At 57.3% G+C, this 57040-nt stretch carries 50 protein-coding genes, 1 tRNA gene and 1 pseudogene (1 of these 52 cut by a window edge); 25 read left to right on the top strand and 27 right to left on the bottom strand.

Annotation, left to right across the window (positions count from 1 at the left end):
• Positions 1–157, bottom strand: partial view of a type II toxin-antitoxin system RelE/ParE family toxin gene (locus ABLU78_RS03645; protein WP_032454415.1) — the beginning only. 203 nt of this gene lie to the left of the window's left edge; only the first 157 of its 360 coding nucleotides appear in the window; it begins with the start codon at positions 155–157; its stop codon lies beyond the left edge, outside the window.
• Between the two features lie 211 nt (positions 158–368).
• Here ABLU78_RS03645 and nepI point away from each other — a divergent pair, with 211 nt between their 5' ends.
• The gene (gene nepI / locus ABLU78_RS03640) at positions 369–1553 is read left to right on the top strand and encodes a purine ribonucleoside efflux pump NepI (protein ID WP_015369069.1); all 1185 of its coding nucleotides are present in this window, start codon (positions 369–371) and stop codon (positions 1551–1553) included.
• Between the two features lie 5 nt (positions 1554–1558).
• On the opposite strand, the gene phnX is transcribed toward nepI, so the two are convergent.
• Together phnX and phnW are read right to left on the bottom strand one after the other, a co-directional pair.
• On the bottom strand, positions 1559–2368 hold the full coding sequence (phnX, locus tag ABLU78_RS03635; RefSeq protein WP_045389061.1) for a phosphonoacetaldehyde hydrolase: 810 nt from the start codon (positions 2366–2368) through the stop codon (positions 1559–1561).
• A 9-nt stretch (positions 2369–2377) separates the two neighbouring features.
• Positions 2378–3481, bottom strand: coding sequence for a 2-aminoethylphosphonate--pyruvate transaminase (gene phnW / locus ABLU78_RS03630; protein ID WP_048229844.1), 1104 nt, complete (start codon positions 3479–3481; stop codon positions 2378–2380).
• 141 nt (positions 3482–3622) lie between these two features.
• Here phnW and phnR point away from each other — a divergent pair, with 141 nt between their 5' ends.
• From phnR to phnV, 5 genes are all read left to right on the top strand, one after another.
• Positions 3623–4342: a phosphonate utilization transcriptional regulator PhnR gene (gene phnR, locus ABLU78_RS03625; RefSeq protein ID WP_015369072.1), complete on the top strand. Its 720-nt coding sequence runs from the start codon at positions 3623–3625 to the stop codon at positions 4340–4342.
• A gap of 179 nt (positions 4343–4521) precedes the next feature.
• Positions 4522–5535 (top strand): 2-aminoethylphosphonate ABC transporter substrate-binding protein, encoded by a 1014-nt coding sequence (gene phnS / locus ABLU78_RS03620; protein WP_032715341.1) that lies wholly within the window; start codon positions 4522–4524, stop codon positions 5533–5535.
• Between the two features lie 5 nt (positions 5536–5540).
• Entirely contained in the window at positions 5541–6653 is a 1113-nt protein-coding gene (phnT, locus tag ABLU78_RS03615) for a 2-aminoethylphosphonate ABC transport system ATP-binding subunit PhnT (protein WP_045412616.1), read from the top strand.
• Positions 6653–7513, top strand: coding sequence for a 2-aminoethylphosphonate ABC transporter permease subunit (phnU, locus tag ABLU78_RS03610; RefSeq protein WP_002923191.1), 861 nt, complete (start codon positions 6653–6655; stop codon positions 7511–7513). Before phnT ends, phnU begins: the two co-directional genes overlap by 1 nt.
• A 2-nt stretch (positions 7514–7515) precedes the next feature.
• Positions 7516–8313, top strand: a complete 798-nt coding sequence (gene phnV / locus ABLU78_RS03605; RefSeq protein WP_047064056.1) for a 2-aminoethylphosphonate ABC transport system, membrane component PhnV — start codon at positions 7516–7518, stop codon at positions 8311–8313.
• A gap of 370 nt (positions 8314–8683) precedes the next feature.
• Here the strand turns inward: phnV and ABLU78_RS03600 are convergent, their stop codons facing one another.
• The 3 genes from ABLU78_RS03600 to ABLU78_RS03590 all read right to left on the bottom strand — a co-directional run bounded on the left by ABLU78_RS03600 (position 8684) and on the right by ABLU78_RS03590 (position 11991).
• Entirely contained in the window at positions 8684–10063 is a 1380-nt protein-coding gene (locus ABLU78_RS03600; protein WP_048229847.1) for a carbohydrate porin, read from the bottom strand.
• A 276-nt stretch (positions 10064–10339) separates the two neighbouring features.
• Positions 10340–11665, bottom strand: a complete 1326-nt coding sequence (locus ABLU78_RS03595) for a PTS cellobiose transporter subunit IIC (RefSeq protein WP_015703869.1) — start codon at positions 11663–11665, stop codon at positions 10340–10342.
• Positions 11666–11676: 11 nt separating this feature from the next.
• Positions 11677–11991, bottom strand: coding sequence for a PTS sugar transporter subunit IIB (locus tag ABLU78_RS03590; RefSeq protein ID WP_015369080.1), 315 nt, complete (start codon positions 11989–11991; stop codon positions 11677–11679).
• 293 nt (positions 11992–12284) lie between these two features.
• Here ABLU78_RS03590 and ABLU78_RS03585 point away from each other — a divergent pair, with 293 nt between their 5' ends.
• A complete protein-coding gene (locus ABLU78_RS03585) occupies positions 12285–13235 on the top strand; it encodes a LacI family DNA-binding transcriptional regulator (RefSeq protein WP_020077647.1) in 951 nt (316 codons plus the stop codon).
• A 45-nt stretch (positions 13236–13280) separates the two neighbouring features.
• On the opposite strand, the gene ABLU78_RS03580 is transcribed toward ABLU78_RS03585, so the two are convergent.
• The 3 genes from ABLU78_RS03580 to ABLU78_RS03570 form a co-directional block, all read right to left on the bottom strand.
• Positions 13281–13571 carry a YicS family protein gene (locus ABLU78_RS03580; protein ID WP_015703867.1) on the bottom strand — a complete coding sequence of 97 codons (291 nt, stop codon included), beginning with the start codon at positions 13569–13571 and terminating at the stop codon, positions 13281–13283.
• 101 nt (positions 13572–13672) lie between these two features.
• Positions 13673–14575, bottom strand: a complete 903-nt coding sequence (locus ABLU78_RS03575; protein WP_045375196.1) for an EamA family transporter — start codon at positions 14573–14575, stop codon at positions 13673–13675.
• Between the two features lie 62 nt (positions 14576–14637).
• Entirely contained in the window at positions 14638–15543 is a 906-nt protein-coding gene (locus ABLU78_RS03570; protein WP_020077648.1) for an AraC family transcriptional regulator, read from the bottom strand.
• 116 nt (positions 15544–15659) lie between these two features.
• On the opposite strand from ABLU78_RS03570, the gene ABLU78_RS03565 reads away from it, so the two are divergent.
• The gene (locus ABLU78_RS03565; RefSeq protein ID WP_015369089.1) at positions 15660–16196 is read left to right on the top strand and encodes a peroxidase-related enzyme; all 537 of its coding nucleotides are present in this window, start codon (positions 15660–15662) and stop codon (positions 16194–16196) included.
• Between the two features lie 19 nt (positions 16197–16215).
• On the opposite strand, the gene ABLU78_RS03560 is transcribed toward ABLU78_RS03565, so the two are convergent.
• Positions 16216–16686, bottom strand: a complete 471-nt coding sequence (locus tag ABLU78_RS03560) for a nuclear transport factor 2 family protein (RefSeq protein ID WP_015369090.1) — start codon at positions 16684–16686, stop codon at positions 16216–16218.
• Positions 16686–17315, bottom strand: a complete 630-nt coding sequence (locus tag ABLU78_RS03555; RefSeq protein WP_015703862.1) for a pyridoxamine 5'-phosphate oxidase family protein — start codon at positions 17313–17315, stop codon at positions 16686–16688. The genes ABLU78_RS03560 and ABLU78_RS03555 overlap by 1 nt, the downstream gene beginning before the upstream one ends.
• A gap of 39 nt (positions 17316–17354) precedes the next feature.
• Here ABLU78_RS03555 and ABLU78_RS03550 point away from each other — a divergent pair, with 39 nt between their 5' ends.
• On the top strand, positions 17355–18326 hold the full coding sequence (locus ABLU78_RS03550) for a LysR substrate-binding domain-containing protein (RefSeq protein WP_162866950.1): 972 nt from the start codon (positions 17355–17357) through the stop codon (positions 18324–18326).
• Here the strand turns inward: ABLU78_RS03550 and ABLU78_RS03545 are convergent.
• Positions 18323–19816: an MDR family MFS transporter gene (locus ABLU78_RS03545; RefSeq protein WP_015369093.1), complete on the bottom strand. Its 1494-nt coding sequence runs from the start codon at positions 19814–19816 to the stop codon at positions 18323–18325. The two genes, ABLU78_RS03550 and ABLU78_RS03545, sit on opposite strands and share 4 nt — an antisense overlap.
• Positions 19817–19896: 80 nt before the next feature.
• Between ABLU78_RS03545 and ABLU78_RS03540 the strand changes: the two genes are divergently transcribed.
• The gene (locus ABLU78_RS03540) at positions 19897–20544 is read left to right on the top strand and encodes a TetR/AcrR family transcriptional regulator (RefSeq protein ID WP_348820129.1); all 648 of its coding nucleotides are present in this window, start codon (positions 19897–19899) and stop codon (positions 20542–20544) included.
• Positions 20545–20720: 176 nt separating this feature from the next.
• Here ABLU78_RS03540 and ABLU78_RS03535 read toward each other — a convergent pair whose 3' ends face one another.
• On the bottom strand, positions 20721–21137 hold the full coding sequence (locus tag ABLU78_RS03535) for a GNAT family N-acetyltransferase (protein ID WP_020077651.1): 417 nt from the start codon (positions 21135–21137) through the stop codon (positions 20721–20723).
• Between the two features lie 287 nt (positions 21138–21424).
• On the opposite strand from ABLU78_RS03535, the gene eefA reads away from it, so the two are divergent.
• From eefA to nlpA, 6 genes are all read left to right on the top strand, one after another.
• A complete protein-coding gene (gene eefA, locus ABLU78_RS03530) occupies positions 21425–22549 on the top strand; it encodes a multidrug efflux RND transporter periplasmic adaptor subunit EefA (protein WP_348820127.1) in 1125 nt (374 codons plus the stop codon).
• The gene (gene eefB / locus ABLU78_RS03525; protein WP_048229851.1) at positions 22549–25656 is read left to right on the top strand and encodes a multidrug efflux RND transporter permease subunit EefB; all 3108 of its coding nucleotides are present in this window, start codon (positions 22549–22551) and stop codon (positions 25654–25656) included. The genes eefA and eefB overlap by 1 nt, the downstream gene beginning before the upstream one ends.
• 3 nt (positions 25657–25659) lie before the next feature.
• Positions 25660–27024, top strand: coding sequence for a multidrug efflux RND transporter outer membrane subunit EefC (gene eefC, locus ABLU78_RS03520; protein WP_015703856.1), 1365 nt, complete (start codon positions 25660–25662; stop codon positions 27022–27024).
• Between the two features lie 216 nt (positions 27025–27240).
• Entirely contained in the window at positions 27241–28143 is a 903-nt protein-coding gene (murQ, locus tag ABLU78_RS03515; protein WP_048229852.1) for an N-acetylmuramic acid 6-phosphate etherase, read from the top strand.
• Positions 28144–28167: 24 nt separating this feature from the next.
• Entirely contained in the window at positions 28168–29601 is a 1434-nt protein-coding gene (gene murP / locus ABLU78_RS03510; protein WP_020077655.1) for a PTS N-acetylmuramic acid transporter subunit IIBC, read from the top strand.
• Positions 29602–29788: 187 nt separating this feature from the next.
• Positions 29789–30598, top strand: a complete 810-nt coding sequence (gene nlpA, locus ABLU78_RS03505) for a lipoprotein NlpA (RefSeq protein WP_015703853.1) — start codon at positions 29789–29791, stop codon at positions 30596–30598.
• Here nlpA and ABLU78_RS03500 read toward each other — a convergent pair whose 3' ends face one another.
• Complete coding sequence (locus ABLU78_RS03500; protein WP_048229854.1) at positions 30599–31141, bottom strand: NUDIX hydrolase; 543 nt, start codon at positions 31139–31141, stop codon at positions 30599–30601. It lies immediately after the preceding gene.
• Between the two features lie 167 nt (positions 31142–31308).
• Between ABLU78_RS03500 and ABLU78_RS03495 the strand changes: the two genes are divergently transcribed.
• Together ABLU78_RS03495 and ABLU78_RS03490 are read left to right on the top strand one after the other, a co-directional pair.
• On the top strand, positions 31309–32088 hold the full coding sequence (locus tag ABLU78_RS03495; protein ID WP_045386585.1) for an MBL fold metallo-hydrolase: 780 nt from the start codon (positions 31309–31311) through the stop codon (positions 32086–32088).
• A 21-nt stretch (positions 32089–32109) separates the two neighbouring features.
• Positions 32110–33063 carry a helix-turn-helix domain-containing protein gene (locus ABLU78_RS03490; RefSeq protein WP_042893677.1) on the top strand — a complete coding sequence of 318 codons (954 nt, stop codon included), beginning with the start codon at positions 32110–32112 and terminating at the stop codon, positions 33061–33063.
• On the opposite strand, the gene ABLU78_RS03485 is transcribed toward ABLU78_RS03490, so the two are convergent.
• The 3 genes from ABLU78_RS03485 to ABLU78_RS03475 form a co-directional block, all read right to left on the bottom strand.
• Complete coding sequence (locus tag ABLU78_RS03485; protein WP_032709443.1) at positions 33060–34109, bottom strand: NAD(P)-dependent alcohol dehydrogenase; 1050 nt, start codon at positions 34107–34109, stop codon at positions 33060–33062. The two genes, ABLU78_RS03490 and ABLU78_RS03485, sit on opposite strands and share 4 nt — an antisense overlap.
• Positions 34110–34266: 157 nt before the next feature.
• Positions 34267–34569, bottom strand: coding sequence for a putative quinol monooxygenase (locus ABLU78_RS03480; RefSeq protein ID WP_015369108.1), 303 nt, complete (start codon positions 34567–34569; stop codon positions 34267–34269).
• Positions 34570–35577, bottom strand: coding sequence for a zinc-binding alcohol dehydrogenase family protein (locus ABLU78_RS03475; protein WP_042893659.1), 1008 nt, complete (start codon positions 35575–35577; stop codon positions 34570–34572).
• Between the two features lie 498 nt (positions 35578–36075).
• Here ABLU78_RS03475 and ABLU78_RS03470 point away from each other — a divergent pair, with 498 nt between their 5' ends.
• Positions 36076–37272 (top strand): hypothetical protein, encoded by a 1197-nt coding sequence (locus ABLU78_RS03470; protein WP_048229855.1) that lies wholly within the window; start codon positions 36076–36078, stop codon positions 37270–37272.
• Between the two features lie 284 nt (positions 37273–37556).
• Here the strand turns inward: ABLU78_RS03470 and ABLU78_RS03465 are convergent, their stop codons facing one another.
• The 4 genes and pseudogenes from ABLU78_RS03465 to ABLU78_RS03450 all read right to left on the bottom strand — a co-directional run bounded on the left by ABLU78_RS03465 (position 37557) and on the right by ABLU78_RS03450 (position 39692).
• Positions 37557–38594 carry a virulence RhuM family protein gene (locus tag ABLU78_RS03465; RefSeq protein ID WP_048229857.1) on the bottom strand — a complete coding sequence of 346 codons (1038 nt, stop codon included), beginning with the start codon at positions 38592–38594 and terminating at the stop codon, positions 37557–37559.
• A 232-nt stretch (positions 38595–38826) separates the two neighbouring features.
• Positions 38827–39106: pseudogene (locus tag ABLU78_RS03460) on the bottom strand (SymE family type I addiction module toxin).
• Positions 39107–39177: 71 nt separating this feature from the next.
• Positions 39178–39438: a DUF6680 family protein gene (locus ABLU78_RS03455; RefSeq protein WP_313711091.1), complete on the bottom strand. Its 261-nt coding sequence runs from the start codon at positions 39436–39438 to the stop codon at positions 39178–39180.
• Positions 39439–39597: 159 nt separating this feature from the next.
• A tRNA-Sec gene (locus ABLU78_RS03450) sits at positions 39598–39692 on the bottom strand.
• A 303-nt stretch (positions 39693–39995) separates the two neighbouring features.
• Between ABLU78_RS03450 and ABLU78_RS03445 the strand changes: the two genes are divergently transcribed.
• The 3 genes from ABLU78_RS03445 (at position 39996) to ABLU78_RS03435 (ending at position 44579) form a co-directional block, all read left to right on the top strand.
• Complete coding sequence (locus tag ABLU78_RS03445) at positions 39996–41378, top strand: glycoside-pentoside-hexuronide family transporter (protein ID WP_260619748.1); 1383 nt, start codon at positions 39996–39998, stop codon at positions 41376–41378.
• Between the two features lie 12 nt (positions 41379–41390).
• Entirely contained in the window at positions 41391–43709 is a 2319-nt protein-coding gene (gene yicI, locus ABLU78_RS03440; protein ID WP_048229860.1) for an alpha-xylosidase, read from the top strand.
• A 147-nt stretch (positions 43710–43856) separates the two neighbouring features.
• Positions 43857–44579: an SIS domain-containing protein gene (locus ABLU78_RS03435; RefSeq protein WP_015369125.1), complete on the top strand. Its 723-nt coding sequence runs from the start codon at positions 43857–43859 to the stop codon at positions 44577–44579.
• A gap of 87 nt (positions 44580–44666) precedes the next feature.
• On the opposite strand, the gene ABLU78_RS03430 is transcribed toward ABLU78_RS03435, so the two are convergent.
• From ABLU78_RS03430 to ABLU78_RS03415, 4 genes are all read right to left on the bottom strand, one after another.
• Positions 44667–46046, bottom strand: a complete 1380-nt coding sequence (locus ABLU78_RS03430) for a glycoside hydrolase (protein WP_048229862.1) — start codon at positions 46044–46046, stop codon at positions 44667–44669.
• Positions 46047–46059: 13 nt separating this feature from the next.
• Positions 46060–47619, bottom strand: a complete 1560-nt coding sequence (locus tag ABLU78_RS03425) for a PTS transporter subunit EIIC (protein WP_048229864.1) — start codon at positions 47617–47619, stop codon at positions 46060–46062.
• Positions 47620–47811: 192 nt separating this feature from the next.
• Positions 47812–49521 carry an AsmA family protein gene (locus ABLU78_RS03420; RefSeq protein WP_048229866.1) on the bottom strand — a complete coding sequence of 570 codons (1710 nt, stop codon included), beginning with the start codon at positions 49519–49521 and terminating at the stop codon, positions 47812–47814.
• Positions 49522–49682: 161 nt separating this feature from the next.
• Positions 49683–51074: a uracil-xanthine permease family protein gene (locus ABLU78_RS03415; protein WP_015369129.1), complete on the bottom strand. Its 1392-nt coding sequence runs from the start codon at positions 51072–51074 to the stop codon at positions 49683–49685.
• 287 nt (positions 51075–51361) lie between these two features.
• On the opposite strand from ABLU78_RS03415, the gene gltS reads away from it, so the two are divergent.
• Positions 51362–52564 (top strand): sodium/glutamate symporter, encoded by a 1203-nt coding sequence (gene gltS / locus ABLU78_RS03410; RefSeq protein WP_015703819.1) that lies wholly within the window; start codon positions 51362–51364, stop codon positions 52562–52564.
• 114 nt (positions 52565–52678) lie between these two features.
• Here the strand turns inward: gltS and glpK are convergent, their stop codons facing one another.
• On the bottom strand, positions 52679–54190 hold the full coding sequence (glpK, locus tag ABLU78_RS03405; RefSeq protein ID WP_015369131.1) for a glycerol kinase GlpK: 1512 nt from the start codon (positions 54188–54190) through the stop codon (positions 52679–52681).
• Positions 54191–54211: 21 nt separating this feature from the next.
• The gene (locus ABLU78_RS03400) at positions 54212–55060 is read right to left on the bottom strand and encodes an MIP/aquaporin family protein (protein ID WP_015369132.1); all 849 of its coding nucleotides are present in this window, start codon (positions 55058–55060) and stop codon (positions 54212–54214) included.
• Between the two features lie 438 nt (positions 55061–55498).
• On the opposite strand from ABLU78_RS03400, the gene zapB reads away from it, so the two are divergent.
• The gene (gene zapB, locus ABLU78_RS03395) at positions 55499–55744 is read left to right on the top strand and encodes a septal ring assembly protein ZapB (RefSeq protein ID WP_020077673.1); all 246 of its coding nucleotides are present in this window, start codon (positions 55499–55501) and stop codon (positions 55742–55744) included.
• Positions 55745–55896: 152 nt separating this feature from the next.
• On the top strand, positions 55897–56886 hold the full coding sequence (locus ABLU78_RS03390) for a sulfate ABC transporter substrate-binding protein (RefSeq protein WP_015369134.1): 990 nt from the start codon (positions 55897–55899) through the stop codon (positions 56884–56886).
• Positions 56887–57040: the final 154 nt, after the last annotated feature.

Genomic DNA, 57040 nt, shown 5'->3' with positions numbered 1-57040 from the left:
GATCGCGATTCTTGTTGAGTCGCTTTTTATAAACCCCCCCTCCTAAATCAACCACTTTGCCCTGAAGCGCAGATTGAATTGCCTGATAGAGCTCGTCGTCGGAAATGCCATGAGAGCTAGCCTCTCTGGCGAACCATTTGGTTTTAAAGATACGCATTGCTGACATCCTGTCGTTAAAAGTATAGCACATAGTGCTATATTAAATTCTCCTGAGATTTGTTAAAGCGATAGCAAGCATCGTTTTTTTAAACATGCGAGCAGCTACGCATCCTCTTATGAAAAGCGAGAAGAGTTGCGAAAACGTTAAGTACGTCACATACAAAATGTTACACTGCGCAGCTTTCCGCCACTTTCTTCGCAGGTCACTCATGAGTCATTCAAATGAAACCAAACCCCATGCACGCGATCTCGCGCGGCCAAACTGGTCGGCGGTCTTCGCGGTTGCTTTCTGCGTCGCCTGCCTGATTACCGTCGAGTTTTTGCCGGTCAGCCTGTTAACGCCGATGGCGCTGGATTTAGGCATCTCCGAAGGGATGGCCGGGCAGTCGGTGACGACGACGGCATTCGTCGCGATGTTTTCCAGCCTGTTTATCACCACGGTGATAGGTAAAACCGATCGCCGCTACGTGGTTATCCTGTTTTCGCTGCTGCTGACCCTTTCTTGCCTGCTGGTATCGTTTGCCGATAGCTTCACCCTGCTACTGCTGGGGCGCGCCTGTCTGGGCCTGGCGCTCGGCGGTTTCTGGGCGATGTCGGCATCGCTGACCATGCGTCTGGTGCCGATGCGCGTGGTGCCGAAAGCGCTATCGATTATCTTCGGCGCGGTATCAATCGCGCTGGTGATCGCCGCCCCGTTGGGCAGTTTCCTTGGCGGGCTTATCGGCTGGCGCAACGTCTTTAACGGCGCGGCGGTGATGGGCGTGCTGTGTACGCTCTGGGTGCTGAAAGCGCTGCCGTCGCTGCCGGGTGAATCGGCGGCTCAGCAGCAAAATATGTTTGGTCTGCTGAAGCGTCCGGGGGTGATGGCTGGGATGTGCGCCATTTTCATGGCCTTTGCCGGACAGTTCGCCTTCTTTACCTATATTCGACCGGTATACATGACACTCGCCGGTTTTGACGTCGACGGCCTGACGCTGGTGCTGCTGAGCTTTGGTATCGCCAGCTTTATCGGCACCTCGCTCTCCTCGGTGGTGCTGAAGCGCTCGGTCAAAGCGGCGCTGGCGATTTCGCCGCTGGTGCTGACCGCCTGCGCGGCGGCGCTGGTACTGTGGGGAGAAAGCAAAATCGTCGCCTCGACGGTGGCGATTATCTGGGGCTTCGCGTTTGCGCTGATCCCGGTGGGGTGGTCAACGTGGATCACCCGTTCTCTCTCCGATCAGGCGGAAAAAGCCGGGTCGATTCAGGTGGCGGTGATCCAGCTTGCCAATACCTGCGGCGCCGCGGTCGGCGGTGTTGCGCTCGACCACTTAGGACTGCTGTCGCCGCTGGTGTTGTCAGGAATATTAATGCTGTTTACCGGCCTGCTGGTGACGACCAAAGTGAAGGTGAATTAACCCGCTTACGGCCGTTCGCCTTTTGCCAGCCGGGCGTTGATGTCGGCAATCACTTCCGGCAGATCCGCCAGGGTATCAACCACATAGTGAGCCCCGGCGGCATACAGTTTGCCTGCCGCCCGCTCGCGACGGGTGGCGATTTCCTCTTTCGACATCGCCTGGTACTCCTCCCAGGTAGCGCCGAATTCGTTACCGGACACCGCCAGCCCGACGCTCCACATCCCGGCATGTAACCCTTCGCTGATGCCCGGTGCGGCATCATCGACCTTCACGCAGTGGGCCACATCGTCAATGCCCAGGGTAATCACGTTCTGCAGCGCCATCCACGGGCCCGGACGACCGCCGACGGCAAGGTCATCGGTGGCGACCCAGTGGTCCGGGGCGTAGCCCTGGGCGGCAGCGGCTGGTACCAGCTTTTCCATCACCGGGCGCGGATAACCCGAGCAGGAGCCGATCTTCAGGCCCTCGGCGCGAAACGCGGCGATAGTATCGACAACGCCGGCAATCGGTGCGGAAAAATCGACAACCTTAGCGATTTGCAGCGGCATAAACGCGGCGTAGATCGCATCGATATCGGCGGCAGTCATCGCGCGGCCGAATTTGGCCTGCCAGCGGCTATCGACAGCAGGGAGTTTGCCCAGCGCCTCAATGTGCTGCCACTTGCCAAGCCCCATCGGCACGCGGGCCTCTTCAAGGGTGATCTCAATATCGAAGGCCTGGCGGAAGGCCTCGACGAAAATTTGCGTCGGGGCGAAAGAGCCGAAGTCTACGGTGGTGCCTGCCCAGTCAAGGATCAGTGCGCTAATACGGTTCATGGCGGTTCCTTATTGTTTCCAGTACATGGCGTTGTCGATAGCCGCCAGCAGGGCGGTGATATCGGCGTCGTAGACTTCGCCAATGTTGCCGATGCGGAAGCAATCGCTTTGCGATACTTTGCCCGGATAGATAACGAAGCCCTGATCTTTCAGCTTCTGGTAGAAGGTGTGAAAGCGATACTGCGGCGCATCCGGTGAATAAAAGGCGGTAATGATCGGCGAGTGCAGGCTATCGTCGAGCAGTGGCCGGAAGCCGAGCGCGCGCATCCCTGCCACCAGACGGCGTTGATTGTTGCGGTAGCGCTGATAGCGGGCGCTAACGCCGCCCTCCTGCGCCAGCTCTTTCAGCGCCTGGGCAAAGGCCAGCACGGTATGGGTCGGCGAGGTGAAGCGCCACTTACCGTGGTTATCTTCCATGCAGCGCCACTGGGCGTACAGATCCAGTGATAGCGAGCGCGAACGGCCTTTGCAGGCGGCCAGTTCCGATTCGCGGGCAATCACGAAGGCAAAGCCCGGCACGCCCTGAATGCATTTGTTGGCGGAGCTTATCAGGTAATCAATATTCAGCGCGGCGATATCCAACGGAATGCCGCCAAAGCTGCTCATCGCATCGACGATATAGCGTTTATCGTACCGTTTTGCCACTTCGGCTACCTCTTCGATCGGATTCAGCATGCCGGTGGTGGTTTCGCTATGTACCATCGCGATATGGGTGATCGCCGGGTCGTTCTGCAGGATCTGTTCGATCGCGGCCGCATCTGGACGGGAGACTTCGCAGCAGTCGTAAGGGTGGCAGGCGATGCCCATCAGTTGCGCCATCTCAATCATACGCGCGCCATAGGCGCCATTGCTGACGATCAGCACTTTGCCTTGTTCGCCGATGACGCTGCCGAGCACCGCTTCGACCGCGTAGCTGCCGCTACCCTGCAGCAGCACCGCCGTATAACCGTCGGCCGGGGTAGCCAACTGCACCAGCTGCTGGCGAATGGTCTGTACCACGCCGAGATTGTAATCATCATCCCAGGTACAGCTATCGAACAACATCGCCTCTTTTACCGTACGGGAGGTGGTTAGCGGGCCGGGGGTCAGCAGCAAGTAGTTCCGTGAAGTCATTTGTCTCACCATTTGGTCTATACCAGATTTATATTTATCATGGAGACAAAGCCGGGGCAGGGTCAAAGGAAATGTGGCGCTGCAACAAAAAATTCATCTGGCTATGTATAATGAGCGCACGAAAAGTGGCAGTGAGTAAACATGAAATCACCCTCTGGCGAGATGCCGCAATACCTGATGATTAAGGCGCAGCTGCAGGCGCGTATTCAAAACGGCGCGTTGAAAAGCGGCGATAAGCTGCCTTCAGAGCGCGAACTGTGCGCGCTGTTCAACACGACCCGGATTACGGTACGCGAGAGCCTGGCGCAGCTGGAGGCCAGCGGCGTGATTTACCGCGCCGACCGCCGCGGCTGGTTCGTGACGCCGGAGCGTCTGTGGTTGGATCCGACGCAGAACACCAATTTCCACAAGCTATGTCTCGAGCAGGGGCGCGAACCGAAAACGGTGCTGCTTGAAGGGCGCTTAACCGCCGTGCCGCTGGACGTGATGGCCCCGCTGGCGCTGCAGCCCTTCGATCAGGTTTACCTGCTGACGCGTCTGCGCTATGCCGACGGCCGGCCGGTGTGCTACTGCGAAAACCACTGCCTGCCCGCGCGGGTGCCTGAGCTGCTGCGCCACGATCTCAACGGCAGTCTGACCGAGATTTATCAAACTCAGTACGACCTGATCTATACCAGTATGCATTTGTCGTTTTATCCCACCTCAATGCCGCCGCAGGCCGCAGAGGCGTTGGGGGTGATGGAAGGGCGCCCGGCGCTGCTGTTGCGCCGGCTGAATTACGATCAACACGGGCGTATTCTCGATTACGATATTGAATACTGGCGGCATGACAGCCTGCGGATCGAAGTCGATACCCATTGATTTTATTAGTTAAATTTTTTGATCTCCCCGGTGGCGCTAGCGCTTACCGGGGCTACGCACTTCCCCTCGTTTTAACTCTTTCGACACACTTCTTTCATCGTTTTGTCATAAACCCTCGGTAGCGTGAAAGCAAATCTGGTCTACACCAGAATAACTGACTATCCGATGAGGCTTAAACGATGAAACTCTCCCGACTTGCTCTGCTGTCCCTGTTCGCGCTGACCAGCTCTCCGGTTTGGGCGGACGGCGTCGTCACGGTTTACTCCGCCGACGGCCTGCATGATGGCGATAACAGCTGGTATCAGAGCCAGTTCGACGCCTTCACCAAAGCGACGGGCATCAAAGTGCAGTATGTGGAAGGCGGCTCCGGCGCGATCGTCGAACGTCTGGCGAAGGAGCGCACCAATCCGCAGGCTGACGTGCTGGTCACGGTGCCGCCGTTTATCCAGCGCGCCGCGAAAGAGCAATTGCTGGCAACCTTTACCCCGCAAGGTAGCGCGCAGATCCCCGGCGCTAACGACCGCTACGCGCCGCTGGTGAATAACTATCTGACCTTCATCTATAACGGCCAGTTGCTGAAAACCGCGCCGGCCAGCTGGCAGGATCTGCTGGATAGCCGCTTTAAGAACAAGTTGCAGTACTCCACGCCGGGGCAGGCGGGCGACGGTACCGCGGTGATGCTGCAGGCGTTCCACAGCCTCGGCGGTAAAGACGCCGGTTTTGCGTATCTGGGTAAGCTGCAGGCCAATAACGTTGGCCCATCGGCCTCGACCGGCAAGCTGACTGCGCTGGTCAATAAAGGCGAGCTGTACGTCGCCAACGGCGATTTGCAGATGAACCTGTCGCAGATGGCGCGTAACCCGAACGTTAAAATTTTTTGGCCGGCGGATGATAAAGGCGAGCGCAGCGCGCTGGCGCTGCCCTACACCATCGGGTTGGTACAGAACGGACCGAACAGCGAAAACGGCAAGAAGCTGATCAATTTCCTGCTGGATAAACCGGCGCAATCCAGCGTCAGCGCGCGCTCCTGGGGCCTGCCGGTACGCAGCGATGTGGCGCCGGATGACGCTAACTTTAAGGCGGCGAAAGCGGCGCTCGACGGCGTGAAGAGCTGGGAGCCGAACTGGGATGATGTCGCGGTATCGCTGTCGGCTGACATTGCCCGCTGGCATAAAGTGACCGATAGCGAGTAAGCCTGATGTTGATGAAAACCACCGTCACTTCTTCCCCGTCGCTGGCGGGGACTTCCGGGATCACCCTGGACTCGCTGCGTGTTTCATACCACGGCAACGTGGTCTTAAAACCGCTGTCATTGACCATTGAACCCGGTGAGGTGCTGGCGCTGATAGGCCCTTCCGGTTCCGGGAAAACCACGGTGCTGCGGGCGATTGCCGGTTTTGTGCAACCGGCTGGCGGTCGGATTGTGATCGGTGATACTGACGTCACCCAGCTGCCGCCGTATCAACGCGGGCTGGCGATGGTGGTGCAGAACTACGCGCTGTTTCCGCATATGAAGGTAGAAGATAACGTCGCCTTCGGCCTGCGGGCGCAAAAGCAGCCCAGGGCGCTTATCGCCGAGCGGGTGGCTGAAGCCTTAAAAATCGTCGGTATGGCGGATTACGCCACCCGCTACCCGCATCAGCTTTCCGGCGGCCAGCAGCAGCGCGTCGCGATAGCCCGCGCGATTGCCGTGCGTCCTCGGGTACTGTTGCTTGATGAACCGCTGTCGGCGCTGGATGCGCAAATTCGTCATAACATGGTGGAAGAGATTGCCCGTCTGCACCGCGAACTGCCGGAACTGACCATTCTCTACGTCACCCACGATCAGACCGAAGCGCTGACCCTGGCGGACAAAATCGGCATCATGAAAGACGGTTCGCTGATCGCCCACGGCGAAACGCACGAGCTCTATCACTATCCACCGAACCGCTTTAGCGCCGAATTCCTCGGCCGCGCCAATATCCTGCAGGCGACGGCGCTGAAAGACAGCACCGAGCCGGGGCTGGTTAGCGTGAGCTGTGGCGGCGGCCTGATTAACGCCTTCAGCCGGGGCGGCCTGCATGGCAACAACAAGCTGTTATGCATTCGCCCGCAGCACATGAGCCTGGCGCCGCGATCGGCAACCAGTAATCGTCTCAATGCTACCCTGACCTCGGTACACTGGCAGGGCGATCTGACGCATCTGCTGTGCGATGTTGCCGGCGAAGCGGTGCGGATTGTGATGACCCACGTGAACCCGCTGCCGCGCGCGGGGGACAAGCTGGCGCTCTACTTCGAACCTGGCGATGCGGTTCTGATCGAGGTGCAATGATGGCGCAAACCCTCACGCTTGCGCGTCCGGCGCGAAACTTACGCCCTTACCTGTGGCTGGCATTGCCGCTGCTGGTGCTGGCGACGCTATTTTTCTATCCGCTACTGTTGATCGCCGAACAGGCATTACGTGACGCCAGCGGCAATCTAAGCCTCGAAACTTTCTGGCAGGTGATTGACTCAAAACGCTTTATTGGCGCGCTGCTCAATACCTTACAGATTGCAGTGTTCGCCACCCTTGGCTGCCTGGTGCTCGGCAGCGTGCTGGCGCTGATTCTGGTATTTATTCCGTTCCCCGGCAGCCAACTGGTGAGCCGGGTCATTGATACTTTTATTGCGCTGCCGACCTTTCTTATCACTCTTGCGTTCACCTTTATTTACGGCTCGGCGGGGCTGCTCAACGGCACCCTGATGGCATTGTTTGCTTTTGAACTGCCGCCGGTAGACTTTCTCTATTCGATTAACGGCGTGATTCTGGCGGAGATTACCGTCTTTACGCCGCTGGTGATGCGCCCGCTGATGGCGGGACTGCGGCAGATAGATAAGAGCCAGCTGGAAGCGGCGAGTATTCTCGGCGCCCATCCGCTACGGGTGATTACCCAGGTTATCTTCCCGGCGGCGCTACCGGCGCTGATGGCGGGCGGCAGCCTGTGCCTGCTGTTGACGACCAACGAGTTTGGCATCGTGCTGTTTATTGGCGCCAAAGGAGTTAATACCCTGCCGATGATGGTCTACAGCAAGGCGATTCTGGAGTCGGATTACAGCGTGGCCTGCATGATTGCGCTGATTAATATTCTGCTGTCGCTGGGGCTGTTTATGCTCTATCGGCTGGCGGCGGCGCGCACTGGCGTAAGGAGTTAACGATGTTGATTTGGTCGCGTAAAGGCCGCGCGGCGGCGGGCGCGCTGGCGGTGACGCTTTTTGCCGGCATTTTCCTGCTGCCGCTGGCGGTGATTTTACTCTCCAGCCTGAGTAAACAATGGAACGGCCTGCTGCCCACCGGCTTTACCTTTACCCACTTTGTTAACGCCTTTCGCGGCGCGGCGTGGGATTCGCTGTTTTCGAGCCTGATGGTGGGCTTCTGCGCCAGCCTTCTGGCGCTGCTGTGCGGGATGTGGGCGGCGCTGGCGCTGCGCCAGTATGGTGCGAAGTTACAGAAATATCTTGGTCTGGCGTTTTATCTGCCCAGCGCTATCCCCTCGGTTTCCGTCGGACTGGGCATTCTGGTGGCGTTCAGCCAGGGGCCGCTGCAGATGAATGGTACTTTTTGGATCGTCCTGGCGGCGCACTTTGTACTGATTTCCGCCTTTACCTTCAGCAACGTAACGACCGGGCTGGCGCGGATTTCCGCCGATATTGAAAACGTCGCCTCCAGTCTTGGCGCCTCGCCGTGGTATCGCCTGCGTCATGTGACGCTGCCGCTGATGACGCCGTGGATGATTTCAGCGCTGGCGCTGAGCTTATCGCTGTCGATGGGGGAACTGGGCGCGACGGTGATGATCTATCCGCCGGGCTGGACGACGCTGCCGGTGACTATTTTCAGCCTCACCGATCGCGGCAATATCGCCGATGGCTCGGCGCTGACCATTGTGCTGGTGGGCGTCACGCTGCTGTTGATGATGAAGCTTGAGCGCATCGCCCGCCGATTAAGCCAGAGATAAAGAATTGATGACGCCACCTGGGCACGGGTCTGACTGCCCGGCGGCGCTACGCTTGCGCGGGCCTACGGGGAGGAGGTTTTCCGTAGATATTCTTCTGCGTTATGACTCTCATGGCACAGGGAGCGCACAGAGGGCGGCCAGTCGCCGCCAGGGGTTTTCCCGGAGGCGGCGCGTTGCGCCTTCTCCGGGCTACCAAATCGCACAGCGCTGTAGCCCCGGTAAGCGGCAGCGCCACCGGGGATTTTGAGGCCGCCAACACCGGCAGTTTCAGCCAGCATAGTGAATAAATTAAAGGTAGGTCGCACGGACCGTAGGCCGGATAAGGCATTTATGCCGCCATCCGGCATAAATGCGGGCACAGGTTATTACCTCAGAACCACGCCTCAAACATGCCGCCGATGTTCAGCGAATCCAGCCGCTCGTCGCTGGTGCCGTCTACTTTCGCGGTGTGTTCGTTATCCACCTGGCCGCCGGTCACATAGAAGCGCAGCATCGGGCGGAACTCCGGCCCCATACCGATGGCGATGTTCTGCGACAGCGTCAGCTTCCAGCCGTGGTTATCCCCGCCCTGGTCGTAGTCAACGCGCTGGTAGCCCGCTTCCAGCCAGGTCGAGTGCACATCGTTCCAGAAGTACATTGGCCGGACGATCGCGCCGTAGTTTTTACGGTTGTCGGTATTATCCTTGCCGTTGTCGTAGTCGTGGAAGGCCAGCAGATACTCGATCTGCGCCTGCTGAGTGAACTTATGGCTGCCCTCGAAGCTGGCGTAAACCGTGGTCAGGTCGTCGGTTTTGTTATAGACGCTGTTATCCGAGTTATCGGAATAGCGCAGGATAACCTTGTTCACTCCGCTGTCGTTGGTATGGCTCAGCACCAGCCCGCCTTGCCAGGCATCGAGGCGCGCGTCGCTGTCCACCGCTTTTGAGTCAAAGCCGTAGTTGGCGTACACCTCGATGTCGATCGGCCCGGCCTTGATATTGTGGGTTTTGGTGGTCAGCGCGTAGTGACCGTTATCGCCGGTATCCGAGCTGCCGGTACAGGTGATGCGCGACGGGTTGGTCTCATCGGCCATCACTTCCGGGCTACAGGATTTCACCTGCGACACTGTCGCCACGTCGAACTGCACGCCGCCGATATCGAAGTTCTTCACCCCCGCGCCCTGACCGTCGTGGTTCATCCAGAAGTAGTCGTTGATCCCCTGTTGCGGGCGCTGATGGAAGTCGCGGCCGGCCCAGATATAGGCGTTGGGGTTGGATTCGAGGACGTTGGTGACGCCGACGTAGGCTTTTTTCAGGTTAACCTCGTCGCTCCAGTGGTCAAACATGACGTTGAGATCCCAGATGGCCCCCTGCGCGCTTTTGAACGCTTTGCTGATCTGGAATTCGCCGCCGTTGCTTTCGTTACCGAGACGGCCGATCGCCGAGGCGCCGTTATAGGAGCCGTCGACGCCAACATATTTCTGGTCGCCGGTCTGGAAGTGGGCGCCATAGCGGGCGTAACCGCTAAATTTCAGGCCGAAAGGGATCGCCAGATCCGGCGAAGCGGCGGTGGTTTGCGGGTTGGTCATCACGTCGACCTTTTTATCGGCCGCTGCGTCGATTTTAGCCTGGCGGTCGGCCAGCGCTTTATCGACGGCTTTCGCGACGATGGCGTCGATCTGTTCCTGAGTAAAATCCTGCGCCAGTACGGAAATTGGGCACAGCGCGGCGATAACCGCCATGGCCAATGGCAGCTTTTTAACTGTATTCATGGTTATCTCACTTTAATAATTAATATATGCAGACAATAACCGCCCCATTCTGGTTAAAATAAAAATAACCAAAATAAGCTGATTTGTTTTTTCAGGGTACAGCTACGCCGGAGAATAAATATCTTACTCTCAGTGGCGAAATTTAACGGCTAGTACAAATGCAGATGTATTAATTTTTTCTCAAAATATATTTCCTGAGGTTATTGCGTTTATAATCAGATTATTTGGCGAAAATCCCTTTTCCGCATAAATACATATTTTCAGGTAATACAGGAATTACTGGCTAACGGCCCCGGCGACCGGTGCAACGCTTTTCGCCTTTTCGACTTCATTCTTTATTAATGAACGCTCATAGGCGCGCAGGAATGGCAGATAAATCACTGCCGACATCACCATGCAGATAACGCACATCACCACCGGGCTTAAAGTCCAGTTAGCCGCCCACGAGGCGCCAATCGGCGCGGGCGTCGTCCACGGCGTCAGCGACACCACCTGGCTCAGCCAGCCAAGGCGGGTTGCGCCGTAAGCCAGCACCGCGTTGACCATCGGCACGCAGACGAAGGGGATAAACATCATTGGGTTCATGATGATCGGCGCGCCGAACAGAATCGGTTCATTGATATTAAAGAAGCTCGGCACGATACCCATTTTGCCGATAGTCCGCAGATGCGTGACCCGGCTACGCAGCAGCAGGAAGGCCAGCGGTAGGGTCGAACCGACGCCGCCAATCAGCAAATAGTGATCCCAGAAGCCCTGCAGGTAGACGTGCGGCAGCGCCGCGCCGGCCGCCAGCGCCGCCTGGTTTGCTGACAGGTTGGCCATCCAGAACGGGTTCATAATGCCGGTAACGATAAGCGAGCCGTGAATACCGGCGAACCAGAAAATCTGGCACATCAGCACCGACAGCAGAATCGCCGGCAGCGAATCGGAGGCGGAGACCAGCGGTTCCAGCAGATGCATAATCGCCTGCGGCAGGATCATGCCGGTTTGCGCCTCAATGAACAGGTTGAGCGGATGCAGAGTACCGATGACCACCAGTACCGGAATGAGGATCTCAAACGAACGGGCGACGCCGGTCGGCACCTCTTTCGGCAGGCGAATGGTCACGTTGTTTTGCTTCAGCCAGGCGTAAACGCGGGTGGAGTAGATGGCGGTGATCAGCGCGGTGAAAATGCCCTGGCCGGATAAATACTGAGTAGAAATTTTGCCATCGGCATAGGGCGCGGCGACCAGCAGGAAGGCCATAAACGCCAGCAGGCCGGACATGACCGGATCGAGCTGGAACTGGCGTCCGAGGCTGGCGCCGATGCCGACCGAGATAAAGAAGGTCATGACGCCCATGCTGAGATTAAACGGCAGCATCAGCTGTTCACGGTACTGCTGGGAAAAGTCCAGCCAGCCGCGGGCAAAGCCGTTAGTGGTCTCCGGCGAGAAAGGCGGAAAGATAAATACCAGCATGAAAGAGCCGATGATCATGAACGGCAATGCGGCGGTAAAGCCATCGCGGATGGCGATAACATATTTCTGTTGCCCAAGGCGTCCTGCCAGCGGAGTAATAGATTGCTCGATCACGGCAATCATCGACTGATACAGAGAACTCATTTGAACACCTCTTAGTGCGCCGCGGCGATCAGCGACAGGGCATAATTCAGAACGTTATCTCCCCGCTGCATTCCGTAATCCATCGTATCGATAGGCTGGACGGGAATATTCAGGGGAGCGGCTTTCTCGCTAAGCATTTTCAGCATGTATTTGACCTGGGGGCCAAGCAGCACCACCTGGTATTGTGGAAACTGCATATCAAATTCGGCAACGCCATAGGCGTCAATCTGCACCGGCAGGTCGCGTTCCTTTGCGGCATCCACCATTTTCCTCACCAGCAGGCTGGTGGACATCCCGGCGGAGCAACACAGCATAATCTTGTACATCGACGGCTTTCCTCATATGTAAAAAGTTATTGCGAGGATGATTTGATATCAGACGGAAACCGGTTTCCATTTATAAAAAACAGAACTGTGAGCGCGGTCAATAACTCACCGTTAGCGGGCTTACTAATTAGATTTCGCTCACAAAATAATGTCGATTTGGCGTGGTTTTTTGCCGAAATGGAAAATCGGTTTCCAAATAAAAAAGGAAACGGCTATACTGCCGCTGGTTATAATTGAAGCGATTCAGGACACAGCGTTACAGGGGCTAAGCCGCACCTGCCAGGGGAAAAAAGATGTCGACAATCAATGATGTATCACGGTTAGCCGGGGTATCGAAAGCCACGGTTTCGCGCGTGCTGAGCGGTTCGCGCGGGGTAAAAGAGGCCAGCCGCCAGGCGGTGCTTCAGGCGGCGGAAACGCTGAACTACCGGCCCAATATGATTGCCCAATCCTTACTGAGCCAGTCGACGGGCTGTATCGGCGTGATTTGCGCGCAGGACAACATCAATCAGACCACCAGCTATCTCTACGCCCTGGAAAAACAGCTCAGCCAGCATCAGAAGCATCTACTGCTGCGCTTCGCCAATAACCGCGGCGACGTATTAAGCGCGCTGGATGAACTCACCTGTGGCCTGTGCGATGACGTGCTGATCATCGGCGCGCGCTTTCCGCTGCAGATCGAGCGCCCCGATGTGGTGCTGATTGATTGTCTGGAAAGCGATGGCGAGAACAGTATTCAGTTTGATCACGCCTTCGCCGCGGAAACCGCCTGTCATTATCTGATTAATCAGGGGCGGCGGCAGATTGCGCTGATCCATCCGCAGGGGAGCGGCTTTGCCGATCAGGTGCTGCTGGGCTATAAGCATGCGCTGGAGAAGAACTTCCTGCCGTTTAATCGCAACCTGGTCTTCCTGGACTGCGCCTCGTCGTCGGTGGCGGTACAGGAGTTGATGAATAACGCCACTACCCTGAACTTTAATGCGCTGTTGGTGAGCGATGAACTGCAGGCGCAGCGGGTAGTGCCGCAGCTGCAGGCGTTTAACCGCGCGGTGCCGGAAAAAGTAATGGTCTTCAGTCTCGCGGGTTCGCTGCAGATGCCGGGTATTCCGACCATCCCAGCGATTGAGTATTCGATGGATGCGATGGCTTCGCGGATCGTCAACTGGCTGATCGGCAAAAGCCCGCAGCCCGGCGGCAGCCTGCTGCGCGGCGACTTAATTATTCCCGAGCGTTGGGGGAAATAAAAAAACCGTCGCGGCAGGCAACGGTTTTCCTGATAATTCAGCCCGTTATTTACCCGGGCAGCGAATTTTATCAATGGCGGCCAGATAGCCTTTTTGATTATTGCGCTCTTTCGCCAGCGTCGCTTCGCGAACGTAACTCTGGTTGTCTTTCGAGGCGAGGATTTTATTGGCGAAATCGGTATCGCTGAGGGTGCTCGCCGGGGCGCATTTTTCCTTCACCGCTTTCAACACCTGCTGTTTTTGCTGCTCAAACTGCAGGCTTTGCAGCGGCGATTCGGCCCACGCCGCGCTGGCGCTAAGGGCAGTAACCAGACACAACATCCAACACGCTTTCATGGCGCTTCTCCTTCACTTTTCGCTTCAGTCAACTATATGCGCAGCAGGTGAATTGCGCAAATGTTAGACACTTTTTGTTGTTTAAAATCAGATGATTGCTATTACGCCGCGCGTACCCGCCGCCGGGAATCCACCGCGATGAGAATGACCGAAGAGAGAATCAACAGCGTCCCCAGCCAGTCCGGCAGGGTAAAGGTAATGCCCAACAGCAATAGAGAGAGCAGGGCGCTGCTCAGCGGCTCTGCGCAGCTGAGAATCCCGGCCTTTGCGCCGCCAATCTGCTGGGCGCCGTTGAGATACAGGCTGAAGGTCAGCGAGGTACCGATCACCACGAGATAGAAAAACGCCAGCAGCAGACGGCCGTTCACTACAAAGTTCGCGCTCTGGCTGCCATAAAACGGCAACAGCATCGCCCCGCCAATCAGCATGCTCCAGCCGACGATCGGCAGCGTGCCGTAGCGGGCGATAAGCGTTGAGGGATAGGTGGTATAAAACGCCGCCGCGAAGGCTGAGGCGATCCCCCAGAACAGCGCCGCCGGCGAGATGGAGAGCGAGGTCGGGTTGCCGTGGGTGACCAGCAGGAAGGTGCCGGCAAGCGAGGTGCCAATCGCCAGTAGCACAAAGGGACTGGGCCGCGCCTTACGCGCCAGCGCGAACCAGGCGACGATAATCGTCGGCGACAAAAACTGTAGCACCGTGGCGGTGGCGGCGTTCGACTTCTCGATAGTCATCAGGAAGGTGTACTGCACGGTTAACGCGCCGACCAGCGAGAAAAACAGCAGGCTGAGGGCATCTTTGCGGTTTTGCATAACGCGGAAAATTTTGTCGCCGTGAACGAAGGCGAGCATCAGCAAAATCAGCCCGGCGAACAGCAGGCGGATCATGGTCAGATAGGGCGATGACATCTGACTTTGCTGCATAATGTACTGCGCGCAGACCCCGGAACTGCCCCACAGGACGGCGGCGATCAATACGTTCAACATCCCTCTTTTGCTGGAACCCATTTTTCCCTCGCGTGAAATAGCGCAAAGCAGGAATCATAGCACGGCGCGACGCGGCGCGCGCTTTACTGCCGACGCCACTCGCCCGGCGTCATGCCGTAGTGTTTTTTAAAGGTTTTCGCAAACGAAGCCTGTGATTGAAAACCGCAGCGTTCGGCAATCACTTCCAGCCGCGCTTGGCGATCGAGATGCAGCAGGCGAGCGGCCATCGCCATCCGCAGTTGCGACAGCCACGCCTGTGGCGTCAGATGATAGACGCGGGCAAAATGGCGGGCGAAGGTGGCGCGCGATAAAAACGCCCGCGCCGCCATGCTCTCGATAGTCCAAGGCTGTTCCGGCGCGGCCAGCACCGCGAGAACGGCCGGCATCAGCCGCGCATCGCTCATCAGGCGCAACAGGCCGCCCGGCGGCTCCTGCGCGCCGAGCAGGGTACGTAACAGCAGTACCAGCAGCGTATCGCCAAGACTGCGTACGATAGCGCTGCCGCCGGGATGTTCCGCCAGGCTTTCGCGTACCAGCACGTTAAGCAAAATATCCAGTTCCGGGCAATCTTCGCGCTCATCGGTATGTAAATGGATCAGCGCCGACTCTTCGGCGAACAGCCAGTTGACATGCGGGCCGAAGTAAAACTCGCCGCACAGCATCTCCAGCGCATCGCTCTCTTCGGCGGTGCGGACTTCCGTCAGCGTGCCGTTAAAGCGGTGGGCGACGGGCAGTACCTGACCCCACTCCACCAGGCTCTCCATCAGATGCGGCGAACCGTGCGGCAGCAGGATCACGTCGCCGGCGCGCATGTGGCGGGTTTGATGACCGACGGTTAGGCGCCCTTCGCCGCGCAACACAAAGTGCCACGGCACCACGCCCGCTCGCATTTGATCGTGTCCGGCCTGCCAGCGGCCGCCGAAACGGCAATGCAGATTCACTTCGCAACGCGGGGCCAGCAGCGTCAACAGATGGCTCAAACTATCCATGCGACTCCTGAGACGATAAGACAAAAAAATGAGACGAAGAGCGCCAGTCTAGCACGTCGCCGACCACTAAGATGTCTCCATTGCCACAACATACCCTCAAATAACAGGAGTACACCATGAGCCGTTTAGCCGATATCCGTGAACAAGATGCCACCGGTAAAGCCGCCGATATTTTCGCCGGAATTAAAAAAGCGATGGGTAAAGTGCCGAATGCCTATCTGACCATCGGCGGCCACTCGCCGGCGGCGCTGCAGCAGGCGCTGGCGCACAACGCGATGCTGCATAAAAGCAGCCTCAGCGCGCAGGAGCTGGAGGCGATTAATTTATCGGTCAGCGAAGCGACCGGCTGTGATTACTGCCTGGCCGCCCATACCCTGATGGCCAAAAAAGCGGGCTTCAGCGGCGAGCAAATCCACGCCCTGCGCCGCGGCGAGTATACGGAAGATGCGCGCCTGGACGCGCTGGTGAAATTCGCCCAAACCCTGGTGACCACCACCGGTACGCTGCCGGAAGCGGACGTCGCCGCGCTGCGTCACGCCGGTTTTAGCGACCAGCAGGTGATTGAGATCATCAGCGCCGTCAGCGCCATCTTGTTCACCAACATGGTGAACCGGGTTAACGACACGGTAGTGGACTTCCCGAAAGCCGATTAACCCGTCGTCGCGCGCCTGTTTACAGTCCCAATTCGCTTAGCCCCGGATGATCGTCAGGGCGGCGACCCTGGGGCCAGTGGAACAGGCGCTCGCTTTCCGCGATCGGCAAATCGTTGATGCAGGCGTAGCGCGTGGACATTAGCCCGTGCTCATCAAACTGCCAGTTTTCATTGCCGTATGAACGAAACCAGTTGCCGCTGTCGTCGCACCACTCGTAGGCAAAGCGTACGGCGATGCGATTATCCTGCCACGCCCAAAGCTCCTTAATCAGCCGGTATTGTAGCTCTTTACGCCATTTTCGCTGCAGAAACGCCACGATTTGCCCCCGTCCGTGGACAAATTCGCTGCGGTTGCGCCATTCGCTATCCACGGTATAAGCCAGCGCGACTTTTTGCGCATCGCGGCTGTTCCAGCCATCTTCGGCGGCGCGCACCTTCTGCACGGCGCTGTCGCGGGTAAACGGCGGTAACGGGGGACGTTGTTCGCTCATCAAAACTCTCCTTTTGGGGATAATTGTTGCTGCAGGCGCTGATTCTCCTGCTCCAGTTCATGAATACGCTCTTGCAGGCTCTGGCTGTATTCCGCGACCTGCTGTGCGCTGTAGCGCGGCGTAATGTGCTGCGGGCAGTTCCAGTCAAAAGCCTGCAGATGAAAACGAAACAGGCGTTCGATGCGGGCGCGATAGTTTGTCGGCGTCACTAATGCCAGCAGCTCAGGCTGCTCTTCCGCCGCCAGCACCTCGACGGTGACGTAGATTTTCAGCCTGGCACGGCGCGGGTAATCCATCAAAAAGAGGCAGGCCCGGTCGCTGCCGCGCAGGTTGCCGGTGGTGATGTACTGGCGATTACCGCCGAAATCGGCCATGGCCAGCGTGGTGTCATCCAGCAGGCGCAGAAAACCCGGCGGGCCGCCGCGATGCTGAATGTAGGGCCAGCCGCTTTGCGACACCGTCGCCAGATAAAAACTGTCGCGGGTAGCGATCATCCCCTCTTCGCTGGCGCCGAAGCGATCCGCCTGACGGCGGCTGTGCGGCGTTTGCCACAGCTGGTCGCTGCCCATTTCATGTTGCACATCCATGACATCCGGGGTGATAGCGATATCGAGAAAGGTTGCTGCCATAACGCCTCCTGAAGGTAGGGGGCTATCATGGACTGTGCTGTGAAAAATGATAATACTGCTTATCTGGTAATCATCTTTCCGGAAAGCGGGAGAATAATGGACCGATTAAGCGCTATGGCGCTGCTGGTGAAAGTCACTGAACTGGGCAGTATGTCGGCGGCGGCGCGGGCGCTGAATACGCCGTTGACTACCGTGAGCCGTAATATCGGCGAGCTGGAGAGCGCGCTGGGAGTCCGTTTATTGACGCGCACCACCCGTAAACTCACCCTCACCGATGCCGGCGTCGATTATGTCGCCGCCGCGCGGCGAATCCTCGAAGAGGTGGAAAACGCCGAACGCCGGGCAACGGGTGAATACCAGGAGCCGAAGGGCGAGCTGGTGATCTCCGCGCCGACGATGTTTGGTCGCCAGCACGTTCTGCCAGTCATTAGTGAATTTATTGCCCGTTATCCGCAAATTCGCGTACGTTTGTTACTTAGCGACAGTAATGCCGATCTGGTCGACGACCATATCGATCTGGCGGTACGGATTGGCGAACTGGCTGATAGCAGCATGGTGGCGACCCGGCTCGGCGCGATGCGCATTGTCGCCTGCGCCCATCCCGCGCTGTTGGCGAAATACGGCGAACCGCAGCGGCCGCGCGATCTGGCGGCGCTGCCGATCATCCGTATTGAATCGCCGATGCCCTATCGCGGCTGGCGCTTTCGCGCCGTTGAGCGCGAGGACCAGCTCATTCATCTGCCGCCGGTGTTAGCCGTCACCACGCCGGAGAGCGCCGCCGATGCCGCGCGGCTGGGCGTTGGCGTGGCCCGCTTGCTACACTACCAGGCGCTGGATGGCCTGCGCTGCGGGGAACTGCGTCTGCTGCTGGAAAGCGTCGAGCCGGAGCCCGCGCCGGTTCATTTGTTATATACCGCGCGGGAGCTGGCTCCGCTTAAGCTGCGGAAATTTATCGATTTTGCCGCGCCGGCGCTGCGCCAGTCCTTGCTACGCATTGCCGGGGCCGTTTAATGCGCCGCGGTTTTCAGCGGCGCCTCCTTCAATAGCCAGGAAAGGACAAACGCGACGGCCATAATGCAGGCCGCCATCAGGAATGCCGCATGGATCGCCGCGCCGAAGGCGTCGAGATAATCGAGACGGATCGCCGCTGGCAGATGCTGTACCGCCACCGGGTTCATGGCTGGCGGCAGCACCGCGCCCTCCGGCAGCAGTTTCTGCAGGTTATTTTGCAGCACATGGGTAAAGACCGCGCCGAACAATGCCACGCCGATGGAGCCGCCAATCGAGCGGAACAGGGTCACGCCGGAAGTGGCGACGCCGTACATCTGCGCCGGCATCGCGTTCTGTACCGCCAGCACCAGTACCTGCATCACCAGCCCCAGGCCCGCGCCGAGCACGCCGGTAAACAGGTATAACTGCCACATTGGCGAATGTATGGTGATGCGGGTCAGCAGCACCATGCCGGTCACGCCGAGCAGGGTACCGATAATCGGGAAAATCCGGTATTTCCCGGTGTGGCTAATCACCCGGCCGCTGATGATCGAGGTCAGCAACAGGCCGCCCATCAGCGGGATTAACTGTAACCCGGCCTCGGTTGGCGTCGCCTCTTTCACCACCTGCAGATAGAGCGGCAGGAAAGTGACCGAACCGAACAGCGACATGCCGATAACAAAGCCAATCAGACTACACAGCAGGAAGCTGCGGTTGCGGAATAGCGACAGCGGAATAATCGGCTCGGCGGCGATCCGTTCTTCGTAGATAAAACCGATGATCCCCACGATGCCGAAGGCCAGAATGCACCACAGCTGCGGGTCATTCCACGCATGGACGCTGCCGCCTTCCGAGGTAAACAGGATGATGCATAACAGCGCCATGCTGAGGTAAATAGCCCCCAGCCAGTCAATCTGATGCTGGCTACGTTTGTTGCTACTGTGGAATACCGCGCCGATGACCAGCAACGCGAACAGGCCCAGCGGTAGGTTGATATAGAAAATCCAGCGCCATGAGGCGTGCTGTACCAGGAAACCGCCGATCAGTGGGCCGATAACCGTCGCCAGGCCGAAGACGCCGCCGAACAGTCCCTGATAGCGTCCGCGGTTGGCAGGTGGGATAACGTCGGCGACCGCCGCCATGCTGATCACCATCAGGCCGCCGCCGCCGAGCCCCTGTAGCGCGCGCATCAGTACCAATTGCGTCATGTTTTGCGCCAGCCCGCAGAGCGCGGAACCGGCAAGAAACAGCACGATCGCCACCTGCAGCACGATTTTACGCCCGAACAGATCGCCGAATTTACCGTACAGCGGCACCACGATGGTCGAGCTGAGGATATAGGCGGTAACCACCCACGAGAGTTTATCCAGTCCGCCGAGCTCGCCAACGATAGTAGGCAAGGCGGTGGAGACAATGGTCTGGTCCAGCGCCGACAGCAGCATCACCAGCAGCAGGGCGCTGAACAGCAGGCGGATTGAGGGCGCCGGTTGGTTTGCGACTTCAGATGTCATTGCATCACTCGCTTGAAATTAATTAAATGCATAATTAATATTTAGTGAAATGATGAATCGGGTCAAGAGATCGCCAACATATGCCAGCACAAAAAGCTAATGAAGCGTCGCGCCGCCCCGGTCGGCCACGCGGTAAAAAACCGGGAACCGCTAACCGCGAGCAGTTGATAGATATCGCCCTGGCGCTGTTTGCTCGTCACGGCGCGGCCCGCGTGTCGCTCAATGCCATTGCCAAAGAGGCCGGGGTGACGCCGGCGATGCTGAATTACTATTTTACGTCGCGGGAAGCGCTGATTGAGAATTTGCTGGAAGAGCGCTTTATGCCGCTGCGCAACGATATCAGCCGCATTTTCGTCGACCATCCGCAGGATCCGGTAACGGCGTTGACGATGATGGTTGAGACGCTGGCGGACATGGCGGAGCAAAATGCCTGGTTCGCGCCGCTGTGGATGCAGGAGATCATCGGCGAGATGCCGATGCTGCGCCAGCACATGGATGCGCGCTTCGGCGAGGAGCGTTTTCAGGTGATGCTGGAGACGGTTCGCCGCTGGCAGCAGGAGGGGAAAATTAACCCGGCGCTGGCGCCGGAACTGCTGTTTACCACGGTGATTAGCCTGGTGCTGGTGCCGTTCTCGCGCATCCATAGCGACCCGCGCTTACAGGCGGTAACCCGGCAGACCATTGTTAGCCACGCGCTGGCGTTAATGGGAGACGGGGTCGGCGGTTAAGGCGTGATTTTGTGTTAATTCAGATGCTGATACTGCTTCTGCCTTATGGCTCTCCTGGCGCAGGGATTTTCCCGGAGGCGGCGCGTTGCGCCTTGTCCGGGCTACCAAAGAACTGTAGGCCGGATAAGGCGTAGCCGCCATCCGGCGCAAAAGTCGCTCCTTATCCACGGTTATCGTTACAGCGTCTTCGATAAATAGTGGCGTTGCATACCCGCGTGCGGGAAATCGGGCAGCGACATCTGCAACTGATAGCCTAATTTCTGATAAAACGGCAGCGCCTGGAAGCTGAAGGTATCGACCAGGAGATGACTGCAGCCCAACGCCTGCGCCTGCCGTTCCGCTTCCTGCATAAGCTCGCGGCCCAGACCGTTGCCGCGCGTCGCTTCGCTCACCCACAGGTATTCGATACACAGCCAGTTGCCTTTGCGTTTGGCGATAAGCCCGCCGCGCATCACCGCTTGCTCATCGCGGGAGTAAATGCCCAGATCGCCAAACTGATCTGCGTCGAGATACTGCTGATTATACTGCCGTAGGCCGGCAAACAATTCTTGTTGATCGTCGGGATTAATGCTTTTTGTAATTATTAGAGCCATTAAGTTTCTCCAGTTGCACAGGCTATCGTTATATTTTCCTCTCCTGACTTTCACAAAATATTCTTATTTTCTCCATTATTTTTTGTCTTAATTTTGACCTTCAAAGTAAGCGAAATAACCTTTCCATGACTTTCGAAAGGGCGGGCTGAGAATCCCCACAATAATAATAGTGTTAAGGAACATCTGAGCTCTATTGCGATATTTCCATTGAGACGAAATGTCACCGCGCCCCTCTTTTCCTCGCGATTTAATTCACGGGGGGACGTCTTACATCTTGAGAAAATAAAATGAAACACATCATAGCCCCCATCGCGACAGCATTATTTCTCCTGAGCGGATGCGATAATGCGCAGACAACTGCGCCGCAACAACCCACGCCGGAGGTGGGAATTGTTACGCTGCAAGCCCAGCCGGTGCCGGTGGTCAGCCAACTGACTGGCCGCACTACCGCCTCGCTCAGCGCCGAAGTGCGCCCGCAGGTCGGCGGTATCATTCAGAAGCGCCTGTTTACCGAAGGCGATATGGTGAAGGCCGGGCAGGCCCTTTACCAGATCGATCCCTCCAGTTATCGCGCCACCTGGAACGAAGCGGCGGCCGCGTTGAAGCAGGCGCAGGTGCTGGTGGTCTCTGATTGCCAGAAAGCCCAGCGCTACGCGTCGTTGGTCAGAGATAACGGCGTCTCTCGCCAGGATGCCGACGACGCCGCCTCCGCCTGCGCCCAGGACAAGGCCAGCGTGGAGTCGAAAAAAGCGGCGCTCGAGAGCGCGCGCATCAACCTGAACTGGACCACCGTCACCGCGCCGATCGCCGGGCGCATCGGCATCTCCTCGGTTACGCCGGGAGCGCTGGTCTCTGCCGACCAGGATACCGCGCTGGCGACGATCCGCGGCCTCGACACCATGTATGTCGATCTGACGCGATCCAGTGTCGATCTCCTGCGTTTACGCAGGCAGAGCCTGGCCAGCAACAGCGATACCCTCAGCGTGACGTTAACCCTTGAAGATGGCAGTACCTATCCCGAAAAAGGGCGTCTGGCGCTCACCGAAGTCGCCGTCGATGAATCCACTGGCTCGGTGACTCTGCGCGCCATCTTCCCCAACCCGCAGCACGTCCTGCTGCCGGGAATGTTTGTCCGCGCGCGTATCGATGAAGGCATCATGAACGACGCGATCCTCGCGCCGCAGCAGGGTATCACCCGCGATGCCAAAGGCGACGCCACGGCGCTGGTTGTCGATGCCGACAACAACGTTGAGCAGCGTACCGTGCAAACCGGCGATATCTACGGCGATAAATGGCTGGTGCTGAGCGGTCTGAAAGCGGGCGACAAGCTGATTGTCGAAGGCACCGGTAAAGTGTCCCCCGGACAAGCGGTGAAGGCCGTTGCCGTCAAAAATAACGGAGGCAATGCCTGATGTTCTCCCGTTTCTTCGTGCGTCGCCCGGTCTTTGCCTGGGTGATCGCTATCCTTATCATGCTTGCCGGGGCGCTGGCGATCCGCACGCTGCCGGTGGGACAATATCCGGACGTCGCCCCGCCAGCAGTAAAAATATCCGCGACCTATACTGGAGCTTCCGCAGAAACCCTGGAAAACAGCGTCACCCAGGTTATCGAGCAGCAGCTCACCGGGCTGGATAACTTACTTTATTTCACCTCCACCAGCAGTTCGGATGGTACGGTAAGTATTACCGTCACCTTTGAGCAGGGAACCGATCCGGATACCGCTCAGGTACAGGTGCAAAACAAAGTGCAGCAGGCGGAATCGCGTCTGCCGAGTGAAGTACAGCAATCTGGCGTAACGGTAGAAAAATCGCAAAGCAGCTTCCTGTTAATCCTCGCGGTGTATGACAAAACCAACCGTGCCACCAGTTCCGATATCTCCGACTGGCTGGTCAGCAATATGCAGGACCCGCTGGCGCGCGTGGAGGGCGTCGGCAGCCTGCAGGTATTCGGCGCCGAATACGCGATGCGCATCTGGATGGATCCGACCAAACTCGCCTCTTACTCGTTGATGCCTTCCGACGTACAGTCGGCGATTGAGGCGCAGAACGTGCAGGTCTCCGCGGGTAAAATCGGCGCGCTACCGTCGTCCAATGCCCAGCAATTGACTGCTACCGTGCGCGCGCAGTCGCGGCTGCAAACTCCTGACCAGTTCAAAGCGATCATTGTAAAGAGCCAGTCCGACGGTTCAGTGGTGCGCCTGAGCGATGTCGCGCGGGTGGAAATGGGCAGCGAGGATTACACCGCTACCGCTAATCTGAACGGCCACCCCGCCGCCGGGATTGCGGTGATGATGGCGCCCGGCGCCAACGCGCTGGATACCGCGACGCTGGTGAAAAGCAAAATCGCTGAATTCCAGCGTCAGATGCCGCAGGGCTACGATATCGCCTACCCGAAAGACAGCACCGAGTTCATCAAAATCTCGGTCGAGGATGTTATCCAGACGCTGTTTGAAGCGATTATTCTCGTGGTCTGCGTAATGTATCTGTTCCTGCAGAACTTCCGCGCGACGCTCATTCCAGCGGTAGCGGTACCGGTCGTGTTACTTGGCACCTTTGGGGTGCTGGCGCTGTTCGGCTACTCCATTAATACCCTGACGCTGTTTGCCATGGTGCTGGCGATCGGCCTGCTGGTGGATGATGCCATTGTGGTGGTGGAAAACGTCGAACGGATTATGCGCGACGAAGGGCTGCCCGCCCGCGAAGCCACCGAAAAATCGATGGGCGAAATCTCCGGCGCGCTGGTGGCGATCGCCCTGGTGCTGTCGGCGGTATTCCTGCCAATGGCCTTTTTCGGCGGTTCGACCGGGGTAATCTATCGCCAGTTCTCGGTGACGATTATCTCGGCGATGATGCTGTCGGTGGTCGTAGCGTTAACCCTCACTCCGGCGCTGTGCGGCGCGCTGCTAAGCCACTCCAAACCTCATGACAAAGGTTTCTTCGGCGCCTTTAATCGCCTGTGGGGGCGTACGGAAGATGGCTACCAGCGTCGCGTACTCGGCGGCCTACGCCGCGGCGCGGTGATGATGGGCGCTTACGCCTTGATTTGCGGGGCGATGGCGTTGGCGATGTGGAAACTGCCGGGCAGCTTCCTGCCGGTGGAGGATCAGGGCGAAATCATGGTCCAGTACACCTTGCCTGCCGGGGCGACCGCGGTGCGTACCGCCGAGGTGCGCCGTCAGGTGACCAACTGGTTCCTCACCAAAGAGAAAGCCAATACCGAGGTTATCTTCACCGTCGACGGCTTCAGTTTCAGTGGCAGCGGTCAGAACGCCGGAATGGCCTTCGTCTCATTGAAAAACTGGTCGCAGCGCAAAGGCGACGAAAATACCGCGCAAGCCATTGCGCTGCGCGCCAACAAAGAGCTGGGCGCGATCCGCGACGCCACCCTGTTCGCCATGACGCCGCCATCGGTGGACGGCCTTGGGCAAAGTAACGGCTTCACTTTCGAGCTGATGGCCAGCGGGGGTACCGATCGCGATAGCCTGATGAAGCTGCGCAGCCAACTGCTGGCCGCAGCCAATCAGAGCGGCGAACTGCAGTCGGTTCGCGCCAACGATTTGCCACAAATGCCACAGCTGCAGGTGGATATCGATAACAATAAAGCCGTCTCGCTGGGGCTGTCGCTCAGCGACGTGACCGATACGCTCTCCAGCGCCTGGGGCGGCACGTACGTCAACGACTTTATCGATCGCGGCCGGGTGAAAAAGGTCTACATCCAGGGCGAGAGCGACGCGCGCGCCGTGCCGTCCGATCTTGGTAAATGGTTTGTCCGCGGCAGCGATAACAGCATGACGCCGTTCACCGCGTTCGCCACCACCCATTGGGAATACGGCCCGGAAAGCCTGGTACGTTACAACGGCTCGGCCGCCTTTGAGATCCAGGGGGAAAACGCCGCGGGCTTCAGCTCAGGTGCGGCAATGGACAAAATGGAAAAACTGGCCAATAGCCTGCCGGCGGGTTCCACCTGGGCATGGAGCGGTATTTCGCTACAGGAAAAACTGGCCAGCGGCCAGGCGATGAGCCTGTACGCCATTTCGATTCTGGTGGTGTTCCTGTGCCTGGCGGCGCTGTATGAAAGCTGGTCGGTGCCGTTCTCGGTGATCATGGTCATCCCGTTAGGCCTGCTTGGCGCGGCGCTGGCGGCCACGCTGCGCGGCTTAAGTAACGACGTCTATTTCCAGGTGGCGCTGTTGACGACTATTGGCCTGTCGTCGAAGAACGCCATCCTTATCGTTGAATTCGCTGAATCCGCGGTGGATGAGGGCTATTCGCTCTCGCGGGCGGCGATCCGCGCCGCGCAGACCCGTCTGCGCCCGATTGTCATGACCTCGCTGGCATTTATCGCCGGAGTACTGCCGCTGGCCATTGCTACCGGCGCCGGGGCCAACAGCCGCGTGGCGATTGGTACCGGGATTATCGGCGGCACCCTGACGGCGACGCTGCTGGCGGTGTTCTTCGTCCCGCTGTTCTTTGTGCTGGTGAAGCGTCTCTTTACCCGCCCACGTCCTTCTCAGGAGTAAGTTATGTTTCGTTTGAGTTTAATGTTTATCGCGCTCCTGACCGCGGGCTGTGTCTCTCTTGACCCGCACTACGAGCGCCCGGCCGCGCCGGTGCCGGCGACCCTTCCCGGCGCGCACGGCGAATCAACGGCGGTGGTCGGCGACTGGCAAAAAGTGGTCAATGATGCGCGGTTAAAAAAAGTGGTCAGCATCGCGCTTAATAGCAACCGCGATGTGCAAAAGGCATTGGCCGATATTGAAGCCGCTCGCGCCCAGTATGGCGAAACGCGCGCATCGTTGTTTCCCACCGTCGATGCCGAGCTGAGCCATACCCGCAGCAAAACGATCGCCAGCGGCCTAAGTTCTACCTCGCAGGCTGACGGCGCGGTCTCGAGCTTCGAACTGGACTTGTTCGGCAAGAACCAGAGCCTGTCGCGCGCGGCGCGAGAAAGCTGGCTTGCCAGCGAATTCACCGCGCAAAATACCCGACTGACGATGATTGCCGATTTGACCACCGCCTGGGTGACGCTGGCGACGGATAATAGCAATCTGGCGCTGGCACAGCAGACGATGGAAAGCGCGGAGAACTCGCGTAAAATCGTCGCTCGCCAGATGGCGGTGGGCACCGCCTCCGCCGGTGATTTAAGTTCGGCGGAAAGCGTCTATCAGCAGGCGCGAGCCAGCGTCGCCAGCTATCGTACGCTGGTGGCGCAGGATAAAAACGCCATTAACCTACTGGCCGGGGAAACCGTGCCGGAGAGCCTGCTGCCCGGTACGCTGGAGAGCCTGGGGGATAACAGCATCGCGCTGGTGCCGGCGGGGGTATCGTCATCGGTACTGTTGCGCCGGCCGGATATTCAGGAGGCGGAACATAATCTCAAGAGCGCTAATGCCGATATCGGCGCGGCGCGAGCGAACTTTTTCCCGTCCATTTCGCTGACCGCCAGCGCCGGGGTCGGCAGCGACTCGCTATCGTCGCTGTTTAGCCATGGCATGCAGGTGTGGTCGTTCGCCCCGTCCATCAGCCTGCCGCTGTTCACCGGCGGCAGTAATCTGGCGCAGCTACGCTATGCGCAGGCTGAGAAAAAGGGGCTGATTGCCACCTACGAGAAATCCATTCAGAGCGCCTTTAAGGACGTTGCCGATGCGCTGGCGCGCCGGGAAACGCTGAGTGAACAGCTCGATGCCCAGCAGCAGTATGTTGCCGCCGAGCAGAAGTCGCTGGATATCGCGATGAAGAGTTATCAGGCCGGGGTCGGCGACTATCTGTCGGTGCTGACCGCCCAGCGGACGCTGTGGTCGGCGAAGGCGACGCTGCTGTCGCTGCAGCAGACCGACCTCAATAACCGCATTACGCTCTGGCAATCGCTGGGCGGCGGCGCCAGTTAATGTTCCTCTTCGGACGCGTTATAGCACCTTAATCACTCCTGGCACATGCGTTAACTCCAGGTTGCGGTAATAAAATATTCCACCTTTATTACCGCAATATCTCTGGCTATACCTACAATTCTCCTATTATCCCAAGCGTATTAATCGTGATACTCTTCACATGAATGGAATAAAAAATTCCTTATACTGCGCGCAACTGAGAATAACGAGGTTTTTATGAGTATCGACCTGAGCAAACTGCTGACCGAGCGACGCAACGCCAACAGCGCCAACATTGACACCCTCTCCACTGTCGACATGCTGACGGTGATAAACCAGGAAGATCAGCAAGTGGCGCAGGCGATAACGCCTTACTTGCCGCAGATAGCGGAAGTCGTGGATAAAGTGGCGGCGGCGCTGCGGGCCGGGGGACGGCTGATTTACATCGGCGCCGGTACGTCGGGGCGTTTGGGTATTCTGGACGCCAGCGAATGCCCGCCGACCTTTGGCACCCGTCCGGAGCAGGTGGTGGGGATTATCGCCGGCGGACATAAAGCGATTCTGAGCGCCGTGGAAAACGTGGAAGACAATAAAGCGCAAGGGGCGATGGACCTGCAGAACCTTAACTTCAGCAACCGTGATGTGCTGGTGGGGCTGGCGGCCAGCGGACGTACGCCGTACGTCATTGGTGCGATGGAATACGCCCATAGCCAGAATGCGTTTGTCGCTATCGTCAGCTGTAACCCGCACGGTGAAATGGCGCAGCTGGCGGACGTGGCGATTACCCCGGTGGTCGGCCCGGAAGTGGTTACCGGATCGACCCGCCTGAAAGCCGGCACCGCGCAGAAGCTGGTGATAAACATGATCTCCACCGGGGCGATGATCCGCATCGGCAAGGTCTACAGCAACCTGATGGTGGATGTCGAAGCGACCAACGCCAAGCTGATTGAGCGCCAGGTGTCTATCGTGATGGAAGCGACAGACTGCGATCGCGCCACCGCGCAGAATGCGCTGGATGCCTGTGGCCGCCACTGTAAGACGGCGATTGTGATGGTGTTGGCTGACTTAAGCGCTGCAGAAGCGCAGTCGCTGCTGGCGAAAAACAACGGTTATATCCGCAAGGCGCTAAGCAACACCTGAGCGCCGACAGACAGGTAACAGGCAATGGCAAAAATAACTAAAGAGATGATAGCGCGGATCCTGGCTCACGTCGGCGGGGCCGCAAACGTGGCGCAGGCGGGTAACTGCATGACGCGCCTGCGCTTGACCCTGCGCGATGAAAGCCTGGCCGATAGCGCCGCCATTCGCCAGATTGACGGCGTGATGGGGGTTATCGTCAGCGATGAACAGTTCCAGGTGGTATTAGGGCCCGGCAAGGCGCAGACCGCCGCGGAAATGATGAACGGCCTGATGGAAGCGGCGCCGCAGGCAGCCGCCTCGCTGGCGGATGTGGCAGCGGAGAAAAAGCAGGCGTTAAAGAGTAAGCAGACCAGCGGTGTACAGAAGTTTCTCGCGAAGTTCGCCACTATTTTTACGCCGCTGATCCCCGGCTTTATCGCCGTCGGGCTGTTGTTAGGCTTCGCCACGCTGGCGGAACAAATCTTCGTGCTGGAGAACGCGCATCCTAACGCCAGTCTGGTGGCGCTGATTGGTTATATGAAGGTATTCAGCAAAGGGATGTTTACCTTCCTGAGTATCCTGATTGGCTATAACGCTCAGAAAGCCTTCGGCGGTTCGGGCGTGAACGGCGCGATTATCGCCTCGCTGTTCGTGCTGGGCTACAACCCGGAAGCGACCAGCGGATTCTACGCCGGAATTTCGACCTTCTTCGGCCATGGTATCGACCCGCGCGGCAATATTATCGGCGTGCTAATCGCCTCGATTCTTGGCGCGTGGGTGGAGCGTCAGGTGCGGCGGATAATGCCCGCTAACCTCGATATGATCCTTACCTCGGCGGTGACGCTGCTGATTATGGGCGCGGTGACCTTTACGGTGATTATGCCGATTGGCGGCTGGCTGTTTACCGGTATGTCGTGGCTGTTCCTGCATCTTAACGGCAATCCGTTTGGCTCGGCGGTGCTGGCCGGGCTGTTCCTGCTGGCGGTGATGTTCGGTGTGCATCAGGGGTTTGTGCCGGTCTATTTTGCGCTGGTGGATGCGCAGGGCTTTAACTCGCTGTTCCCGATCCTGGCGATGGCCGGGGCCGGGCAGGTGGGCGCGGCGCTGGCGCTGTTCTGGCGCGCGAAGCGCGATTCGCTGCTGCGAACCCAGATCAAAGGGGCGATTATTCCGGGCTTCCTCGGTATTGGCGAACCGCTGATTTACGGCGTGACCTTGCCGCGCATGAAACCGTTTATCACCGCCTGTATCGGCGGCGCCTGCGGCGGTTTCTTCGTGGGCCTGATTGCCTGGCTGGGGCTGCCGGTTGGCCTGAACACGGTGTTTGGCCCGTCCGGGCTGGTGGCGCTGCCGCTGATGACCTCCGGTAGCGGAATTTATGCCGGGATGGCGGTGTACGCCGGCGGTCTGGCGGTTTCGTATCTATGCGGTTTTGTGCTCACCTGGCTGTTCGCCAGCAAAAACGTCGACCTGAGTTAAGCGTATTTCCCCGGCTACGATTGGGCATTCGGCCGGTAGCCCGGTAAGCGTAAGCGCTACCGGGGAAGGCGCTTAGACGATTTTCATCTTATTGATACCTTTTCGTGTTTAAAAATCGAGCACAAAATCGTTATAGTTTTGCTCGAAAAATAATAATGATTTTCCATGGACTGATGGGGTAGTGATGATGAAATTGCGTTTACGCACGGCGGCGGCAGTGATGCTGGCTGGCCTGCTGTTAGCGGGCTGTGACCAGAAGAATGACAATGCCAAACACATAAAAGTCGGCGTGATTAACGGCGCGGAACAGGATGTGGCGGAAGTGGCGAAGAAGGTGGCGAAAGAAAAGTATGGCCTCGACGTCGAGCTAGTGGGCTTTAGCGGCTCGCTGTTGCCGAACGATGCTACCAACGCCGGGGAGCTGGATGCCAACGTCTTCCAGCATCGCCCCTATCTGGAACAAGACAACAAAGCGCACGGCTACCACCTGGTGGCCATCGGCAATACTTTTGTCTTTCCCATGGCCGGCTATTCGCGAAAGATTAAATCCGTTGCGGATATTAAAGATGGCGCGACCATCGCCATTCCCAATGACCCGACCAACCTCGGCCGCGCGCTATTGTTATTGCAAAAAGAGCAGTTGATTACCCTCAAAGCGGGTACCGGCCTGCTGCCGACGGCGGTGGATATCACCAGTAACCCGCGAAACCTGAAAATTATGGAGCTGGAGGGTGCGCAGCTGCCGCGGGTGCTGGACGATCCGAAGGTCGATGTCGCCATTATCAGTACCACCTACCTGCAGCAAACCGGGTTATCTCCGGTACGCGACGGCATCTTTATTGAAGACAAAAACTCGCCGTACGTGAACATCATTGTGGCGCGTGAAGACAATAAAGACGCCGAAAACGTGAAAGAGTTTATGCAGTCGTACCAGTCGCCGGAAGTGGCGAAGGCGGCAGAAACCATCTTCAACGGCGGCGCGGTACCGGGCTGGTAATCATCTACGCTGCGCCATCAGGTGCAGTAGCGGCACCAGAGACAGCCCGTCCGGCATTTCGCCGCGGGCGATCAGCTGGTTTATCTCCTCGAAGGTAAACCAGCCGGTTTCCATCACTTCATCCTGATCTGCGTCCATGCCAACCCAGCTTAAATCGGTGGCGAGCCAGGTGATAAACAGCTGGTCGCTGCTGCCGTATGACGGGTTGTAGCGGATGATTTCCTCAGCGTGTTGCGCTTGCCAGCCGGTCTCTTCGCGTAGTTCGCGCAGCACGGCGACGGCGGGCTCTTCCCCTTCATCGACGCCGCCAGAGGGAATGGCCCACACCACCTTATCGATCAGATAGCGGTAGTGGCGAATCAGCAGCACTTTGTCGTCCTGGAGCGCCACAATCCCGACCGCCGGGCGTGGGTAGTGAATGGAATAAAAGTCGCGCCGCTCGCCGGGGGCGACATCAATACCTACCTTGCGCATGCTGAACCACGGCGTCTCGGCGATGACCAGCGGATTATGCATATCGGCGGCGGTTAGTTTCTTTTTCATCCTGCCATTCCTGTAGAAAGTTTAACCTTCAGAACAACATAGCCGGCTGCGATTGGCAACCGTCGCAGGTTGGCCCGATTCCATCGATCATTGCCCAAACGCCCATATTGCGCCAGGCTGGTACTCAGTACGATGTTCGTCAGATTACCCCACAGAGGAACGCTAACATGAACATCACCCATATCCGCAATGCTACACAGATTATTGAATACGCTGGTAAAAAGTTCCTGATCGACCCTATGCTGGCTGACAAAGGCGCCTGGCCGGGATTTCCAGGAACCGCGCGCAGCGAGCTGCGCAATCCGCTGGTGGCGCTGCCGTTTTCTCGTGAAAAAATTATCGACGTCGATGCGGTAATCGTCACCCATACCCATGACGATCATTGGGACGAGGCGGCGATCGCGGCGATCCCGAAAACTCTGCCGGTTTTCGTCCAGCATGAGGCCGACGCCGCGCTGCTGCGCAGCCAGGGATTTCAGGATATCCGCCTGCTGTCGGCAAACAGTGAATTTGCCGGCGTAAATCTGCAGAAAACCACTTCCGGGCAACATGGCAGCGACCGTACCTATGCGGTACCGGCGATGGCTGAACGTCTGGGCGAGGCTTGCGGCGTGGTGTTCCGTCATCCGCAGGAGAAGACGCTGTGGCTGGTTGGCGATACCATCTGGCGCGATGAGATTGAAGCCGACATGCTGAAGCTGCGCCCGGATGTGGTGGTGCTGAACGCCGGCTACGCTCACGTTATCGGCTTTGGCCCGATCATCATGGGCAAAGAGGACCTGCTGAAGGCGCATTTCGCCCTGCCGGAAGCGAAAATCATGGCCATCCACCTGGAGGCGGTCAACCATTGTCTGGTGAGCCGCGAAGAGATGCGCCAGTACGTCGCGGATAATCAGATTGCCGGGGTAGTCAGTATTCCGCAGGATGGGGAAACCGTTGTTTATTAACCTGCTCAAGGGGAAGGGATGATGACATTAACCGACGTGGCGATTGTCGCCGTAGAAGGCTTTAGCCCGTTTCATTATTCCGTCCCCTGTATGCTGTTTGGCGATACGGTCTCGGAAACCAAACGTTTTAATCTGCAGATTTGCGCCGAACAGCCGGGATTACTCAGCGCCCGCGACGGCTTCGCTCTATACGCCAGCGGTGATTTTACCGCGATGGAACAGGCGGATATCGTGGTGGTGCCTTACTGGGGCGAGGTCAACCAGCGCCCGCCGCAGGCGTTGATCGCGAGTTTGGTTCGAGCGCGCGATAACGGCGCGGAAATCGTCGGCCTGTGCCTCGGCGCGTTTGTCCTTGGCTACGCCGGGCTGCTCGACGGTAAGCGGGCGGCGACCCACTGGGAGTTCGAGCAGGATTTCCAGCGCCTGTTTCCGCAGGTTCAGCTTGATATCAACGCCCTGTACGTCGATGACCAGAAGGTGATTACCTCGGCGGGGACCGCCGCGGCGCTAGATTGCTGCCTGTATATCATTCGCCAGCGTTTTGGCAGCCTCGCCGCCAACCAGATCGCCCGGCGGATGATCGTGCCGCCGCACCGCGAGGGCGGCCAGGCGCAGTTTATCGCCCAGCCGGTGCCGCGCAACACCCGCGACGCGCGGATTAACTGTCTGCTGGATTATCTGCAACAGCATATTGCCGAGCCGCATAATCTTGATTCGCTGGCCGAGGTGGTGGCGATGAGCCGCCGTACCCTGACCCGCCACTTCGCCAGGGCGACCGGGATGAGCATTGCCGACTGGTTGACCGCTGAACGTCTGCGCCGCAGCCAGAGCCTGCTCGAAGCGGGGGATTTGCCGGTCGAGCAGGTGGCGGAAGCAGTGGGCTATCTTTCCGCCGTGACCTGGCGCCAGCAGTTTAAAGCGCGTTTTGGCGTTAGCCCGACGGAGTGGCGGCGGACTTTCCGCCGCGGCGTTTAGCCGGCGAGAGTCGAACTGTCGATCACGAAGCGATATTTCACGTCGCCCTTGACCATTCTTTCCCAGGCTTCGTTGATCTGATCGGCGCGAATCAGCTCGATATCGGCGACGATGCCGTGTTCGGCGCAGAAGTCGAGCATCTCCTGGGTTTCCGGGATACCGCCGATCATCGAGCCGGCGATCGAGCGGCGGCGGAAGATCAGATTGAACACTTCCGGCGATGGATGCGGCGTGGCCGGGGCGCCAACCAACGTCATAGTGCCATCGCGTTTCAGCAACGTGGTGAAGGCATCGAGATTGTGCGGCGCCGCCACGGTGTTGAGGATGAAATCGAAGCTTTTGACGTGGGCCGCCATTTCGTCTTCGTTGCGCGACACCACGACCTCATCCGCGCCCAACGCTCTGGCCGCGTCGCGCTTGGATTCGGAGGTGGTAAAGGCCACCACGTGGGCCCCCATGGCGTGGGCCAACTTGATCCCCATATGTCCCAGACCGCCGATGCCGACGATGCCGACTTTTTTGCCCGGCCCGGCGTGCCAGTGGCGCAGCGGCGAATAGGTCGTGATCCCGGCGCACAACAGCGGCGCGACGGCGGCGAGCTGCGCTTCGGGATGGTTTATCCGCAGTACGTAGCGTTCATTGACCACGATCTGCTGTGAATAACCGCCCAGCGTATGCCCTGGCGCGTCCTGGGTCGGCCCGTTATAGGTCAGCACCATATGGTCACAGTAGTTCTCCAGCCCTTCAGCGCACTCCTCGCACTGTTTACAGCTATCCACCATACAGCCGACGCCCACCAGATCGCCAACGGCGTAACCTGAGACGGCATCGCCGACCGCCGTCACCCGGCCAACGATTTCATGGCCCGGCACGCAGGGATACAGCGTCCCGGCCCATTCCGCTCGCGCCTGATGGAGATCGGAATGGCAGACGCCGCAGTATGCAATAGCGATCTGCACATCTTGTGGGCCGGGTTCGCGGCGGGTGATAGACATCGATTCGAGCGGCTGGCTGGCGGAGTACGTACCTATAGCGTTGATCTGCATAGCATTACCTCTTGTGCAATAGCGTGATAAATCAAGCGGAAGGGGGTGAGTGTTTTTTGCGCGGCAAGGGTAAGCGTAGCCTGGTTAGGGCAGGATGAGAAAAGCGCAGCTCAAAGGGTTAAAGAAGGCGCCTCACCGGGGTGAGACGCTCGTGATATCAAGGCGCGATGGGTGTCAGATAATCCAGCCGCAGCGGCTCGGCGAGCAGGCTCTCCATCTGGCCGATAAAGGCCTGGAAGTAGGGCTGGGCGATATGCTCATCCAGCGCCTGCTGGTCGCGCCAGGACTCACGCATGTAGAAGGTATCCGGCGCGTCGCGCAGCTGAAACAGCGCGTAGTCGAGATTGCCCGGCTCCTCGCGGGTTGGCAGCAGCAGCGCCTGCAGCGCGTCGCGCAGGGCCTCGGTTTGCCCGGCTTTCGCCTTCAGAACCGCGATAAGCGCAATGGTGTCGTCGCGCATTTAGAAACCCTCCAGCACGATTTTGCCGACCGAGCGCCCGGTTTCCAGCTTAGCGTGGGCTTTTTGCAGATTGGCGGCGTTGATAGTGCCGTAGTGTTCGCCAAGGGTAGTGCGCAGCGTGTTATCGTCAATCAACGCGGCGACGCGGGTCAGTAGCTGATGTTGGGCGATCATATCATCCGTCTCAAACATTGAGCGGGTGAACATAAATTCCCAGTGCAGCGAAATGCTTTTCGCTTTCAGCGGCACCACGTCCAGGCTCTCCGGGTCATCAATTAGCGCCAGCTTACCCTGCGGGGCGAGCGCGGCGATCAGTTCGTTAAAGTGCTGATCGGTATTGGTCAGGCTGGCGACGTGGGTCACTGCATGAATGCCGATTTTCGCCAGTTCTTCACCGAGCGGCTTGCTGTGGTCAATGACGTGATGCGCCCCGGCCTCGCGTACCCACTTCTGGCTTTCCGGGCGCGATGCGGTACCAATCACCGTCATGTTGGTGAGTTTGCTGGCCAACTGGGTGAGGATAGAGCCAACGCCGCCCGCCGCGCCGACAATCAGCAGCGTATCGCCGGCGTTACCGCCTTCCTGCACGCCAAGGCGGTGGAACAGCAATTCCCAGGCGGTGATAGCGGTCAGAGGCAGCGCGGCGGCGGCGGCATTCTCCAGCGAGCGCGGCTTCAGCGCCACGATGCGTTCATCAACCAGCTGCAGTTCGCTGTTGCTGCCGGGGCGGCCCAGCGCGCCGGCGTACCACACTTCATCGCCCGGCGTGAACAACGTCACAGCATCGCCAACGGCTTTCACCACGCCAACCGCATCCCAGCCCAGCACCCGCGGGGTATCGGCATTAAAACCGGCGCGCACTTTGGTGTCGACCGGGTTCACCGAAATGGCTTTGACCTCGACCAGCAGATCGTGGCCCTGCGCCTGCGGATCCGGCAGATCGATATCGCGTAAAAAGGGGATGTTGTTGCCGTCGGCGGCGGCCTGGGTAATTGCAATGGCTTTCATAGGTTCTCCGGTCTACAAAAAGGATTCATGGTGCGAATGCGTCGAGGATAGACCGGTCTACCGTCGGGAAAAACGGCCCGGCGGCGATAACAGTTATATAAAAAAAGTGAAAATCGGCGACACCACCCATCCTGCGCCCGCCTGTCACTACAGATAAACAGTGCGATGGTCAGGTACCAGGACCATGATGGTTCAACAATATAAATTATCACAAGCATAGCGTTTCATATTTGAGAAAGTTTCCTCCTCCATGTCGCAAATATTAATATCACTCCGGAAGAATAATAAGATTGCGTTATGGCTCAAGGTTTATACCTTGACTCCCGACACCCTGCGTGCGATTTTTCTTCTATCAAATAATAAACAGAGTTTCATATTTGGAACAAAAATAAAACCATCGTGCTATTTAATTAAGAGTTTCACCACTGAGACAAAATAATAAGTCGATATTAATCGACGGTCTTTTATCGCTTATAAAAATAAAGTGAGGAATGTGCTATGCGTAAAATACTCCTTTCGCTGCTGCTGGCAGCCGCGACCAGCGGGACGGCGCTGGCGGATGACGGTAAGCCGTTCCCGCATATCGGCTGGCGCAGCGCGGATAATCTCGCCGGGCTGGATTTCGGCGGCGCGCTGCGGGCGAACTATCGCTATGAGGACTGGAAAGGCAGTAATTACCGCAACCCGCCGCATCTGCGTTTTGATACCTTCCGTATCGACAGCAGCGGCTTCTATGATAATTATTTCTTTGATGCCGGGTTCTGGTTTCAGGATCACCGTAAATACGCCATCGACCGCGCTTACGTAGGCTATCGCTTCGACAACAATAATAATATTCAGCTGGGGATCCCCGGCAAACCATTTGGCCTTGAACCTTATCCGCAATTTGGCTGGTCCTACGGTATTCCGTTTTATTTAGGCTTTGGCGTGAGCGCCGGTAGCGGCGTGAATTATCAATATCACGATAATAACTGGTCGCTGTATGTGGCCTATTTCCCGTGGATGGAGCCGGAGAATTTGCGCTATGCGCCGGACGTTGGCGATTACGATCGGCTGAAAAACACTATCTATCCGACTCAGCATCAGCAGCATAATGAAAAGCGCGACCAGGTGAACGTGCGAATTGCGCGTGATTTTCACGGCGGCGGCTGGAATAACGAGCTGGGCGGCTCGCTGGCGCTGGCGCGGTTGCACAACCGCGAGACCGACGACGACGGCACCTTCTGGGCAGCAGGCGTGCACGGCATGTTGCATAACGGGCCGTGGCAGCTGACCTCGCAGCTGATTCGCTACCAATACGATCCGAAGAACCCGGCGGGCGTCAGCGACGATACGATTCTGATGGGCGGCAACGGCCTGACGCCGGCCTACCTGATCCCGGCGAAAGCGACGACCGCGTCGCTGAACGTCGCCCGTGATGTCGACGTGAAGTGGGGCGGCGTGTCGAAGCTGCGTTTTTACAACGACTACAGCGTGCTGTGGAAAGATAAAAGCGGCTGGAGCGATTCGCAGATGAACACCCTTGGCGTACAGGTCTTTGCGCTACCGGTGATGTTCTGGGTCGATCTCAGTTGGGCGAAGAACGTTAATCCGTGGGGCGGCGCGCTGAACGCCACCGGCTGGACCAGCACCCAGTCCGAGGGCAGCGGCAAATGGTACTTCCGCACCAACGTTAATATTGGTTATTACTTCTGAGGCGGGAATTTTCCCTGCTCGCGCTGCGCTCAGCAGGGCTACGGTTCTGCGCCGTCTGGTAGCCCGGGTAAGGCGCTAGCCGCCACCCGGGGGCTTGCTCGAGCTATCAGACCGTAGGCCGGATAAGGCGCAGCCGCCATCCGGCGCAAAAGCGGTTCTTTACCTGCGGTTATTGCCCGGCGGCGCTACGCTTGCGCGGGCCTACAGATCACATGTCGGGCGTAGTCCGGATGAGGCGTTAGCTGCCACCCGAGGGGCTAGCTCGCGCTATCAGGCATCCTGAGCTACTTTTTAGGCTCTGTTTTCCACTGTAGCAAACCGGCGATATCCTTTTCACCTTCGGCTTCCTTTAAGCGCCGCTGTTGCTCAGCAAACTGACTATATTCCGCCTGCGCTTTTTCATCGGCCATTTTCTTACTGACTTTACCTGCGCCTTGCAAAACCTCACGGTCGTTAAATTGCAGGAACTGATCCAGCTTATCCTGCCAGTCGCGTAAAAAGACCTGCTGACGACGACGGGCCTGATCCTCGGCAAAATCCAGCCACATGTTAACTACGCGGTTAAGCTCGCTGACTTCATCCTGAGTGAGATAATTTTTTGCCACCGTCACGTCGCCCTTATTCACCTCTTTGCCTCTATAGCTGCTCAGCCCCATATGCGGCTGACTGGCGTCAGCACGTTGATGAATGAGTTCAGCGGCGGTATGCCTGGTACAGGCAAAATGTAACTTGTTCTGGATAGTTTGAAAAAACTGCGTGGTTTCTTTTAACGACGGTTGATAGTCAGCCGCTAATGCAAAAATCTCTCGCACCCGCAAATAAACGCGGCGTTCGCTGGCGCGAATATCGCGGATACGCTCCAGCATCTCATCGAAATAGTCGGGTACTGTCGATGAACCCACAGGCGGATTCTTCAGCCGCTCATCGTCCATCACAAAACCTTTGATCAGGTATTCCTGGAGCGTCTGGGTCGCCCACTGGCGGAACTGCGTGCCGCGAGAGGAGCGAACGCGATAGCCAACAGCGAGTATGACAGGCAGGCTGTAGTGAAGCCGGTTTCGGCTTACCTGACGGCTACCTTCCTGTTGAACTTGTAAGTAAGACTTACAGGTTGCGTTTTGTTCAAGCTCACCTTCCTCATAGATCGCTTTAATATGCTGTGTAACTGCTTGTGGGGTGACTTGATAAAGGCTGGCGATAGTTGCTTGAGGGAGCCATAGTGTTTCTTGCTCAAAGCGGCATTCAACGCGCACTTCCCCGTCCTCGCTGGCAAACATAATGAATTCCCCTGCTGGGGACGACGTTATATTTTCCTTTGCCATATGGTCTCCGGGTCAACCTGTTCACAACGGTAGAGTATGTCAGAAGCGGGGCATAAATTTCATTAGACGAACGATTAATCTTGCGCGTTTGCGGGTGTTAAGGCAGCCGTAATCCGAGGAATTTCCCTGCTCGCGCTGCGCTCAGCAGGGCTACCGTTCTGCGCCGTCCGGTAGCCCGGGTAAGGCGTTAGCCGCCACCCGGGGATCTTTCTTGCTCGCGCTATCTGGCACGTTACAGCGTGCTGTTGACGCTTTTCAGCGATTGTTGAATATGCCGTAATTCGGCTGTTAGCTTCTCTTCTTTATCGCTGAGCGGCAGCAATACAATGCAGCCATTCATCACCTTAACCGTGACCGGCTTCCCGGTATCGAATCCCGCTTCGCGTAGCCACTTGCCGGAAAGGGTAAGACTTGGTGTACTGGTATCCCGGCCATTGGGCCGATAGCCAACCAGCAGCTGACGTTCGGTTCCGCTAACGATGATATCTGGGGGTAGAATGCAAATCAGCCATAATCAATTCCTTGATAGTTGGTGAGGTTAGCTCTCATCAGGTATTGCGAGTACCTGATGGGGTCGATTAATTTAACTCTCCACTCGGCTGGGAACACCAACAATCTCCATTTTTATAACCCCTTCATCTGTGAATATTGATGCTAGACCTTTCCGTACCCGACCATAAAAAGCAATATCGATCATATTAAGTGCTCTGACATGTTCATTTGATAGCCTTGCGTTCTGCGAGCTGGTGGCCATCAATTGTTTAAAAATATCTATTTTGAGTGTCTTTCTATCAGTATATCTTTTAATAAATTTCTGAACTTGAACGGCAACAACAGGGCTGATTTAAGTCACTATCACCGTTGTGATCGATAGCATTAAACTCATTTTAGAATCCATATTTTTATAAGATATAAAGTTAGAATAAAAAAAAGAATTCAATAGGATAGGATAACTGTAAGATATTGAATACATGCCGAATGGCCGATAGAGGATGAGAAACTTTGGCGGAAGATCACAGGAGTTGAACCTGCCCGGGACCGCTGGCGGCCCCAACTGGATTTGAAGTCCAGCCACCTCACCGGAGATGACGATCTTCCGCGCCTCGATTGCTACATGGAGGCGGGCGCATTATAGCTACTTTCAGGCATTTACCACATACCTAAACGCACTTTTTTACTGTTAAAACTGGACTTTGCAGAACAGTCTGAGACAAATCCGTTCAAAATCCATGGGTTACACTTTTTCACACTCTTTCGGGCTACCGCGATCACAGAAAACAAGAAACGTAATTTGATAACGAGATATCGCAATTCATCTTACTGCGCCAAAGGTTTAAAAAAACCGTAACCGGTACCAATCCGCGGTGCCGCTAAGGGAATAGTGCGCAAATGTAAGATCATATTCTGTCCGTCAAAGAGAAAATCGGCTACGGTATGGGTGACGCCGCCAGCCACATTATTTTTGATAACGTCATGTTATACATGATGTTTTTCTACACCGATATTTTCGGTATTCCCGCCGGCTTTGTCGGCACCATGTTCCTGCTGGCGCGGGCGCTGGATGCGATTTCCGACCCGTGCATGGGCCTGCTTGCCGACCGTACCCGCAGCCGCTGGGGTAAGTTCCGCCCGTGGATCCTCTTCGGCGCTATCCCGTTCGGCCTCGTCTGCGTGCTGGCTTATAGCTCGCCGGATTTAAGCCACAACGGCAAGCTGATCTACGCCGCCGTGACCTACACGCTGCTGACCCTGCTCTACACCGTAGTGAATATCCCCTACTGCGCGCTCGGTGGTGTGATCACCGACAACCCGACGCAGCGCATCTCGCTGCAGTCCTGGCGCTTCGTGCTGGCGACAGCGGGGGGCATGCTCTCCACCGTGCTGATGATGCCGCTGGTCAACTTTATCGGCGGCGAAGATAAAGCGCTCGGCTTCCAGGGCGGCATTGCGGTGCTCTCGGTGGTCGCCTTCCTGATGCTGGCCTTCTGTTTTTTCACCACCAAAGAGCGTGTCGAAGCACCGCCGAGCAGTACCTCGATGCGTGAAGACCTGCGCGATATCTGGCGCAATGACCAGTGGCGCATCGTTGGCGTACTCACCATCCTCAATATCCTCGCGGTCTGCGTTCGCGGTGGCGCGATGATGTACTACACCACCTGGATCATGGGCTCGGCGGCGCTGTTCACCGTCTTCCTCACCACCTACTGCGTCGGCAACCTGATTGGCTCGGCGCTGGCGAAGCCGTTGACCGACTGGAAATGCAAAGTCAGCGTCTTCTGGTGGACCAACGCCCTCCTGGCGGTGCTCAGCGTGGCGATGTTCTTCGTACCGATGGACGCCGAAATCACCATGTTCGTCTTTATCTTCATCATTGGCGTACTGCACCAGCTGGTGACGCCAATCCAGTGGGTGATGATGTCCGACACCGTCGACTACGGCGAATGGTGTAACGGCAAACGCCTGACCGGCATCAGCTTCGCCGGCACCCTGTTTGTGCTCAAGTTAGGGCTGGCGCTGGGCGGCGCGCTGATCGGCTGGATGCTGGCCGGCGGCGGCTATGACGCCGCCGCTAAAACCCAGAACAGCGCCACCCTCACCATCATTATCGCCTTGTTCACCCTCGTTCCGGCGGTGTGCTACCTGCTGAGCGCGGTAATCGCCAAACGCTACTACACGCTAAAAACGCCGTTCCTGAAAAAAATGATGGCCGAGCTGGCCGAGGGCGCGCGTCGCAACGAACAAGAATTCACGGCAGCCCCGATCGACAAAGAATGGCAAAACTAAGAGGACGTTTTAATGAAAATCAGTGATGGAAACTGGCTCATTCAACCAGGGCTCAACCTGATCCAACCCGTACAGGTTTACGAGGTGGAGCAGCAGGGGAATGAAATGGTGGTCTATGCCGCGCCACGCGATGTCCGCGAACGCGCCTGGCAACTGGATACGCCATTGTTCACCCTGCGCTTTTTCTCGCCTCAGGAAGGGATAATCGGCGTGCGCATGGAGCACTTCCAGGGCGCGCTGGATAACGGCCCGCACTATCCGCTGAACGTGCAGAAAGACGTCCATGTCGAAATAGAAAATACGGCCGAATTCGCCGAGCTGAAAAGCGGCAGCCTCAGCGTGCGGGTGACTAAAGGTGAATTCTGGGCGCTGGATTTTCTGCGCGACGGCGTGCGTATCACCGGTAGCCAACTGAAAAACAACGGCTACGTGCAGGATAGTAAGACCCAGCGCAACTACATGTTTGAGCGCCTCGACCTCGGCGTCGGCGAAACCGTCTACGGCCTCGGCGAGCGCTTTACCGCGCTGGTGCGCAACGGCCAGACGGTAGAAACCTGGAACGAAGACGGCGGCACCAGCACCGAGCAATCCTACAAAAACATTCCGTTCTACCTGACCAACCGCGGCTACGGCGTGCTGGTGAATCACCCGCAGCGCGTCTCTTTCGAGGTGGGCTCGGAAAAAGTCTCTAAAGTCCAGTTCAGCGTTGAGGGCGAATATCTCGAGTACTTCGTGATCGACGGCCCGACGCCGAAAGCGGTGCTTAACCGCTATACGCAGTTCACCGGCCGCCCGGCGCTGCCGCCGGCATGGTCGTTCGGTCTGTGGCTGACGACCTCGTTCACCACCAACTATGACGAAGCGACGGTAAATAGCTTTATCGACGGCATGGCCGAGCGCCATCTGCCGCTGCACGTCTTCCACTTCGACTGCTTCTGGATGAAGGCCTTCCAGTGGTGCGATTTTGAATGGGATCCGCTAACTTTCCCGGACCCGGAAGGGATGATCAAGCGCCTGAAGGCGAAAGGGCTGAAGGTCTGCGTGTGGATCAACCCGTACATCGGCCAGCGCTCGCCGGTGTTCAAGGAGCTGAAAGAGAAGGGCTATCTGCTTAAGCGCCCGGACGGTTCGCTGTGGCAGTGGGATAAGTGGCAGCCGGGGCTGGCGATTTATGACTTCACCAACCCGGAAGCCTGCCAGTGGTACGCCGACAAGTTAAAAGGTCTGGTAGCGATGGGGGTCGATTGCTTCAAGACCGACTTCGGCGAGCGTATCCCGACCGACGTGCAGTGGTTTGACGGTTCCGATCCGCAGAAAATGCACAACCACTACGCATTCATCTATAACGAGCTGGTGTGGAAGGTGCTGAAAGAGACCGTCGGCGAGCAGGAGGCGGTGCTGTTCGCCCGTTCCGCCTCGGTGGGGGCGCAGCAGTTCCCGGTGCACTGGGGTGGCGACTGCTATGCCAATTACGAATCGATGGCGGAAAGCCTGCGCGGCGGGCTGTCGATCGGCATGTCCGGCTTCGGTTTCTGGAGTCACGATATCGGCGGTTTCGAAAACACCGCGCCGGCCCATGTTTATAAGCGCTGGTGCGCCTTTGGCCTGCTCTCCAGCCACAGCCGCCTGCACGGCAGCAAATCCTATCGTGTGCCGTGGGCCTACGACGAAGAGTCCTGTGACGTGGTGCGCCACTTCACGCAGCTGAAATGCCGCATGATGCCGTATCTCTATCGCCAGGCGGCGCTGGCCAACGAGTTCGGTACTCCGATGTTGCGTGCGATGATGCTCGAGTTCCCGGACGATCCGGCCTGCGACTATCTCGACCGTCAGTATATGCTCGGCGATTCGGTCCTGGTGGCGCCGGTGTTCTCTGAAGCGGGCGAGGTGCAGTTTTATCTGCCGGAAGGGCGCTGGACGCACCTGTGGCATAACGATGAATTGCCGGGTAGCCGCTGGCATAAGCAGCGTCACGATGCACTGAGCCTGCCGGTCTACGTACGTGACAACACCCTGCTGGCGCTGGGCAACAACGACCAGAAACCCGATTATGCCTGGCATGAAGGCACCACCTTCCAGCTGTTCCAGCTTGACGATGGCCGCGAAGCTCTGTGCCAGGTTCCGGCTGCCGATGGTTCCGTGATTTTCACCCTGAAGGCGAAGCGCCAGGGCAACACCATCACCGTGAGCGGCGAAGGCGAAGCCCGCGGCTGGACGCTGTGTCTGCGCAATATCCCGCAGATAGCGGGCGTGGAGGGGGGGACTCAGGCGGGCAGCGAACTGGGTGTGGTAGTGAGCGCCCAGGGCAATGCGCTGACGATTTCGCTGTAAGTCAATACAACCCTCTCCGCCAGCGGCGAGGGTTTTTTTATTCCATTTACTGCACAATTCGTAACGTTCGTTTCATTCTGGTGACTCATCCCACAGACCGATTTGCTCTCCGGTGGTAGCGTAATCTGCCGCTGAGAGGAGCCCGTAATGGACTTAGAAAATATCTTTCGTGACGTGAAGTTGAGTAAAACCGAAATGACCGTGCTGCGTTTTATTCAAAATGACCCGCAACTGTGTATCCGCGAAGGGATCCGCACCGTCGCGGAGCGCTGCTACAGTAATCCTTCTTCGCTGGTGCGGCTGGCGAAGAAGCTTAAGTTCAGCGGCTGGCTGGAGCTGGTCTATTTCATCAAGTTCAATATCACCATGCCAAAGCTCGATGTCACCAACGATATTGATTATATGAGCATTCAGCCGGCAGAAGCGCTGACGCCGCTGCTGGCAGGCCTTGAGCAGCAGCGTATTTTGATCCACGGCAGCGGTTTTTCGCAGCTAATCGCCCAGTATATTTATAATAAGTTTCTCGTTACCGGCGTGAACGCCAGCCTGGCATTGTGGCCCGATTACGAAATCCTTGAGCAAAAAAACGCTGCCCGCTTTGATTCTATCTGGATCATTTCTAAATCCGGACGCAGCAGTTCGGCGTTAAATTGGGTTAAAGCGCTGGAAGGCAAGGAGATAAACCTGGTTTGCTTTACCGGCGATTATCAAAGCCCGCTGGCGCAGGCCGCGAATACGGCGTTTATTATTCATGACCCGCAGAAGTTCGACGATGATATTTACTGGAGCAACCCGTTTTTTGGCTACTGCATATTGGGCTTTGAGCGGCTGTTAAAAATGTGGTTTACCAGCGTACGTAGCAATAGGTAGCCCCGCTAAGCGTAGCGCGAGCGGGGGGAGTTCCCGGATAGCGGCTGGCGCCTTATCCGGGCTACTCAATCGAGCGGGGGCGACTCGTTACCGCCACCCGGCGAACTGTTCATCGTCGAGATAGGCCTCAACCAGCTTCTTCGCCAGCGAATATGAACCGACCAGCGGATGAGCCATCAACGCCTGCAGCGCCAGCGATTTGTCCTGCTGCAGAATTGCCGCCACCGCCAATCGTTCATACTCCTTCACGCTGGCAATCATATTTTTCTGCGCTGTCGGCACGTTAACCGGCGTCACCGGCTTAAGACCCTCTTTGCTCAGATCGCAGCTGATTTCAATCACATCGTCGGGGCGTAAAAAATCGAGCGTGCCGTTATTTTGTAGCGACACCACGATGCGTTTGGTGGTGGTGCTGTTGACCGCCTCCAGAATATCCAGCGCCACCCCGGCGTAGCCGCCGGTATCTGGCTCTTCGATAAACTGCCGCAGCGTTAACGGCTCGCGGGTATGGAATTTTTCCTGCTGCGACTCGTTTTGCATATAGCTGTTTTCGCGGCGCAGGTAGTGCTTCATCCAGATGGTAAAGGCCGCCTGCGGATCCGCTTTAACATCCACGCCGCTGAGCTCCTGACGCATATCGTGGTTGATACGGGCAATCTGCTCGCCGCGGGTCTCCGGCGCCTGTTGAATCGCCCGTAGCGCCACTTCGCGATAGTAGTAGTAATAGAGATATTCGTTGAGCAACTGGTTATCGCACAGTTTGACCAGCTCCGGCGAGAAGTACTGCATCGCCGTTTTGCGGTATAAATCCGGGTTAGCGACCAGCTGCGCGGTAACCTCTTCCCCGCGCACGGTGAAGTGCGTAAACCAGGAAAAGTGGTTTAAGCCGTAGCATTCCACGCTCAGGTCGTGCGGGTCGCAGCCGAGGATCTCCGGCAGCTCGCGGATGAGTTCCGACGGCGCATCGCAAATCCCGTACACCCGGCGTTTGAAACCGGATTTGATAATCGCCTCGGTAACCAGCCCGGACGGATTGGTAAAGTTAAACAGGATCGCGTCTTTATCGGCATGTTCTTCGATCAGCCGACAGTAGCGTAGGATCGCCGGGATCGAGCGCATCGCCATGGCAAAACCGCCCGCGCCGGTGGTCTCCTGGCCCAGCGTGTTATGCTCCAGCGCAATCCGCTCGTCGCGGATGCGGCTCTCATCGCCGCCGACGCGCAGCGTGGTAATCACGTAATGGGTACCCTGCAGCGCGGCAATCGGATCGCTGGTGGTCGTAAAATGAATATCCGGGCGAATGGTATTAAATACATAGCGGGCGATTTCACCAAATAGCGATAAATTATCTGCTGAGCTATCCTGAAATACCACTTCCGTTAAACCAATGCGGTGCGCGTTATAAGCCAGCGACTTCGCCAGAAATGCAGAGCGTACGCCGCCCCCGCCTAATACGGTTAATTTCATACATCACTCCCAATTAATTTTCTGCTAGCCAGCTATCAACCCGGGAACGGACTTGCCCGACTTTGACGCCATAAATAACCTGAACTTCATTACGATTGCGTACTACGCCATTTGCGTCGGTGCTTTTTAATATTTCATCATCAACTAATGTCATATTATGGACAACCACCCGCAGGCGCGTGAAACAGTTATCAACGGAGATAATATTGGCTTTACCACCTAAGCCATTAATAATTTCATCCGTCATCGACTGCGGGCCGCTGACTTTTTTACGGTAGTCCGCCTTACTGTATAACTTAACGTTATCGTCATCCTCGCGGCCCGGCGTTTTCAGATTTAACTTCACTACCAGCGTGCGGAATATCGCGTAATAAACGATAAATTGGCCAATACCGATCAGCACGTACCCCGGCCAGCGGGTTAACGACACCGGCAGCGGCAGGTTGTAGATCAGAAATTCAATTAGGCCGGAGGCGCCCCACGGCCGCACGGTGAAGATGTCGCAAATTGCCTGCGAAGCGGCGGTTAACGTCGCATGGATCACCCACAGCAGCGGCGAGACAAATAAGAAGGTGAATTCAATGGGTTCGGTGATGCCGGTCAGCATCGAGGTGATAATCGCCGGCAGCAGAATCGCCTTTGCCATCGCTTTCTTCTCCGGCTTCGCGGTGTGATAAAACGCCAGCGATGCGCCCGCCAGGCCAAAGATGGTGGTCATCCCCTGTTGCGAGAAACGTAATGCATCGTTCATCACCGGCGTCAGATCGGGATGGCGCATATAGGCGAGGAAAATCGCCTGGGTGCCGGAGACGACCTGGCCATCGACATTTAGCGTGCCGCCGATTTGCGTGAGCTGGAAAGGCGACCACACGAAATGGTGCAAACCGGTGGGAATAAGGAATTTTTCAAAGAAGCCGTAGACAAACACTCCCGCAACGCCGGCATTCTTCATAAACCCGGTCAGGGCGCTAATGCCGTGGGTCATAAAAGGCCAAATCCAGGTAAAAGCAATGGCATAGCAGATAATGACTGGCGTCATGGCGACCAGCGTCAGCTTCGCCCCGCCGTACATCGATAGCGCGCCGGGCAGCTCAATATTGGAGACTTTATTATGTACCCAGGCAATGGTGCAGCCAAGAATGATTCCGAGGAATACTCCCATATCGACGACCACAAAGCCTAATAGCTGCGTTTGCCCGGTACCGTAATATTCGCCGTTAATTTTTTCCGCCACCGCATGAGTATGTTCCAGCCATGAATGGTTGGCGCCGAGAAACATGATAAAACACATCACCGAGACAAGTGCGACCTCTGTTTTTTTATCTTTTGCCAGGCCGTAACTTATTCCCACGCAAAACAATAATCCGAGGTTACCGAATAATGGCCAGAAGGTATCACCAAGCAGTTGCCCTAATTGATGAAGGAAACTGGTTTCAGCAATAAGAGTCGGGTTAGTTAAGACGGAACTGAGAGCCAGAATTAATCCAATGACCGGCAAGAACAATACTGCGCCGATCATGGCCCTGGAGAATTTTTGCATATTCTCCAGAATACGTTGACGTATTACAGACATGGTTGTTCCTTTTATTTTTGTAGGTACAGGGGATCATTATTTTTATCAACTTCCAGTATTTTGGTTATAGCAATTCTGATATTTGAAAGGAACCTGTTGCGGGAAATAGGCACAGATAGCCGCTAATTGCATACAGGTTTCAGGGAGGGGGATTAGCCCTCTTCCGCCGGGAAGAGGGCAAGAGGAAAATGGCTACGGCGTTACGGGAACCGACGCGGCAGGCGCGTTGCTAACCTCGCCGTTGCGCATCACCTGCGCCGCCTGCTGCTTGTCCATATTGGTGGCGCTGAGCTGGCCGTTGACGCTCGGTTTCAGCGGCGCATTGGCCTGCACGCTACCGTTCGCGGTTAGCTGGAAGTTGCCGTCGCCGCTAATCGGCAGCGCAGGCCAGCCCCAGGCCTGCAGAATATTCAGCGGCACGCCGCGGCCGTTCAAGCTCAAATTGACCTGGCGTTGCGGCAATTGTGACACCGCGGCGGTCGCCTGCAGAATGCCGCGCTCGGTAAAGGCGCTCAGCTCGCTGATGTTGACCGTAGAAGCGTTCGCGTTCAGCTTCAGCGACGGACGGCGCACGTCGATGCGGTTGAAGGTCGCGGCGGCGGCATTGAGGGTGGCGCTGCCATTCCACACACCCCACTGACCATCTTTCACCAGCTGTAATTCGCCGCCGTAACCGTCCAGCGCGGTGATCTGCCATGGGAAGGCTGGGTCGATATCGATAATCAGATTTCGGCTGGCGCTGAATTTCTTCAGCGTCAAGCTTTGCAGCCAGCCCGGCATCGGCTCCATCCACAGCTGTTTCCAGTTGGACGGTAGCGTATATTCCAGCCCGGCGAAGACGGCATCGTCGAGCACCAGCGCATTACCGGCGCGCAGCCAGTTGCCGGAGGTACGCACCATGCCGCCCTCCCAGCGGGAGCTGAACTGGCGTAGCGCAATGCCCTGCGGCGAGAATTCGGCATTGACGATGGGATCGAGGAAATTCAGCGAACCGTAGATAAACTCGCTGGCGTTCATCGATAGCGTCCCGTCGTCGCTCTGCCAGCCGTTATGGCTCAAGGTCAGATTGCGCAAGTTGAGGTCGAGGTCGGTCACCGCCCAGCCTGGCCCCTGCAAACGAGCATCGGTCACATCCAGCCGGCCAATCTGCAGCGACGGCACCGAGGTGAGCGGCGCAAGGAACTCATTCAGCGGTTTGGCGCTCTGCAGACGAATTTCATTCAGGCGCAGGTTATCAACCAGCCAGCTACCGTCGGCGCGGCGTTTGGCGTTACCGGTCAGCGTGCCGCGCGCGATATCGGCGCCAAGGGTGTTCAGGGTCACCTCGCCGTTATCCATTGCCCCCTGGATCAGGACGTTGCTGGCTTCGATGCCGTTAATATTCATCGAGCCCGCGCTCATCTGAATTTGCGCTTTTCTGCCCAGCACGTCGCCCGCTTCCGGCTGCCACGGCATCACGCCACCGGTCACCCGCTGCGCGCTCAGGTTCCACTCGCTGTCCGGGCTGTTAAAGGCCATATCGCGTAGCTGCAGGCGGTCAGCGGCAAACGGCATCGAGGCGGAAGCCGGAGAAAGATTCAGCGTGCCGTCGCTGAGGACGATTTCATCAGCGTGCAGCGGGTCGCTGAACTGGCGGGTGCTAAAACCGATATCCACCGTTCTGGCGACCAGCGTCGGCGGCTTGCCGTCGCGGCCAAAGGTGACATTTTGCAACTGCAGATGTAGTGGGGAAGAGAAGTCATGCTCCATCTTATCGAAGGCGATTTTCCAGCCGGTGCTTTCGCTTAACCAACTGCTCGCCTGGCGCGCCCCCCAGCGGGTTTGCAGCGCAAAGTAAGCGGCGACGATAACGACCAGCAGGGCGATCAGCAGCCAGAGAACCAGCTTTCCAAGAAATTTCATGATCTTCCATCCTGATAAGTACACATCACCGTGTTATGCACGATTTATGCGCAATCCTCAAGGCGGGAATAGTGAAATGAGATGAAGTGAGGTGAAGAGATGTTACAGCCGGCGCGCTCCCTGGTCGCCGTGGCGATACCGGGGAGCGCAACTTCAATGCGTTAGTTCTTCTCAGGCGGGAAGATTAAATTCAGAACAATCGCCGTGATACCGCCAGCGGCAATACCGGAAGAGAGCAGGTTTTTCAGCCAGTCCGGTGCGAACTGCAGGATCAGAGGCTGCTGCGATACGCCGAGACCCACCGCCAGAGAGAGGGCGATAATCAGGATAGCGCGGCGATTCAGCGGCTCGCGGGAGACGATGCGCACGCCGGATGCGGCAATGGTACCGAACATCACCAGCGTCGCGCCGCCAAGTACCGGCTCAGGAATATGCTGCACAAAGCCGCTTACCGCCGGGAACAGGCCGAGCACAATCAGCATCAGCGCCACCACAAAGCCCACATAGCGGCTGGCGACGCCGGTCAGTTGGATCACGCCGTTGTTCTGGCCGAAGCAGGAGTTCGGGAAGGTATTGAAAACGGCGGAAACAAATGAGTTCAGGCCGTTCGCCAGTACGCCGCCTTTCAGGCGTTTCATATACAGCGGGCCGGAGACCGGTTGTTCAGAAACGTCGGAGGTTGCGGTGATATCGCCGATCGTTTCCAGCGAGGTGATCATAAAGACCAGCATCAGCGGCAGCAGCAGGCTCCAGTCGATGCCCAGGCCGTAATAGAGCGGCGTAGGGATAGTGATCAGGCTGCTGTTGGTAGGCGCGGTGTTAGCCGGCAGCATATCGAGGAACCACGCCGCCAGATAACCGGCAGCCATCGCGATCACCAGCGAGGCGATGCGCAGGTACGGGTTGCGCTGGCGGTTGAGGATAATAATCAGCGCCAGCACGATGCCCGCCAGCAGCAGGTTTTTCGGCGCGCCGAAGGTGTGGTCGGCCATCGCCGCATAGCCGCCGCCGATGGAAGTCAGGCCAACCTGAATCAGCGACAGGCCGATAATCATCACTACCACGCCGGAGACCAGCGGCGTAATAATGCGGCGCGCCAGATGCAGAACCCGCGAGAGGACCATTTCGGTGCAGCTCGCCAGCATCAGGGTGCCGAACAGCGCGGCCATCATCGTCGGCACGTCGGCGCCGCCGGTTTTCAGCGCGGTGCCGCCCATAATCAACGGGGCGACGAAGTTGAAGCTGGTGCCCTGGATGGAGAGCAGGCCGGAGCCAACTGGTCCCCAGGCTTTAATCTGGATAATGGATGCCACGCCGGAGGCGAACAGCGACATGCTGATGATGTGTTGCGTATCTTCGGCCGGGAGGCCGAGCGCCTGACAGATAAGAAGCGCCGGGGTGATGACCGCAACAAACATCGCCAGCAGGTGCTGGAATGCGGCAAACAGCGTTTGCGGAAGCGGCGGACGGTCTTCGAGGCGATAGATTAATTCGCTGGCTGGTTTATGCGCAACCGGTTGCGCATTTTCTGACTCTGCGGTCGTAACGGACATCACAAACAATCCCAAGGTGGCAAAGCGGGAATTTTATCGGACTGTAGACCAAAAGCAAACGTTTGCCACGATTTGGCGCAAAAAATATCCTCACTGAATAGATGTAACAAATTAATTAACATTTTGTATGCTTGATCGCATCAACGCTAATACAAAATATCTTTTTCTGTCATTTTTTGCGCACTTCTGCTTAAAATCGCTCTTCGACTCCTCAAGATGAGAAGTAATCGACACCGGGAATACCGTCGCGTGTGAATGAATCATGCGCCCATAAGGAGCTCTTTTTTATGTTGCATCTCGATACCTTATCGACGCTCGTTGCCGCAACCATGGTGTTGCTTTTAGGGCGAAAGCTCGTTCAGAACGTCCCATTCCTCAAAAAATATACCATTCCTGAACCCGTCGCCGGCGGCCTGCTGGTGGCGCTGGCGCTGCTGGTTTTGAAAAAAAGCATGGATATCGAAATCGATTTCGATATGAGCCTGAAGGACCCGCTGATGCTGGCGTTCTTCGCCACTATCGGCCTTAACGCTAACCTTGCCAGTCTGCGGGCGGGCGGCAAAGTGCTTGGCACTTTCCTGATTGTGGTGGTGGGCCTGCTGCTGCTGCAGAACGCTCTCGGTATCGGCATGGCGAAGCTGCTGGGGCTGGATCCGCTGATGGGTCTGCTGGCCGGTTCTATCACGCTTTCCGGCGGCCACGGCACCGGGGCGGCGTGGAGTAAATTGTTCGTTGAGCGTTACGGTTTTGCCAATGCCACCGAGGTCGCCATGGCTTGCGCAACCTTCGGCCTGGTGCTCGGCGGCCTGATCGGCGGGCCGGTGGCGCGTTATCTGGTGAAGCACTCTTCCTCGCCGGACGGTACACCGGACGACCAGCTGGCGCCGACGGCGTTTGAGAAGCCGGATATGGGCCGTATGATCACCTCGCTGGTGCTGATTGAAAGTATTGCGTTAATCGCTATCTGCCTGACCGTAGGGAAGGTGGTTGCGCAACTGCTGGCGGGTACCGTGTTTGAATTACCGACCTTCGTCTGCGTGCTGTTTATCGGCGTGATCCTCAGCAACGGCCTGGCGCTGGCTGGGCTGTATCGCGTGTTTGACCGTGCGGTATCGGTACTGGGCAACGTCAGTCTGTCGCTGTTCCTCGCGATGGCGCTGATGAGCCTCAAGCTGTGGGAACTGGCGTCGCTGGCGCTACCGATGATTATTATTCTGGCGGTACAGGCGGTGGCGATGGCGCTGTATGCGGTGTTTGTGACTTACCGGATGATGGGCAAGAACTATGATGCCGCCGTGCTGGCTGCCGGTCATTGCGGGTTCGGGCTTGGCGCGACGCCGACGGCGATTGCCAATATGCAGGCGATTACCGACCGTTTTGGCCCGTCGCATATGGCTTTCCTGGTGGTGCCGATGGTGGGGGCGTTCTTTATCGACATCGTCAACGCGCTGGTGATTAAGCTGTACCTGCTGCTGCCGATATTTGGCTGATAAAAAACCCGGAGGCGGTGCTGCGCACCTGTCCGGGCTACAAGATCGTGCTGTTTGGGGTTTTGTAGCCCGGCTAAGGCGTTTACGCCGCAAGCCGGGAATACCTCCACAATCTTACGCTTCGTCGTGCTCTTCCCACGCTAACGCGCGTTTCACCGCTTTCTTCCAGCCGCTGTAGCGGAAATTACGCTCGGTGGTTTCAATACCCGGGCGGAACTCACGTTCAATCACCGCTTTCTCCTGCAGCTCGTCGAGATTTTGCCAGAAGCCGACCGCCAGACCTGCCAGATAGGCGGCGCCCAGCGCCGTGACTTCACGCACTTCCGGGCGTTCCACGCGGGTGCCGAGAATATCGGACTGGAACTGCATCAGGAAGTTGTTGGCGACCGCGCCGCCATCCACGCGCAGGGCGTGCAGACGAATACCGGAGTCGGCCTGCATCGCTTCCAGAACGTCACGCGTCTGATAGGCGATAGATTCCAGCGTGGCGCGGATAATATGGTTGGCGTTCACCCCGCGGGTCAGGCCGAAAATCGCGCCGCGCGCATACGGATCCCAGTAAGGCGCGCCAAGACCGGTAAAGGCCGGCACCACATACACGCCGTTGGTGTCCTTCACCTTAGTGGCGAAGTATTCAGAATCGAAAGCATCGTTGATGAGTTTCATTTCATCGCGCAGCCACTGAATCGACGCCCCGGCCATAAACACCGCGCCTTCCAGCGCGTAGTTCACTTCGCCGGTCGGGCCGCAGGCGATGGTGGTCAGCAGGCCGTGGGTTGAGGTCACCGCCTTTTCACCGGTGTTCATTAACATGAAGCAGCCGGTACCGTAGGTGTTTTTCGCCATCCCTTCTTTCACACACAGCTGGCCAAACAGCGCCGCCTGCTGGTCGCCGGCGATGCCGGAGATAGGAATACGGGTGCCGCCTTTACCGCCGATGTTGGTCTGGCCGTACACTTCAGAAGACTTACGTACTTCCGGTAGCATGGCGCGCGGGATATCCAGCGCGTCGAGCATTTTGTCGTCCCAGTCCAGTTCATGGATGTTGAACAACATGGTACGCGAGGCGTTAGTGTAGTCGGTGACGTGCACGCGCCCCTGGGTCATTTTCCAGATAAGCCAGGTATCAACGGTACCGAACAGCAGTTCGCCGCGCTTCGCGCGCTCGCGGGCGCCTTCGACATGGTCAAGGATCCACTTCACTTTGGTGCCGGAGAAGTACGGGTCCACCACCAGGCCGGTGGCTTTACGGATGTACTCTTCCATGCCGTCGCGCTTGAGCTGCTCGCAGATATCCGCGGTGCGGCGGCACTGCCAGACGATAGCGTTGTAAATAGGCTTACCGGTCTCACGCTCCCAAACGATGGCGGTTTCACGCTGGTTGGTGATGCCGATGGCGGCAATTTCGTCGGAGTTGATATCGGCTTTTGCCAACACTTCGACCAGCGTAGAGCTCTGCGAGGCCCAAATCTCCATCGGGTCGTGCTCAACCCAGCCTGGCTTCGGATAAATTTGTTCGAATTCACGCTGTGACACGCTGACGATATTGGCGTCGTGATCCATCACGACGGCGCGGGAGCTGGTAGTGCCCTGGTCGAGCGCAACGATATATTTTTTCTCGGTCATAATTGGTGTCCCGTAGTCAGATTACAGCGAAGCTTTTTGTTGCGACGCGGAAGAAGCGGATTCTTTTTCTTCCTCGACGCAGGTGTCGCAAGGCAGATGGCGGCCAATGAATTTGCGGTAGCTGAATGCGCCCAGCGCCGCGCCGACCACCGGTGCGCACAGCGGCACCAGGAAATAAGGAATATCTTTGCCGCCGGTGAAGGCGACGTTACCCCAGCCTGCCAGCCAGGCGAAGGCTTTCGGTCCGATATCACGCGCCGGGTTCATCGCGAAGCCGGTCAGCGGACCCATAGAAGCACCGATAACGGCAATCAGCAGACCAATCAGCAGCGGCGCCAGCGGGCCGCGCGGCACGCCGTTGCCGTCGTCGGTCAGCGCTAAAATCACGCCCATCAGAATAGCGGTAATCACCATTTCTACCGCGAAGGCCTGCACAAAATTGATATGCGGGTTAGGGTAGGTCGAGAAGATACCGGCGAGCTCAAGGCTTTCCACGCTGCCGCGTACCATATTGTGGGTGTGTTCGAAATCGAAGAAAAGATTGTAATAAAGCCCGTAAACTAATGCCGCAGCGCAAAAGGCGCCGGCGAATTGCGAAATAATAAAAGGAACAACTTTGCGCCCATCAAAGCAGGCGAATAACCATAAGGCGATGGTGACTGCCGGATTAAGGTGCGCGCCGGATACGCCCGCGGTCAGGTAGATAGCCATAGCCACCCCCAGACCCCAGATGATGCTGATTTCCCACTGACCGAAGCTGGCTCCTGCGACTTTGAGCGCAGCTACGCACCCAACGCCGAAAAAGATCAACAACCCGGTACCGAGAAACTCTGCGATGCACTGGCCTTTTAATGTTGATGTCTGGCTCATAATCGGATCCTGAAGCGAAGTGATTATTGTAAGTATGTTGGTCGCGGACGACCACGGTGCCTTGTAGGCATAGTGTTAATTTATCGTTAACGAGCATAAACGAGAAATATCGAAATTTAAATTTGTGTCCCTCGTCAAGAAAATGAGCGTTTTCGCGCCATAAACGCGTGTTGCGGCACATTTACCCACCTTTTTCTGCGTATTTTGTTATCTCATTGATTAACAATCGCCAGAGAAGTTCGGGGCAATTGCCGCGAACGCACCAGGTAAAGACTGAAAAGTGTTGCAAACCGCAATCTGCGCGGGTTGTCGCTGGACAGGTGAGGCGGGGATTCATACAATCGACGACAACACCGCTATTGTGCGCTAATTCGTTAAGGCGGGACCGCGTATACGAAACACGGGTTTCTATCAACGCCTTGCAAGATCAGGAGAGGTATGACGATGTCATTAGAAGTGTTTGAGAAATTAGAATCTAAAGTTCAGCAGGCGATTGATACCATCACTCTGTTGCAGATGGAAATCGAAGAGCTGAAAGAAAAGAACACCACGCTGGCGCAGGAAGTGCAGAGCGCGCAGCACGGCCGCGAGGAGCTGGAGCGTGAAAATAGCCAGCTGAGAGAACAACAGCAAGGCTGGCAGGATCGTCTGCAGGCGCTGCTGGGCCGCATGGAAGAAGTCTAATCGCTTCCCGCCCCTTCCCGCCCGGGAAGGGGTTTTCTCTATCCCCCGCTTTATATCTCCAGGTTATAGCCAATCTTTTTTTATTCTTTAATCATTGATTCGCTTTCTGGCACGCTTAGTTCATCACAACACGACATAAAGAGAGCGGTGCGATGAATAAGTGGGGCGTAGGGTTAACTCTGTTGCTGGCATCCGCCAGCGTGCTGGCAAAAGATTATCAGCTGTTAAACGTATCGTACGATCCGACGCGCGAGCTGTACGAACAGTACAATAAAGCGTTTAGCGCGCACTGGAAGCAGGAAACCGGCGATAACGTGGTGATTCGTCAGTCGCACGGCGGCTCCGGCAAACAGGCGACGTCGGTTATCAACGGGATTGAAGCGGATGTCGTCACCCTGGCGCTGGCCTACGACGTAGACGCCATTGCTGAACGTGGTCGTATCGATAAAAACTGGCTGAAGCGCCTGCCGGATAACTCCGCGCCGTATACCTCAACCATCGTGTTCCTCGTCCGTAAGGGCAACCCAAAACAGATCCATGACTGGAACGACCTGATTAAACCCGGCGTATCGGTCATCACCCCGAACCCGAAAAGCTCCGGCGGCGCCCGCTGGAACTATCTGGCGGCATGGGGCTATGCCCTGCATCAGAATCACGGCGATCAGGCGAAAGCGCAGGAGTTCGTGAAAGCGCTGTATAAAAACGTTGAAGTGCTGGATTCCGGCGCGCGCGGTTCCACCAACACCTTCGTAGAACGCGGGATCGGCGACGTGCTGATTGCCTGGGAGAACGAAGCGCTGCTGGCGACGAAAGAGCTGGGCAAGGACAAGTTTGAAATCGTGACGCCGAGCGAGTCCATTCTGGCCGAGCCGACGGTTTCCGTCGTCGATAAAGTGGTGGATAAGAAAGGCACTCGCCAGGTGGCGGAAGCGTACCTGAAGTATCTCTACTCGCCGGAAGGCCAGGAGATTGCGGCGAAGAACTTCTATCGTCCGCGCGATCCTGATGTGGCGAAGAAATATGCCAACGAGTTCCCGAAACTGAAGCTGTTTACCATCGATCAGGAGTTCGGCGGCTGGACGAAAGCGCAGAAGGAGCACTTCTCCAACGGCGGTACCTTCGACCAGATTAGCCAGCGTTAATCCTCTTGTCCCTGCTGGCGCTACGCTTAGCAGGGCTACAGTTCTGCGCCGTCCGGTAGCCCGGGTAAGGCGACAGCTGCTACCCGGGAGTCCCTGCTTGCGCTACGCTTAGCAGGGCTACAGTTCTGCGCCGTCCGGTAGCCCGGGTAAGGCG

It is taken from the genome of Klebsiella sp. JN_Kp122 (assembly GCF_040062085.1).
In the GTDB taxonomy this organism is placed as follows: Bacteria; Pseudomonadota; Gammaproteobacteria; order Enterobacterales; family Enterobacteriaceae; genus Klebsiella; species Klebsiella aerogenes.
The sequence above is the reverse complement of the archived record's forward strand: the minus strand, read 5'-3'. Positions and strand labels throughout refer to the sequence as shown.

Bases quoted from the DNA above. Each gene is read 5' to 3' on its own strand.
- murP (WP_020077655.1), top strand. From the start codon at position 28,168: ATGGCAAAAATAACTAAAGAGATGATAGCGCGGATCCTGGCTCACGTC.
- ABLU78_RS03495 (WP_045386585.1), top strand. From the start codon at position 31,309: ATGAACATCACCCATATCCGCAATGCTACACAGATTATTGAATACGCT.
- zapB (WP_020077673.1), top strand. From the start codon at position 55,499: ATGACGATGTCATTAGAAGTGTTTGAGAAATTAGAATCTAAAGTTCAG.
- eefC (WP_015703856.1), top strand. From the start codon at position 25,660: ATGTTTCGTTTGAGTTTAATGTTTATCGCGCTCCTGACCGCGGGCTGT.
- ABLU78_RS03565 (WP_015369089.1), top strand. From the start codon at position 15,660: ATGAGCCGTTTAGCCGATATCCGTGAACAAGATGCCACCGGTAAAGCC.
- nlpA (WP_015703853.1), top strand. From the start codon at position 29,789: ATGAAATTGCGTTTACGCACGGCGGCGGCAGTGATGCTGGCTGGCCTG.
- ABLU78_RS03590 (WP_015369080.1), bottom strand. From the start codon at position 11,991: ATGTACAAGATTATGCTGTGTTGCTCCGCCGGGATGTCCACCAGCCTG.
- ABLU78_RS03415 (WP_015369129.1), bottom strand. From the start codon at position 51,074: ATGTCCGTTACGACCGCAGAGTCAGAAAATGCGCAACCGGTTGCGCAT.
- gltS (WP_015703819.1), top strand. From the start codon at position 51,362: ATGTTGCATCTCGATACCTTATCGACGCTCGTTGCCGCAACCATGGTG.
- phnX (WP_045389061.1), bottom strand. From the start codon at position 2,368: ATGAACCGTATTAGCGCACTGATCCTTGACTGGGCAGGCACCACCGTA.
- phnW (WP_048229844.1), bottom strand. From the start codon at position 3,481: ATGACTTCACGGAACTACTTGCTGCTGACCCCCGGCCCGCTAACCACC.
- yicI (WP_048229860.1), top strand. From the start codon at position 41,391: ATGAAAATCAGTGATGGAAACTGGCTCATTCAACCAGGGCTCAACCTG.
- ABLU78_RS03400 (WP_015369132.1), bottom strand. From the start codon at position 55,060: ATGAGCCAGACATCAACATTAAAAGGCCAGTGCATCGCAGAGTTTCTC.
- nepI (WP_015369069.1), top strand. From the start codon at position 369: ATGAGTCATTCAAATGAAACCAAACCCCATGCACGCGATCTCGCGCGG.
- ABLU78_RS03575 (WP_045375196.1), bottom strand. From the start codon at position 14,575: ATGGGTTCCAGCAAAAGAGGGATGTTGAACGTATTGATCGCCGCCGTC.
- ABLU78_RS03435 (WP_015369125.1), top strand. From the start codon at position 43,857: ATGGACTTAGAAAATATCTTTCGTGACGTGAAGTTGAGTAAAACCGAA.
- phnV (WP_047064056.1), top strand. From the start codon at position 7,516: ATGTTGATTTGGTCGCGTAAAGGCCGCGCGGCGGCGGGCGCGCTGGCG.
- ABLU78_RS03465 (WP_048229857.1), bottom strand. From the start codon at position 38,594: ATGGCAAAGGAAAATATAACGTCGTCCCCAGCAGGGGAATTCATTATG.
- phnS (WP_032715341.1), top strand. From the start codon at position 4,522: ATGAAACTCTCCCGACTTGCTCTGCTGTCCCTGTTCGCGCTGACCAGC.
- ABLU78_RS03585 (WP_020077647.1), top strand. From the start codon at position 12,285: ATGTCGACAATCAATGATGTATCACGGTTAGCCGGGGTATCGAAAGCC.
- ABLU78_RS03480 (WP_015369108.1), bottom strand. From the start codon at position 34,569: ATGCGCGACGACACCATTGCGCTTATCGCGGTTCTGAAGGCGAAAGCC.
- glpK (WP_015369131.1), bottom strand. From the start codon at position 54,190: ATGACCGAGAAAAAATATATCGTTGCGCTCGACCAGGGCACTACCAGC.
- phnU (WP_002923191.1), top strand. From the start codon at position 6,653: ATGGCGCAAACCCTCACGCTTGCGCGTCCGGCGCGAAACTTACGCCCT.
- ABLU78_RS03470 (WP_048229855.1), top strand. From the start codon at position 36,076: ATGCGTAAAATACTCCTTTCGCTGCTGCTGGCAGCCGCGACCAGCGGG.
- ABLU78_RS03580 (WP_015703867.1), bottom strand. From the start codon at position 13,571: ATGAAAGCGTGTTGGATGTTGTGTCTGGTTACTGCCCTTAGCGCCAGC.
- ABLU78_RS03560 (WP_015369090.1), bottom strand. From the start codon at position 16,686: ATGAGCGAACAACGTCCCCCGTTACCGCCGTTTACCCGCGACAGCGCC.
- ABLU78_RS03540 (WP_348820129.1), top strand. From the start codon at position 19,897: ATGCCAGCACAAAAAGCTAATGAAGCGTCGCGCCGCCCCGGTCGGCCA.
- ABLU78_RS03430 (WP_048229862.1), bottom strand. From the start codon at position 46,046: ATGAAATTAACCGTATTAGGCGGGGGCGGCGTACGCTCTGCATTTCTG.
- eefA (WP_348820127.1), top strand. From the start codon at position 21,425: ATGAAACACATCATAGCCCCCATCGCGACAGCATTATTTCTCCTGAGC.
- ABLU78_RS03500 (WP_048229854.1), bottom strand. From the start codon at position 31,141: ATGAAAAAGAAACTAACCGCCGCCGATATGCATAATCCGCTGGTCATC.
- ABLU78_RS03425 (WP_048229864.1), bottom strand. From the start codon at position 47,619: ATGTCTGTAATACGTCAACGTATTCTGGAGAATATGCAAAAATTCTCC.
- ABLU78_RS03535 (WP_020077651.1), bottom strand. From the start codon at position 21,137: ATGGCTCTAATAATTACAAAAAGCATTAATCCCGACGATCAACAAGAA.
- ABLU78_RS03485 (WP_032709443.1), bottom strand. From the start codon at position 34,109: ATGCAGATCAACGCTATAGGTACGTACTCCGCCAGCCAGCCGCTCGAA.
- ABLU78_RS03545 (WP_015369093.1), bottom strand. From the start codon at position 19,816: ATGACATCTGAAGTCGCAAACCAACCGGCGCCCTCAATCCGCCTGCTG.
- ABLU78_RS03475 (WP_042893659.1), bottom strand. From the start codon at position 35,577: ATGAAAGCCATTGCAATTACCCAGGCCGCCGCCGACGGCAACAACATC.
- ABLU78_RS03595 (WP_015703869.1), bottom strand. From the start codon at position 11,665: ATGAGTTCTCTGTATCAGTCGATGATTGCCGTGATCGAGCAATCTATT.
- phnT (WP_045412616.1), top strand. From the start codon at position 5,541: ATGTTGATGAAAACCACCGTCACTTCTTCCCCGTCGCTGGCGGGGACT.
- eefB (WP_048229851.1), top strand. From the start codon at position 22,549: ATGTTCTCCCGTTTCTTCGTGCGTCGCCCGGTCTTTGCCTGGGTGATC.
- ABLU78_RS03420 (WP_048229866.1), bottom strand. From the start codon at position 49,521: ATGAAATTTCTTGGAAAGCTGGTTCTCTGGCTGCTGATCGCCCTGCTG.
- ABLU78_RS03490 (WP_042893677.1), top strand. From the start codon at position 32,110: ATGACATTAACCGACGTGGCGATTGTCGCCGTAGAAGGCTTTAGCCCG.
- ABLU78_RS03555 (WP_015703862.1), bottom strand. From the start codon at position 17,315: ATGGCAGCAACCTTTCTCGATATCGCTATCACCCCGGATGTCATGGAT.
- murQ (WP_048229852.1), top strand. From the start codon at position 27,241: ATGAGTATCGACCTGAGCAAACTGCTGACCGAGCGACGCAACGCCAAC.
- phnR (WP_015369072.1), top strand. From the start codon at position 3,623: ATGAAATCACCCTCTGGCGAGATGCCGCAATACCTGATGATTAAGGCG.
- ABLU78_RS03390 (WP_015369134.1), top strand. From the start codon at position 55,897: ATGAATAAGTGGGGCGTAGGGTTAACTCTGTTGCTGGCATCCGCCAGC.
- ABLU78_RS03600 (WP_048229847.1), bottom strand. From the start codon at position 10,063: ATGAATACAGTTAAAAAGCTGCCATTGGCCATGGCGGTTATCGCCGCG.
- ABLU78_RS03570 (WP_020077648.1), bottom strand. From the start codon at position 15,543: ATGGATAGTTTGAGCCATCTGTTGACGCTGCTGGCCCCGCGTTGCGAA.